The following is a 57671-nucleotide window of genomic DNA, read 5'->3' on the forward strand; positions in this document are numbered from 1 at the left end:
CGCGGCCAAACCCGCATCCCTGGCGATTCCTTCGTCGCCTTCCTCGACCTCGAAATGCGGAGCGCAAAACATGTTTATCTGATGATTGAAGGCGCGGTGGATCTGCCCGCCGAACGCTTCAGCCGGCTCCAACTCCTCCTTTCCAATACTCATCTGCACGCACGATTACCGGAGGGAGGCTTGTGCATTGTGAACCTTGCCAACCTCGTCCGCTTTACCGTCTATCCCGGGCCGGCCGAAGCGCCTATGGACGCCTGGTGCGCGCACCATAAGCAAACGCCTGACCCGGCTCTCGTTTAAATCAGTCGCCCCATGCCTCACAGACACATCGAGGCGCTCTTGAGAGGTTTGTCCACACCGAGTTCATATTATGACAACCGCCATCCAGCAAATTCCGGGGAAAATCGGCCCCGGTCCGCACTTGCTGGTTATCGTCGCGATTTGCCTGTGTCTGATCGGCTGCAAAAAGAAGGAGAATAAACCCGCCCCGCCTCCGCCCGATGTTTTGGTGGTGACTGTGCAACCAACGAACGTTCCCATCTACGCGCAATGGATAGGCGTTCTGGATGGATTGGTAAATGCACAAATCCGGGCGCAGGTAACCGGCTACATCCTCAAGCAGGACTATCTCGAAGGCTCGCAGGTAAAGAAGGGAGATTTGCTGTTTGAAATTGATCCGCGCCCGTTCCAGGCCGTTTTGAACCAGGCAGAAGCCAAGCTTGCCCAGGATCAAGCCCAATACACCCGGACCCAATTGGACGTCAAACGTTACACGCCACTCGCCAAGCAAAGCGCCATCAGCCAGCAGGAACTCGATAACGCCATTGCAGCCAACCTCGCCGCCAGGGCTCAGGTCCAGGCAGACGAAGCGGCAGTGGAAACCGCGCGCTTAAATCTTGGCTTCACGAAAATTATTTCGCCCATCGATGGCGTGGCAGGAACGGCCAGAGCTCAGATTGGCGACCTGGTCGGCCCCAACAGCAGCAATCCGCTGACGACCGTTTCCACCGTCAATCCCATGAAAGTTTACTTCAACCCCAGCGAACAGGAATACCTCGCTTACCGGCGTCGCCACGTCAACCTGGCTGAACGGCAAAGAAGCGAACAGGAACTGGCATTTGAACTCATCCTGGCCGACGGCTCAATCTATCCTGAAAAGGGAAGGTTCGGTTATGTCGACCGCGAGGTGGATATCAATACCGGTACCATCCGCATCGTTGGCCTTTTTCCCAATCCCAATTACATCCTCCGTCCCGGTCAGTTTGGGCGCGTGCGGACCCAGACCCAGATAAGAACGAATGCAATCGTAGTGCCGCAACGGGCCGTGGCCGAACTTCAAAGCATCTACCAGATCGGCATCGTCGATGACCAGAACAAGGCTCACCTGGTCGCCGTCAAAACCGGAGACCAGATCGGTTCAGATTGGATTATTGATAACGGCCTCAAACCAGGACAACGGGTCATTGTCGAAGGCGCTCAAAAAGTCCGGGATGGCCAACCGGTAAACCCAAAGCCTTTTACCCGCCCCACTCCCAGCGAGAAAAAGAATCCTGCTGAAGGCGGAAACACCAACTCACCACCAACCCAAACCAACCAACCACCATCAAGAAATCAAGAAAAGTGATGCCGCCTTCTTTCACATCATCTAGCAGAAAAAACCGCTCCATGACAGCAATCTCGCGACAACCCAAAATCGCTCCAGACATTAAAGCCGTTCGCCCCTCTCCTCGGGGAGCGGATCAAGGTGAGGGGGACAACGATACAAACCAGCCCGCCCGTCCTTCGCGTAAAGCCCCTGAGAAGCCAGACCTTTTCTGACCATGTACCGCTTCTTCATCAACCGTCCCATCGTTGCCATCGTGATCGCCATCGTGATGGTCATTGTTGGCGGCGTGTCCATGTTGCAGCTTCCGATTTCACAATTCCCCAACATCGTTCCTCCAGAAATCCGCATCCAAACCACCTACCTGGGTGCCGACGCAGAAACCTTGGAACAGTCAGTGGCCACCCCCATCGAACAGCAGATGAGCGGCGTGGATAACATGAATTACATGTATTCCATTAACGCCAACAATGGCGTGATGCGTCTCGTCGTAAACTTTGACATCAAAACAGATCCCAATATCGATCAGGTCCTGACTCAAATCCGCGAGAACCAGGCCGAATCTCAATTGCCTCTCGACGTCCGGAACTTCGGCATCAGCTTGCTGAAGTCTCCCACCACGCCCCTGATGCTGGTCAGCCTTTTTTCTCCCAACGAAACCCACGATGATATCTTTCTGGCAAACTATGCTTATATCAACATGGTGGACCAGCTCAACCGGGTTAAGGGCGTTTCAAACATTCAGGTGTTTGGTGCGGGACAGTATGCCATGCGCTTCTGGGTGAAGCCCGACCAACTCGCCAAGCTCAACATCACCATCAATGAAATCATCGTCGCGGTTAATAACCAAAACACGGTCAACCCTGCAGGCCAGATCGGCGGACCACCGACTCCGAAAGGACAGGAATTCACTTATGCAGTCAGCGCTCAGGGCCGGCTGCAAACAGAGAGGGAATTCGGCGCCATCATCCTTCGGGCCAATCCCGATGGCTCCGTGGTGCAGCTCAAGGATGTTGCCCGTATTGAATTGGGCGCCCAGGTGTACAGCCTGAAGGGCCGTCTCAACGGCAAACCAGCAGCCGTTCTGGCGATCTACCAGCTACCCGGCTCAAATGCGTTGGATGCCGCCGATGGCGTGAAGAAACTACTGGCTGAGTTGAAACAACGCTTTCCCTCCGATCTCGATTTCGTCGTCTCCCTCGATACCACCCGGGCAGTTTCTGAAGGCATGAAGGAAATCGTCAAAACCTTGTGGGAAGCTCTTCTATTGGTGGTGATTGTCGTGTTTATTTTTCTGCAAGGATGGCGGGCCACTCTCATTCCCTTGCTGGCGGTGCCCGTCTCGCTGATCGGCACTTTCATGCTTTTCCCAATCGTCGGTTTTTCCATCAATACTCTTTCGCTTTTTGGCCTCGTTCTCGCCATTGGCCTGGTGGTGGATGATGCCATCGTGGTCGTCGAGGCAGTGGAACGTCATATCGAAGAAGGACTCGACCCCAAGGCTGCGGCATTAAAAGCCATGGAGGAGGTGTCTGGTCCTGTCATTGCCATTGCCATCATCCTGGCCGCCGTATTTATTCCGACGATTTTTATCTCCGGCATTACCGGCCAGCTTTACCAGCAATTCGCCGTCACCATTGCCATCTCAGTGATTCTGTCCGCCTTTAATGCACTCACCCTCAGCCCCGCGCTCGCCGCCAAGTTGCTCCGGCCGAGAACGAAATCGCGCGGACCATTGCAACGTTTCTATGACTCGTTTAATCGTGCTTTCACCCACGCAACTCATGGTTACGTCCGCCTGAGCGGCCTCCTGATGCGCAAAGTCGCACTAAGCCTGCTGTTGCTCGCCGGGGTTACCATTCTGGCGCTTTTTCTGGGCAAGAGAATTCCCACATCCTTCCTCCCGGAAGAGGATCAGGGTTACGTCTATCTCAACGTCCAGCTTCCCCTCGCCGCTTCACTCGATCGCACGGACGAAGTTTGCAAACAGGTCGAGAATATTCTGAAGAATTCACCCGGCGTCCAATATTATACCACCGTCATGGGCTTCAGCCTCCTGAGCGGCGTGCAGAGCACTTACAACGCCTTCTTTTTCGTCACCCTCAAGCCATGGGGAGAACGCACAAAGCCTGAAGAACAATACGCGGCCATCAAAGCCCACTTGAACAAGGCCTTAAGCGCCATCCCGGCAGCAACCGCATTTGCTTTTCCGCCGCCAGCCATTCCCGGAGTGGGTTCCTCCGGCGGCTTCACATTCATTCTCGAAGATCGTTCCGGGCAGGATCTCGCTTTCCTCAATCGGAACGTGAATATCTTCATGGAAGCAGCGCGTAAACGCCCGGAGCTCGCCAGTGTGACCACCACTCACCTGCCAAATGTCCCACAAGTTTTTATGAATTTGGATCGTGACAAGGCCTTGAAGCAAGGTGTCAATTTGAGCGAGGTCTATCGAACCATGCAGGCGTTCATGGGCGGCTATTTCATCAATTACTTCAACCGCTTCGGGCGCCAATGGCAGGTCTATGTCGAAGCCGAGGATGAATACCGCGCCAAGGCTGAGAATGTCGGCTTGTTCTACGTCCGCAACAGCCAGAATCAAAGCGTTCCCCTCTCCTCACTCACCAAGGTTGAATCCCGGATTGGTCCGGAATTCATCATGCGCTACAACGCCTACCGCTCTGCCCAGATCAACGGCAACGCCGCGCCCGGCTATAGTTCCTCCCAAGCCACCAAAGCCCTGGAGGAGGTCTTCGCCCAGACAATGCCTCGCGAGATGGGCTTCGATTATCTCGGGATATCCTTTCAGGAACAAAAGGCTGCTCAAGGTGTGAAGCCGTCAGTTGTGTTCGCGCTTTCAATTGTCTTCGTGTTTCTCATCCTTGCCGCACTCTACGAAAGCTGGTCCCTGCCTTTCAGCGTGTTGCTGACGACCCCCATCGCGGTTTTCGGCGCTTTCGCAGCCCTCCTGGCCCGCCGATATGAGAACAATGTCTATGTGCAAATCGGGTTGATCATGTTGATCGGCCTCGCCGCCAAGAATGCCATCCTGATCGTGGAATTTGCCAAATCGGAATATGAAAAAGGCAGATCTATTACCGATGCCGCGCTCACCGGCGCTCGCATTCGCTTTCGTCCCATATTGATGACTTCCTTTGCCTTCGTGCTTGGATGCGTGCCTCTCTGGCTGGCGTCGGGCTCAGGAGGTGTCGCCCGCAAAACGTTGGGAACCGTGGTCATCGGAGGCATGCTCAGTGCCACCCTGTTGGGGATTTTCATCATACCAGTCTCCTTCTACGTGGTGGAAAGTCTCATGCAACGCTTCAGCAAACGTCGTGAGGGAAATCCGCCGCGCGAAGGCGGAACGCGCGAACCTGAATAACCATGAACAATCAGGCACAGAAGCCTAATGATCGCCTGGCCCCGTCGAAGACGCGGTCAGGCATTCGCGTCATCTCGTGCTTCTTGTTGGTAGGGATCCTCGCATCGACAGTGATTCTGGTTGGATGTGCAGTCGGGCCGAATTATAAACGTCCAACCGTTAATTCCCCCAACAATTTCCGCAGCGCCACTGGCCCTCCAACCACCAACTCCTTCGGCGATCTGCCATGGTGGGAGATTTTTCAGGATGATACCCTTCAAAACCTGATCAAGATAGCTCTCACGAACAACTACGACATTCGCGTGGCGGCAACCCGGGTGGAACAAGCCCGCGCCATTTATGCGGAAAACCGGGCCGCTTTCTTTCCACAACTCGGATATCAGGTTGGTGCCAGTCGAGGCAAGAATGCCCTTTTCACCACCCCTTTCTTCAATAACGGCAGAGTGACCAGCGACTACATTGGCGCTGGAAATGTTTCCTGGGAAATCGATCTCTGGGGGCGCATTCGCCGCCTCAACGAAGCAGCGCAAGCTCAATACTTCGCCAGCCAGGAAGCACGCCGCAACGTCATGATTACGCTTATTGCCGATCTCGCCCAGTCATACCTTCAATTGCTCGCTCTCGACCGGGAACTCGAAATCACCCGTCAAAACACTGCCTCTTTCAGCGACAGTTTAAAAATCTTCAATCAACGTCTTGAACAAGGGGTCGCGTCCAAACTGGAAACCTCCCGCGCCGCAGCGGCATTGGCTTCCACCGCCGCAAGCATTCCCGATCTTGAACGCCAGATTGTCATCCAGGAAAATCAAATCAGTGTCCTCCTCGGACAAAATCCCGGTCCTGTCTTCCGCAATAAAAATCTGCTTCAGCTCACTCTTCCCCCCGATGTTCCGGCAGGACTGCCTTCTTCGTTGTTGCAGCGTCGACCTGACATCCGCGAGGCCGATCAACTGTTCCGCTCTGCCAACGCGCAAATCGGTGTGGCTGTTGCTGATTTTCTTCCGGTTCTAGATCTGACCGCCTTGTTGGGCGCCGTGAGTCCTGAACTCTCCGCAATCACCTCTGGCAAATCAGGTCTTTGGAGTGTTGCGGGCAGCCTCACCGGCCCGATTTTTCAAGGTGGACGTCTGGTTGGCCAATACCACGCAGCGCAGGCAGTCCGCGAACAGGCGCGGCTGAGCTACCAACAAACAGCCTTAATCGCCTTTCAGGAGGTTTCCAATGCCCTGATCGCCCGACAAAAGTTCCAGGAGATTCGTGTTCAGCAAACTCTCTCAGTCAGTGCTTATGAAGAAGCAGTCCGAGTCTCAACTCAGCGCTACCTTGTAGGTCAGGCCAGTTACTACGAATTGCTCGAAGCCCAACAACAACTCTTTCCCGCTCAGATTTCCCTGGTTCAAACCCAGCTCAATCAGTTCCTGGCCGTGGTACAGCTCTACCGTGCACTCGGCGGCGGTTGGCAGCCTGAAGTGGAAGCCAAAAAGCCTTGATATGTATTAGCTTATTGAATAGGCTCCTCCCGCGAGCGACCATATAAGTATTTGGTAAAAAGATGTTTATGAAGCACAAAAAGCTCCCCTATTTCGGATTCTGAATAAAAGCCTACCCTCCCGGTCTAATCTGCCAACGACAGTTGAACCTGACTGCCACCATATTATGAAGCATGTAAAACTCCTGGGATTGATGGGTGTGATTGCTTTCCCGATGATCTCGGGATTCGCCCAAACTCCACCCGCACCCACTCAACCCGTTGGCGCCCCAACTCAGGCGCCGCCAAACACTCCAGTGGTTCTTTCCACAACGGCCGGTGAAGTGGTGAAACTCGTCGAAGCTGGCTCCAGCGACGATGTGGTCATAGCCTATGTCCAGAATTCGGGCTCCACTTACAATCTTTCTGCGGATGAGGTGGTGTATTTGAAAGACCTCGGTGTTTCTCCCCAGGTTGTGACGGCCATGCTGAGTCACGACACCGAACTGCGGAGTCAGAACCAGCAATACACCTATAATCAAAGACTCTATCCCGCGACTCAGGCTCCTGTTCCAATAACCCCTGCTCCCCAGCCTGCGCCACCGGTCGAACCGGCTCCTGCTCCCGCCCCCGAAGTGCAAGTGGCACCCGCTGCACCTGCGCCGGTTTACGTCAGCAATCCTCCCGCACAGGTGAATTATTTTTACAACGACCTCTCACCATACGGCAGTTGGGTGCAGGTTGATGGCTTCGGCTGGTGCTGGCAGCCGCGCACAGTAGTGACGGTCCACGGCTGGCGCCCTTACTGCGATGGCGGTCACTGGGTTAACACGGATGCCGGTTGGTACTGGCAATCGGACTACTCCTGGGGCTGGGCCACCTTCCATTACGGCCGCTGGCACTTGCATGAACGTTGCGGCTGGGTCTGGATTCCCGACACTGTGTGGGCTCCCGCCTGGGTCACGTGGCGGGCGGACGAGGGCCATTGTGGATGGGCACCGCTGCCTCCTCACGCCGACTTCGATATTAGACTCGGCTATCGCTTCAACGGTGTAAGCGTCCGGGCTGATTTCGATTTTGGCCTCCGTCTTGATCATTTTACTTTCGTTGCCGTAAATCACTTTGGAGACCGTGACCTCGGTCACTATCGGTTGCCGCCGACCGAAGTGAAAAACGTCTACAACCACACCACCATCATCAACAATTACGTGGTGGAAAATAAAACCATCGTGAATCGTGGTCTGCCAGTGGAACGCGTTTCCGCCGCGACCCACAAGGAATTCACCAAGGTGACAATTCGTGATCTCCCCGCCAACTCTGGAACGACTATCAGAAAAGAAGTAGTGGATAAAAAAGCTCCGGTCATCTATCGCCCGCAGCTGCGCCCGGAGCCGGTGGTGCATAAGGAAACCATTGTAGCTCAGAAGGTGGATGAAAGGCATCCGGTTATTCAGCACAAAGAGGTGATTGCCAATACCAAGGTCGTGCAACCGCAAGCTCCAGTGCATGTCAGTCAAAATCAAAACACTCCCGTGCGCCAGCCTCAGGTTGAGAAACCTCAGCCCGCCCCTCAAAATCAAAATCGTCCGGGCTTTGATAACCGTCCCGTGGCGACTTACAATCCGGCCGTGCCGAAAGATCAGCATTTGCCACCGCAGGCGAAGCAGCCACAGCAGCAGCAACAACAACAACACCAGCAGCAGCGTTATACTGCAAACCAGAATCCACACGTATATTCCCCCAAGAGTGCCAACCAGGCAGCAGAAATTCCTCGCTGGCAACGTCCGGACGGAAAACAGAATATGAACCAATAGCACTTAGCACTTTTTCGCGGCGACTTGATTCGCCGAAAGATTCACCGGCTTGTGATCAGTTCACAAGCCGGTTTCTTTTTTCCATCGTTTGAAGAGCCGTGACAAACAAAAAGACTCCTTTTAATCACCGGGTTGGCCGCCCTGTAAATTTGCCGTTACAAAAATTCTTCTTGGCATTTTCTCAAAACGGGATTAACAACACCACGCTCTTTGAAAACGATGAACAAATAGTTCATCTGCAATACAATCAAATGTCAGGGAACCCCGTGAGAATCGGGGACGGTTACGCCACTGTAACGGGTTACAGACTCCCACAGCCACTGGTCAACAGCCGGGAAGGCGGGAGCGAGATTCGAAACCCCAAGTCAGGATATCGGTTTGATTGTGCTCGTCGTGATTCTGCAACGCAGAATCAACTTCTCCGTCAAGAGAAGGATGAGGCCAGCCTGCCGATCTGTTTTCGTCAGGATTCGCTGAATGCCTTCATTCCCCGTTTTGCCGGAGTCTGAAGGTTTTTCTATGCCCTGAAATCTTCGGTCTCCGCACTGGTCTCTCAATCATCAACCCTCCGCACCCGTCCGCGGAAAATTGAAAGATCAGTCATGAAAAAAGTCTATTCACTGTTGCCAGCTCTGGCTGGCTTGTTTGTTCTCTCCAACGCTCAAGCTGTTTCCCTGGATGATGTCCAGTTGTGGACTGGCACCGGCACCAATCGCGCCGCGATGGTGATCAACTGGACTTCGCCTGAAGTGCACAACAACACCAGCGTGCCAAACCCCGCAGCAGAAAAATCGTTGGTTTGGGGATATCGCTGGAACGGTACCGCCACGGCCGAAAACATGTTTAATGCCATCGTCGCCGGCGATCATCGCCTGTTCGTCGCGGCAAGCGATCCCTATCCTGGATTCGGTCCCTTCATTTATGCCATTGGTTACGATCTGAACAACAATGGAGTGTTCGGCATTCGTATTGGAACCAATGTTTTTGCCGAAAACGCCTTCACCAACGGCCTGCGCGTTTTCACAACGGAAGATGCCGACAGCGCACAATCGCTCGATCCAGGCGATCTGTACTGGAGCGGACAATACGGAGCGAACTGGGAGATGTGGCAGGAACATGGCGGCACAGGCGGCTTCACCAATGCACCAGATCGCGGACCAAATCCTTACTGGACGCCGCTCGATACAACTTATTTTTCCTACGGACCTCATGGTCAATGGGATTACACCTCGGGCCTGGAACTGGTCACCTTGCACGACGGCTCGTGGGTTGGCTTTACTGTTTCGGCGGGCGGATTGAATTACTCAGACGATAGTGATCCTGGAACAATCGCCTACGATTTTCACAAACACGCTCCAGCGACTCCGGAAGCTGTTTCCATCGTCAGTTCCTACGCTGTGCAACTGGTCGCTTCACAGGGGCCATTTGGTCCATCCCCCTATGATGATCCGACTACGGTTCTTGGCGCCCCTTCAACGCGTTTTTATGAATCAGCCTCCAAACCCGCCACCAGGGTGAAATTAGTTGAAGCAGTTTACAGCACCGCGCCTGATCGAACGAACAAGTTGATCGTTACCTTGAACAACGGCAGTTCGATCATCGCCAAATTCAACCAGCCGGTTTATGACAACCCGGTTAATCCCTACGGCATCGATTTTCTAGTGTTTGGAAATGCATTTTACTCCGGTGGCGGTTTCAGCAGCGATGCAGCGAACATGAACACTTTTACGCTTGGCACCGGCGGCTTTTATGAACCTACCAAGGTTTCCGTCAGCCCTGGCTTCACCGGCAAGCCGGGGGAAGACGCAAACGATCCCGCCACATGGCCATGGTATCGGTATGACAATGGCCCTTACGGCGACTCGGATTTTCCAACGCAGGCCTATAAATGGAATCGAGCCGGCACGAACTGGACCGATGAAGTGATGGACTTTACCAAACCGGTAAACCCTGCCATGCGCGCGAGCTTCAGCGCAGGTGGCTTGACTGCCGCCGATGGAATCGATTTGTACGATGGCTCGGGCGGTGGCACCGGATTTGATCTCAAGGAATCGGGTTTTACCTCCATTCAATACATCAAAGTTGAAGGGATCAGCCCAGGCTTCAGTGCTGGCGAAATCGATGCGATTTCCATTGTGCGACCGATGACTCTCGGCGATGAACTGACCATCTCACCCGCAAATCTGACCAACAATACGGCACAACTATTCTTTCAAAAAGCCGGCAACACTGTTCAAAACTTGTTATCGGTCACTTTTACTTCCGTCAGCGACATCGCAAAAATCACCACATCGCGACTGGATAATCCCGCCGCCCTTTATCCTGTTGCCGGGAATGTGATGAATGCGATTCAACTTGTTGTATCACCTGTGCTGGGAACAACCCTTGCCAGTTATCAAGCTGACGTCGCCTTGTCAGCCGGCAATTACGTTGGCAACGGAAGTGATTTGCGCGTCTTCCAATGGAACGGCACCAATTGGACCACACAACCGTTCCTATTCAGCCCGACCAATAACGCAGTCGTCGTGCAGAGTGTCACGAACCTTTCGTCTTTTGCGGTCACTCAACTCATCCCGCCGCAATTGAGCATCCGTCCGGGCACGAATGGTTTTGTGTTCCAGTTCACTCCAATACCCAATTGTCCGCATGTTTTGGAGCGCTCGACAGACTTCATCAACTGGAATCCTGTCACCAGCTTTGTGGCGACCAACGCCCAACCGATGATGTTGGAAGACCACGCCGCCCCCGTTGACAAGGCATTCTACCGGCTGCGCTTGAATCCCTGAGTAATCCAGTTGAATTTGGTCTGCGGAATGGTCCGTTCCGTCTTGGACGAATGCAACTCATGGCCTGGATAAAGTCAATCGCTCGCACTCTCCTCCTCAAAACAGGAGGAGAGGTTGAGAGTAACATGACTGGTCTTCCAAACTACGCCGTGCCTGTGGATCGTTCAGCGCGACAGCAGGCGTTTACTTTGATCGAACTCCTCGTCGTCATTGCGATCATCGCGATCCTGGCTGCTTTGCTTCTGCCTGCCTTGAGCCGCTCCAAGGAGAAAGCCAAACGCATCCAGTGCGTGAACAACCTTCACCAGATGGGCATCGCGGCACTTGGTTACGTGGATGACAATGCCGACCGTTTCCCCATTGCTTATTACGAAGCAGAAGTGAATGGCGTGACTTGGTCCTACGCCTGGGACCTGACCACCGTTGAAGGCGATCCGAACACCGTGATTCCTGGCTTGCTCTGGCAGGGGCAAACCACCATGCAGATCCAGCAATGCCCTTCATTCACCGGCGGCGCAAATTGGCTGACCGATCCCTACACCGGCTATAATTACAACACCAGCTTCATTGGCCACGGCCAGTTCGAAAGCATCCCGGAACCCGCCAAAACTTCCGATGTGCAACACCCCGCGCGAACTGTTGTGTTCGGCGATGGACAGTATTCCGCCGGCGCAAACAAATTCATGCGGGCACCGTGGGCAAATCCCGGCGATGAATCCTTCAACGGCCGCTGGTCCGGCACACAAGGATTTCGCCATCAACAGCGCAGCAACGCCGCTTTTGTTGATGGCCATGCCGAATCGTTGCGCGATCGTTATACGGAAAACGAAAACGGCTCCAATAATGTCGCCCCAGCGACGGGATTTCTCTCGGCCGACAACTCCCTGTACGATCTTCAATAAAGAGCCCATCAACCAGCTGTAGATGAGATGAGTGAAGGACTATCAAAAGAATTTGACGCGGGACATTGTCCGTTGTGCAATCAACCAAACCATTGCCAACTCTGCACTGAACGGGCTTACAAAGGCCCCTGTTGGTGTATGAGAGTGGAAATTCCCGGCGCCCTGTTGGCGCAAGTGCCGCCGCCATTGCGGAATCGAACTTGCATTTGCCAGGCTTGTGTAACGGCCTTCCACCGACGGCACAAGACCGTTGCGCAACCGCTCTTACCCAACGATTTCTATTTCGATCCCGGAGGGCTGCTGGTTCTCACCGCCGCATACCACCTGCGCCGCGGCTTTTGCTGCGGGAGCGGTTGCCGTCATTGTCCCTATAAGGAAAACAAATCCAAGGCACCCGGAAATAACCCGCCCCTGCCATGAAATGACAGGGGCGAAAATTGCCATTTAAGCCCCTACCTGCTTCCGAATCGCATCGCAGATGGATTCTGAAAGCCGTTCCAAAGCCACCGCGTCCGGTCCCTCAATCAACAAGCGAGCCTTCGGCTCAGTTCCGGAATAGCGCAACAGCACTCGCCCACCGGAGGGTTTCACTTCAGCCTCGGCCGAGGCCACCAGTTGCAACACACCATTCATTTGCTCAAAAGGCTTCTTCTCCCGCACCTTCACGTTGGTGACCAGTTGCGGATAGCGTGTCCAGCATTTGGCAAGCTTCGAAAGCGGGCGCTCCTTGGCCTTCATGATTTGCAAAATTTGCAACGCGCAAACCAAACCATCCCCCGTGGTGCTGTGCTCACCGAAAATCATATGACCGCTTTGCTCACCGCCAAAACTATAACCATGGCGCAGCATCTCATCGATCACGTTCTTGTCGCCGACAGGTGTGCGGAGCATTTTCCCGCCTTTGGATTCAATGGCCTTGTCGAGCCCGGCATTGCTCATCACGGTACTGACGAGGGTCTTGTGCGCGAGCGAGCCCCTTTCCAACATGTCCAACCCCGCAATCGCCATGATGTCATCCCCGTCGATCAATGTCCCGGTTTCATCACACAACAAAACGCGATCGGCATCGCCATCATGCGCAATGCCCAGTTGCGCCCCATGTTCCCGGACTTTCTGACACATCTGTTCGGGATGCATTGAACCGCAATCCTTGTTGATGTTTGTGCCGTCAGGTTGATTGCCATAAACGATTACCTGCGCACCCAATTCACGCAACACGCAGGGTGTGGATTTGTAAGCTGCGCCATGGGCGCAATCCACCACAATGCGCATCCCTTCCAGCGTCATCCCCCGGGGAAATGAGGCCTTGGCATATTCAATGTAACGCCCCAGGGCATCATCGATACGAACTGCCTTGCCCACTTCACTTGCCTTGGGCCGGAGACTTTCAACATCGCCGCCAAAAACAAGTTCTTCGATCCGTGCCTCCACCCGGTCATCCAGCTTATAACCGTCCGCTCGAAAGAACTTAATCCCATTATCGTCGTAGGGATTGTGCGAAGCCGTAATGACAATGCCCGCGTCCGCACGCAAGCTGCGGGTCACATAGGCGACTCCGGGCGTCGGCAATGGGCCAATGAAAAGCACATCCACTCCCATCGAGAGTATTCCCGCCGAGATGGCATTCTCGAGCATGTAGCCCGAGAGCCGGGTATCCTTGCCAATAACAATCTTGTGTTTACCCCGGCCGCGTGATTGCGATTCGAGATTTTTAAACACGTATCCGGCAGCCCGTCCAAGTTTCAATGCCGTTTCGGCGGTAACTGGCTCCACGTTGGCTGTTCCGCGTACTCCATCAGTACCAAATATTTTCTTCGGGGCAATCATTTCGATATTCTTTCTTGCTGAATTATTTTTGGCCAGTTATTCGCTCCACACTGACATAAATCGGTTTTGTGCTCACGACCTTCAGGTCTTTGGGAACCTGCACTTGAATGTCTTTCCTAAATTCCTTTTCTTCCGCCGCTTCGCTTACATCCACCACGGCCTGTATCTGCTTGGTTTGCAGTTTCTCCAGCACATCGGCAGTGCCGCTGACTTCAACAGTGACTGTCACCGGGCTGATCCGGTATCGATTCGTATTGGCAGCCGAGGTTTGTAAAATGATCGGAATCGATGCAAAGCTTCGCGTGCTGGTCGTAATCACCGGCGATTGCCTCAGGGTCTGATCCTTCTGGAAGGCAGTTTGAATGGTAAACCACGTAAGCGCCGCCAGCAACACGGACAAAAGCTTCCACCAGAAATTATGTAAAATGTAATCGCGTGCTGCCATGCCTATTTGGAGCCGGCTTTTACTGCCGGGGCTTGCGGAATATGCCGCTCACCGATCAATTTACGAAGCCACTCAATCAAACTGCGGGATCTGCCACTCTTGACGAATACCGAAGTCAGGAATGCGCGCAGTTCTTCCTGGGTCACTCCGCGCACGAGTTGCCCCTTGTACGCATAAGAGGTGAGCCCCGTTTCCTCGGAAACCACCACCACAATGGCATCCGTTTCTTCCGTTAATCCAATCGCCGCCCGGTGACGTGTGCCAAGGGTTTTGTTCAGGTCCTGACGTTGGGTGAGTGGAAAAATGCAGGCGGCATAAGTGATGCGGTCTCCCTTGATGATCACTCCCCCATCATGAATGGCATTGTTGGGAAAGAAAATGGTTTCCAGCATTTCAGGCGTGGCCTCGCAATCGACCACAAGGCCGGATTCCACCACCTCCTGCAGTTGAATGGCTTGCTCCAGGGCAATCAGCGCTCCAATTTTTACCTCCGCCAACCGCTCCACGGTTTGAATGATGACTTCAATGTTCTCACGCTGTTCCCGTGCCGTGTAGAAGAGGCGCAGGTTTCCCAACTCTGAAAGCATGCGCCGCAACTCAGGTTGGAAGATCACCAGAATGGCGAATGCCGAGAAAGCGAAGAATTTACCCAGGAGCCAGCTAACCACCTCCAGCTTTAGGACCCAACTGACAATCGTAAAAAGAAAGAGCAGCAGAAAGCCGATGATCACGGACCACCCGCGTGATCCCTTCACGAGCATGAAGGTATAGTAGATCCCTATCGCGAGGAGCGATATCTCCAACGCGGGGCGCCAACTATTTTCCAACATGGACCAATTTAACGACATTTATAAGGTGATGGCCTCCGCCATTCTCAGTGCTTGTACCGTGGCTGCAACGTCATGCGTCCGAAACATCTGTACTCCTGCCTCAAACGCCGTCAGGGTGCAGGCGAGAGCTCCCGGCAGACGGTCTTCGGCGGCAACTCCCAGCAATTTACTTATGAAGGATTTGCGTGAGACGCCGAGCAGCAACGGTCTCTGTAGAGTTGTAAATCTCCTCAGGCTTCCGAGCAACTGCAAATTGTGTTCCAGAGTCTTTCCAAAGCCAATTCCCACATCCAAAATGATCTGTTCCGGACTGATGCCCACTGCCTGCAGGTCAACAATTTTCCCGTTGAGGAAAATCCTAACCTCTTCCACCACGTCCTGATAAGTAGGTTTAACCTGCATGGTTGCCGGGCTGCCTTGCATGTGCATGGCCACATAACCAACCCCGGTCTCAGCCACAATTCGCCACATTTCGCCATCGGTTCGGTTTGCCCCCACATCATTAATGATACTTGCACCCGCCCTCACCGCCGCCCGTGCCACACCAGGCTTAAGGGTGTCGATGGACAGAGGAATGTTGATTTGAGGCACCAAAGCCTCGATAACTGGCATAACCCGCCTCAATTCCTCCTCCTCGCTGACGGGCTCTGCTTTGGGCCGGGTCGATTCTCCTCCCACATCGATGATATCAGCCCCCTGCTCTATCAAGTCCATGGCATGTCTCACGGCCGACGCATTGTCAAAGTACTTCCCGCCATCGGAAAAGGAATCAGGCGTCACATTTACCACCCCCATCACGAGGGACGGTCGCGGAAAAACATATTTAAATTGGCCGGCTCGTAAAATCATCGTCATCGCTGAGTTGGTCTGTCGCCTGGCAGATGCACGCAGCGTGGGTGCCTATATCAATGGCACAAACGCCTGACTCCGTCGACAAAATCCAACGTCTGACTCCAATTTTACTCCGCCCGATTTCTGCTCGACTCAAATTCAATGCTCAGCCCATCCCCGCCATATGACTTCCGCTGCTGAGTTTTTTATCAACCCCAATTCGTCGCTCTCCCCAATAAACAAACCAGCAAAACTGAATTTTGCTTTACTTAGCCCGCTCGATCAGCTCGATCTCGTAGCCCTCAGGTGCATCAACGAAAGCAATGCCGCCGCCCTCCGGGCGCATATGCGGACCGTCAGAGTACTTATATCCCTTCGAGGCCAGATGCTTGCCGAACTCCTCTAGACTGTCCACCTCGAAAGCGAGATGGGTCAGATCCGGTTGCACCTCGACCGGGCCACTGCCGGGAAAATAACAAAGTTCAATCAGTTCTTCACTTTCCGGCGCTTTCATAAATGCCAGTTCCGAGCCACGCGATGACTTATGACGCCGGGTTTCTTCCAAACCGAGAATCTCGCGATAAAACTTCACGGTGCGTTCCAGGTCATTCACACGATAGCGGGTATGCAGGAGTTTCTTCGCAATAGTCATGGCCAAAGAATACCCTTCCTTTGAAAAGTGGCAATTGCATAGAGCGCGACATTTTGGAACCCGGTCGGACCGGGGTGGGTTAATAACCACTTGCCCCTTTCCTTGCTTTTCGATAGGAAAGTGGCCGTGGTACGAATTAGGAATTGGATTGCTGTTTTGTTGTTACTCGGAGTTTTTGCGCCTATTTCTTCCTACGCGCAAATTGACCCCGTCAAACGCGAGTTGGTGCAGATGGGTTATAACCAACCTTTCGAAGGTAAGCCGCCCATTTCCGGTTATGCCTTCCTCTATTATAACCAGCCTTCCTTCATGCGTACCAATCTGACCCTGCGCCTGGCCGTGGCGCCGGTTTATATGGACTCGGAATTGGGATTCAGCGGCCTGCTTTCCGAGCATACTGACCTCGGCATCGGTGTCTTCGGCGGTGGTTTTGCCAACAGCTACTCAGAAATTCGTTCGGGAAAACTTTTTGATGAGGAATCTTTTACAGGTGACGGCGGCGGGGCCGAGGCGAGCATCTATCATTTGTTCAACCCGGACCAACGCATTCCCCTCAACGCGATTATCCGGGGCGAACTCAGCTACGCCGCCTATAGACGGGACAGCGAGACAGCGCCGAACTTTGTGTTGCCCAATGATGGCCCCACCGCCATCGTCCGCACCGGTCTGCGCTGGGGAGGTCGCGAACCATTGCTGACTTCGGATGCCGCCTTGGAACTCTCAGTTTGGTATGAAGGGCAGTTCCGCCTGAATCCCGGCCCCTACGGCTTTGCCGGAGACCGGAATCTCAATCCCAGCTCGCATCTTTTTTGGGGTCGAGCTCTGTTCGCGTACACACTCCCGAAGAGCGGACAGAATATCGCCGTAGCCATTACCACTGGCGCGAGTGTTAATGCCGATCGTCTGAGCGCATTTCGCCTGGGTGGCGTCCTGCCCCTCTCTTCCGAGTTTCCACTGATCCTCCCCGGTTACTATTTCCAGGAAATCAGCGCCACGCGTTTTGCCATGTTGAACGGCAGTTATTCGTTTCCTTTGGATGAACACAAACGCTGGTCCATTACCACCGTCGGCAGTGTCGCGGGTGTGGATTATCTTAAAGGACTAAATCAGCCGAATGACTTTCTTTCGGGCGTGGGGGGAGGCATTACTTATCGCTCTTATTCCGAGGCATGGCAGGCATTCCTGGGCTATTCGTATGGCATAACCGCCATCCGCTCCGGCCATCACGGTGCCAATGCCATTGGCTTGCTCGTGCAGTTTGACCTGGAACGTCACAAGGAAAATTTTTACGACCCGGGTGACCGCACCGGCTTTTCCCGCGGCTTTGATCGCATCATGCGCAGCTTTCAGTGATCAGCGAGCCATCACCTGAAGCACCGCGATCATCGCTTCCCTGCCCGCGATCATTTTCCCAAGTCGTTCTTTTATTGAATTAATGGTGGCTGCTGGTGTCTTGAGATAATGGCATTAGCTTGCCCCATCCTGAAGATGGGTGTATGGATTTGACGGGCATTACTTATGAAAAGACTTCAATTTTTCCGGGTTGCGGCGCTGGGTTTGATTCTTGCAGGAATAATTTCCGGCTGTGGTAAGAATGAGGGAAGTTCATCTGGCACAGGAAGCACAACGCCCCAAAAGTCCGAGAGTGGTCCACTTCCCGAACCGCCGCTGGTTGCCAAATCCGAGCCGGGTGTTCCCGGAGGGCGATTGGTTATTTCCAGTTTTGGCGATCCCAAAACTTTCAATCCCATCACTGCCAACGAAACCTCCTCGACTGACATTATTAACAGGATGTTTGCCGGCTTATTAACTGTTGATGTCCCCACCCAGGAGATCCGTCCCGGCCTCGCGGATACTTGGACGGTTGAACCGGATAACAAAACTTACACATTCCATCTTCGTAAAGGCCTTCGCTGGAGCGACGGCCAGCCCCTCGATGCTGATGACGTCATATTCACATGGAATGATGTCATCTATAATACGAATATTGTTAATGTCGTGGTGGATCAGTTTCGTCTGGGCGGCAAGGATTTCGCCGTAACCAAAGTGGATGACCTAACAATCAAGGTGGTTACCCCGGATATTTACGCTCCCTTCCTGATGTTCTTCGGAGCTGTCGCCATTGTCCCGAAACACATTTTGACCAAGGATGTGGAAGCAAAAAGATTCGAATCGGCTTACGGCATTAATGCCCGGCCGAATGAGGTTGTAAGTAACGGGCCTTTTCGTTTAAGGGATTATAAACCCGGCCAATACACGCGCCTGGAACGCAATCCTCACTTCTTTGAAGTGGACAGCAAAGGTGAAAGACTGCCTTATTTTAACGAAGTGGTGTACACTGTGGTTCCAGACCAGAGCGCGATTTCACTGCGTTTTCTAAGAGGAGAAGCCGACCTCCAGGAACTGGTGCGGCCTGAGGAATACGATCGGTTCAAGGAGGAATCGGCCAAGGGACGTTTCCAACTACTGGATCTTGGGTTGGCTTCAGAACAGGATTCTCTCACTTTTAACCAGAATACAAATTCAAACCCAAAAACCGGGAAGCCCATAGTCGACCCGGTAAAATTGAAATGGTTCCGCAACACTAAATTTCGTCAGGCCATCTCCTTTGCCATTGATCGGGAAGCCATCGTAAGGTCCGCGCTGGGCGGCCACGGCGCTCCCAGATATGGCTTCACTTCACCGCAAAATAAAAAGTGGTTCAACCCGGACATCAAGACTTATCCCTATGATCCAGCCAAGGCCCGCGCACTGCTCGCCGAAATTGGCATCAAGGATCGGGGCGATGGAACGCTTGCTGATTCGGAAGGCCATCCAATCGCATTCGTTATGAACACCAATGCCGGAAATGATCGCCGTCAAAAAAGCGCTGTCATCATTCAGGAGGACTTGAAGCGCCTCGGCATCCAACTGATTTTTCAACCCCTCGAGTTTAACCTTTTGATTGATAAATTCTCGAACTCCTTTGATTACGACTGTATTCTTCTCGGCTGGGCGGGCGGCCCTCCCGATCCCGCCTATGAGATGAATGTAGTAAAATCAAGCGGCTTCAGTCACGAATGGTTCCCACGCCAAAAAACTCCCTCAACTGAATGGGAGGCTCGCATCGACTTTTTGATGGATGAACAGTTGAAGACTCTCGACCAGGCTCAGAGAAAGAAATATTTCGACGAAGTTCAGCTTATCCTTTCCGAGCAGATGCCCATGATTCCGACGGTTTCCATGCAGGCCTACTCTGCAGTCCGTTCCGACATCGGCAACGTTCGCGGAACCACCCTCGACCCAAATCGGCTGACTTGGAATCTGGAAGAACTCTTCTACAAGAAAAAGTAAGTAGACGTTCTCCTCAAACTGTTTCGCTCGTGCAAGACAGAAGCCGCGTGCTTCATCGCGGCAACTGCTCCCGCGCAAACAGAGAATTTCTTTTTACTCATGCAAAATTTCAAAGATCAACCGCCCCTTTCATCTGGGAAAGTCGAAATAACAACCTGCACATCTCCTACGCCAGCATCGCATCAATCGCTTGTCCCTTGCCATCCTTGGTCACGTAGAAAGGCCGTCCCTCGGTGACATAATTCGCATCGGCCGGAATTCCCAAAGTCTTATAAACCGTCGCCAGCACATCGATCAACGGCACCGGATTTTCCACCGCCACCATCGGATGCTCATCCGCGGTTTTGCCGTAAACAAATCCCTTCTTGAACCCTCCGCCGAAAAACATCATGGCGTTGCAACTGCTGAAATGCCCATGGAACCCATACATCTTCTCATTTTCAATGATCAACTTGTCACCTGTGTTCCGCTCCGCAAAACCATCTGGTTCCCGACCCGCCGCCGGAGCCGACGCAATTGTCCTGCCAAACTCCGTGCTGATCATCACCAACGTCCTATCGAGCAAACCTCTCTCATCCAAATCCCGAATCAACTGCGCAATCGGCCGATCAATCTGCTTCTTCATTTCCACCATTCGCTGCTGCCCGCTCTCGTGCATGTCGAAACCCTTGAACGGCCCGTATTGATATTCCACCTGGATATAACGCGCACCCGTCTCAACCAATCTCCGCGCCAGCAGCAACCCATTCGCAAACCGCTTCCCGTGATAATAACCCTTGTCCAACAAATCACTCTCACCAACCTCCGGCTCATACGCCTTCAGCACCTCAGGCTTCTCCTCCTTCTGGTAATCGAAAGCTTTCTTCACCGGCGAATCCATCATTGCCCGCGCGTCAGCCATCACCTTCATGTAATCACTGACCTTGTTCGCGTTCTGCAACTGCTTCTCTTCCAGCCCTGTGATCGCGCGCAGATATTCCTGCCGCCGATCCAGCCGGTCCATTTTCATGTTGCCCACCGCATTTAACGTGGCCAATCCCTTCGCCGGATCAGGAATCATGAACGGTGCATAATTCACTCCGTAAAATCCAGGCCCGATATACTCGCTGATGAACATCTTCTCTTCATCGCTCGTATCAATGTCGCGCCCAATGTAAATATAAGGAGGCACATTCGGATCTCTCCGCCCCAACGTCCGCGCAATCGCCGCTCCCACGCTCGGAGTCTTCACGCCCGACGGAAACAAATACCCCGTCATCGCATAGTACTGGGCCTTTAAATGCACCGCCCCAAATTTCGTATCGCTCGTCAAACTCCGCAGCACCGTCGCCTTGTTCATAACTTTCGCCATGTTCTCCAATCCCTTGCCGAGGAAAATTCCATCCGCCGAAGTCGGAATCGGCTCGCACGTCCCCAGCAACTCGCTCCCCTTCATCCCCTGACGATACGGTGTGTACTTCTTTGGATCCCAGGTGTCCGTCTGCGCAACTCCACCCGGCAACCAGATATGGATGATCGCGTCGGCTTTCGGCACCAACTTTTTAATCGCCTTCTCAGTTTCCGCGCCGTGCGCCAATCCCATCGCGCTCAATCCCGCTGCCGCCATCGCACCGGTCTGAATAAACTCGCGTCGATTGATCTTTGTTTTCATAGCTCTTCCTTATCGAATAAATTGAAACTCAGGGCTCGTAAACAATGCCCATAACACATCGCCCAACGGTTCACGGTTCGGATTCATCGCGCGTTTCACCACGCCGGCCTTGTCCCAATAAACCTTGCCTCCATCCTGATCAAAGGCCCACCCATCAACTTCCTCAGCCGGACTGATTCCCACATCCTGCGCCGGCACCTCCAGGCGCACCCACTCTCCAGCTTTTGGCAACGCCCCCATTGCATGCCGCGTCGTCGAATTCGCCGTGCCGAATGCAATCAAATCCTCTCCCCAATATGCCCGATGCTCCCAGCCACCTTGACTCCACTGCAACATGATTTCCTTGGGCGGATTCTTCGGATCAAGATACACATACGTGAACAACACATCCGTTGCCCCCACTCGCAATCCCGGATTGGCTCCGATTGCAATGTGCTGCCGTTGCTCTCCCTTGCCCCCTTGCGTGTGCGACCGCTCGCCGCTGAACACCGGCCCCTGCTCCTTGGTCACCCATTTCCAGGCATTTTTTGCTCCACCCGTTCCGTCCATCCGCGCACCTCTCGGCAACTCATCATCTATCCAGACCTGCTCGGAACTCTCCGTTTTCGCAGGCCCCACCCCAACCGCATTCGCTCCCAGCAACTTTTCCGTCACCTGCCGTTCCTTGCTGGATGCCGTCCGGTTCAGCGCCGCCCAATACAACCTGTCCACCGCCTTCGAAACCTCCTTCTCCCGCGCCGCCTCATCCAACACCGGCCCGGAATAAATCGCCTGGTAAAATTCCTCGCCATTCAGCAATTCCAACGCCTGCACCACCGCCACATCCTCCGAGCGCGACGTGCTGATTTCATTCCTCGACGCCGGCTTGGCCAACGCGCGGGTTAACGCCGTCGATGCATTGTTCAAATACAACCGCTTCTTTGGGTCCAGCTTTTGCGCCGTCGCCAGGCGAATGCTGTCGATCAATTCCTCCGCGGTCAATTTCCTCAGCGAAGGTGACCGGAAATACCGCGCCTCTGTCGGCTTGGCCACGTCAAAATGATCTTCCAACGCCGGGTCATACTTCAATTGATACGTCCGGCTCGTGAGAATCAATCGGATGGTGTGCTTCAAATCATAACCACTGCGAATGAAATCGTCCGCCAGATAATCCAACAACTCCGGATGACTCGGCGGCTGGTCCAATCGATAATCATCCGCCGGCGCGAACAATCCGATGCCGACGTAACGCTTCCACAGCCGATTCACCATCGTCCTCGCGAAACGCGGATTGGTCGGGTCCACCAGCAGTTGCGTCACACGATGCAGCCGTGGCTCATACTCCTTCGGCATCTCCTCTGGAACATCAGGCAGCTCGAATGGAAATTTGGCCGTGACAAATTGGCCGCTATGCTTTTCACAACGGATCGATTCCAGATCGTTCGTCGCAAACATCCCGCCAAACGCAAGGAATCTCGCCTGCGGCCATTCCTTGTTCAGAAAATGATTATGGCAGCTCGCACACTTCATTCCCGTCCCGAGAAACACCTGCCCCACATTTGCCGCGCTCTGAATCGTCAGCGTATGCGTCTCGTTTTGGATATAAGCCGCCACCGTCCGCTTGCCGTTCGCCTCGCTGATGAACGGCTTCTGGTATCCCGGCATGAGCGGATCGATCAACTCCGCCACCATCACATCATATGGCTTGTTCTCCACGAAGCTCTGGTAAATCCAGTTGCGATAATTCCCATGCGTGGGAATTCCTCCCTGCTTGTCCACGTTCGCGCTTCCCAGCGCATCCTCCCAAAACGGCACCCAATGCGCCGCATAATCTTCCTTGCGCGCCAGCAACTCATCCACCAGTTTCACCCGCTTGTCCTTCGACTTGTCATTCAAAAACCGTTGCGCCTCCTCCACCGTCGGAATGACTCCAATCAAATCCAGGTAAATCCGGCGCAAAAAAGTGGTATCACTGCAAACCTCCGGTGCGTTCCTGGCCTCCTTCAATCCCGCCTGCTCCCACTTTCCAACGATGAACTGGTCGATGACATTCAACGTCGGCCCGCTCGTTTTGGGCGGCACGGGCACTTTCGGCAAATACGCCGTCCTCACCGCGCGTTGGGCAATCAACCGCGCTTTATTATCATCACTGAACATCAAAACATTCAGCGCCTTCTGCATCGCCGGATCACCCACGTTCAAAGAAGCTGCCGTATTTGCCTTCTTAGAACTCGCCGCAGGCGATTTGGATGCAAGCCCCGCTTGCCCGGTATCATCCACTGCTCCCGCTGCAATCCATTCCCGAATCAAATGCAATTCATCCGCACTCAGCTTCGAATTCCCCTTCGGCATCTGCGGCTCCTTTTGACCACGCAAGTACTGCACCATCGCACTCTCATCCGGCTTCCCCGGAATGATCGCCGGATGCGCCTTCTTCCCACCCTTAATCAAGCTTGCCACGGTCGATGCATCGAATTGCCCCTTCTGCTCATCACTTGAATGACACTCCGAGCAACTCGCATCCAGGATCGGCTTGATGTCCCGCGTGTAACTCACTTTCGCTGCCTCCTTCGCATCAATCGCCCGCACCGGAATCTCCACCACCTTCGGCTTCTCCGCCCCGCGCGCCACTCCCGCCATCAATAGCATGGCCGTAGCCGCAGTCACACAGCTCAACCTGCCCAGGTTAACCTTTTCTGAAACAAACGCTTTCATGTAATTCTCGGTGAACGACTTCATATTAGACGCACAAGCACGCAACGGAATTGAATCAAATATATCGCTCCTTGACACGCATACAACCTCCGATTCATCCCTCAGGTCTAATCTGGAACTGTCCACAAACTTCGGACAAATGACCAATGTAAAAAAATTTTCACCGTTATTTGGCGTTATATGGTGTTATTTACCGTTATATGGCGTTAGACCTTTCATTCGAAAATCGAAACTCGCCATTCACAATTTCCTCGGCCTTCCGATGGCTTCTGATTGGAAGAGGTATGGGCATAAATTGAAATCCGCGCCCAACAACAGGCAACACACCACCTTCGTCCTCCATAACTCCTTTACAACATTTTTTAACGCGAGATAACCCGAGTTAGCGCGAGTTAGCCCAAGATAACACGACTTAATCCGAGTTGCTGGAGAACCCCGCGCCTTACCCGTCCCATCCATCCCGTGAGTCCCATGACTCTTCTCATCGATCCATCCTCTTTCCGTTGCATACCTGTTATATGTCTCCTGTTTCATCACCCGCCATTCTCCCTCCCGCCCGCTTCCAGGTCAAAGCCCAATCATTATCTAATTCTAATTCGGACATTTATTATCTGCAGCGGACATCCCCGCCCTTTTCCGCCGCTCCGCGCGCGCAAACGCCCTCGGCGTCTCCCGATACCGCTCCTTGAATTGCCGGCAGAAATGCGACACCTGCTTGAACCCCAGTTCAAACGCCACCTCCTTCGGATCCCCTCCACCGGCCAATCGCTCCCGCGCCGCCTTCAACCGATGCTCCCGCAGCCATGCCCTCGGTGAACAACCAAACTGCTCCTGAATCTTTCGCCCCAGATGCCGCTCGGACACCTTGCAGATCTTCGCCAATTTAGCGGATGAATATCCCGCCTTCGTCCCCAGTTCCTCCCAGGACCTCCCGTCCAGCCTGGACCACGCCCGCCCCAGTCCTTCCCCGCTCTCTCGATGCTCCATTGTGCACATGATGGCCTCCCATAGGTTTCATTTTCCAAATTATCGACCACCATTTTGCACCGGGGGTTGGACATACACAGTCCATCCCCCAAACTATCTTCCATTGATCCCCAATTACTGAAAAAAACGGCAAAAACTTTCACTCTGCGTAAACGCCCGGCGCCTCCAATCCACCCGCGCCAGAAATCAATCAATCGGTGGAATGACGCTCCGCCGGAATTCTAACCCCGTCGGTGATTCTACCAGCCCATCGAGCCCATCCGCGGACGCGGTCCCGGACTTCAAACTGTGCGCCAGCCTCGTAGGTAGGGAGAGCACTCCTGTGCGCGCCGCACTGACATTGCCAGCGATAATAATCTATCCCGCTACCTCACCCGCGTAATCGGCCCGCGATGCAGACCCATGCGCCAGCAATCAATCAATCGGTGGAATGACGCTTCGCCGGAATTCTAACACCGTAGGTGATTCTGCCCAGAGCCCATCGAGCCGATCCGCGGACGCGGCCCACGATCCAAACATCAACGCTTTCAGTATTTGGCAACACCGGTATTCAGCCTTGCGCTCCCCAAAAATCTACCAGAACATTGGACCCAATTGGAGACAGCAAGGAAATGACCGACTGGATCACAGATTATGATGATTTTTAAACACTCTTCAGGCCGTAATCTGCTTCTACAGGAATTCCATGTCCGAAACTTCATGCGCTATACTTTGGAAGGACATGCAGTCTATTTAAGCAATAAATCCTTGGTGGAGAATATCAGGCTTGATTATAAGGGTGATGACGTGGGTATCGTATTACTCAATCGACCCAGGATGGACGGCTATGTGATCCTCTGCCTGGCTGATTTGGAATGCCACGATGAAAAACCGGAAGACGCTGATTTTTATCGATTGATCGTGGGTTGGTTCGATACGACTTTTCCCAATAATGTGCATCAACAAATAGCGAGCAATGTTACCTTCGTTGATTGGGAACAGCATGCCACCCCCTCCTGCCATCCATCCTGACCATTCAATCGGATAAAAGCGATGCAAATCTGTTATTCCTTCTCTTCCCAAGGAAAATGAAAACTGAATTGCCAAAAAAATGCCCCACTCCCCATTAAATATTGCTCACCCCTTCCGCTTCCCCTCAATCAACCTCCCCGCCACAAAACTGCTCACCAACGCCAACCCCGCAGCCACCTTCATAACCCGGCGAAAGCCCGTCACGAACGATTCATCCAGCGCACGCTTGAGTGTCGCCCGCTTCTCGGGCTCGAGATCGCCCGGCACCTCTGCCCCGGCCAGCTTGACGCGCTCTTGGTCGAGGGCGCGCCGCGTTTCAGGTGCCAGCGCAAGGCTCGACAGGCGGCGATCAAGACTGCTGTTAAAAACGTGCAGCATGACCAATCCAAGCGCGGCGATGGCCAGCAACCCCGCCGTGCGCGACACGGCGTTGTTGATCCCCGACGCCACACCGGCGCGGTCTTTCCCCACCGCGTTCATCACCGTGGTCGTTAACGGCGCGACGCTCACCGCCATGCCCAGGCCGAGCACCATCACCGCCGGGAAGAAGTTCGTCCAATAACTGCCGCCAATCCCGGGCACCGTGAACAACGCGAACCCGAGCGCAGCCACCGCCGGCCCCACCACCAGCGGCAACTTGGACCCGTAACGTTTCACCAATCCGCCCGACCAGCGTGAAAGAAAAAACACGATGAGCACGAACGGCAGCATTGCGGCCCCGGCGGCCGTGGGCTTATAGCCCTGCACCTGAATCAAGTTCAGCGGCAGAAAGAAAAGCGCACCCGCCAGCGCCGTGTACAGAAACAAAGTCATCAGGTTCGCCCCGCTAAAATTCCTGGAACGAAACAGGTCAAGCGGCAACATCGCGTTACGCTTTCGTTTCTCAACGAGAATGAACACCACCGATGCGACACCGCCACCAACGAGCGCGATCAACACCATCGGGTTCCTAAATCCCAGACGCGAGGACTCGATCAACCCGTACACAATCGCGCCGAGACTTATGGTCGCAAGTGTCGCTCCCCACCAATCCAGACCGCCTTCCTCGGCCTCATCACGGCTCTCCGGCACGTAACGCAACGCCAGCGCCACCACCACGGCGGCCAGCGGGACATTGATGAAAAAGACCGCGCGCCACGAGACGTGCTCGATCAACCAACCGCCCATGACTGGCCCAATCGCGGTGGTAATCGCCGTAAAACCCGACCATATCCCGATCGCCCACCCGCGCCTCTTCTCGTCAAACGATGCACTGATGATGGCCAGGCTGCCGGGGACCAGCAACGCGCCGCCCACTCCCTGAACCGCCCGCGCCAAAGTCAGTTGTTTAACCGTCGGTGCGAGCCCGCACCAAACCGACGCCAGGGCAAAAAGCGCGACCCCAACGCAGAACACACGCCGCCGACCGAAGCGATCCCCCAGCGACCCTCCAACCAGCAGCAGCGCCGCGAGGAAAAGCGCATAAGCCTCCACCACCCACTGCACATCCACCACCGTGGCATTCAAGTTTGCTTGCAGCGCCGGCAGCGCCACGTTGACCACCGTGCCATCGATAAACGCCATGCTCGAACCAAGGATCGTCGCCGCCAACACCCATCGCTCCGAAGGCCTTGAGCAGGGTGCCGCCGCGGCCCTTGACCTGATCACCCCCTCATCACACGGCTGCCTGATAATATTCGCCATAACCTCAATCCCCTTAACCTATCATCTATCCCAGTTTTCACCTGAATGGACAGTCGGCGGCGGCCGCAACCACAATGCAAAATACTAACTGGATGACCTCGGAGAGTTAACGGCGAATGGGGGACAACAATTTAGTCCTCAGTGTAGGGCACCTTGGCATTTCTAAGAATTAAGTCTCGCCCCCACTCAGATTTTACTACCGAAGAAAAAGGTGCCACCTGAAATGGACCGCCGAGCCGACTCCTCGCCTGCGCCGATTTTTACCTCAAACTCAAACTCGATCCTCGGCACCACGAAAAACCCGCGCAGATGCAACAGATCCAAAATCTGCTTTCTCACCTTAAGCGCCTCTGATCCCAATCTCCCGGAAAACGGCATACCAGCTGGCACGGCGAGGTTCTTGTCAATAAGCCAAGGCTCATAATTCAACCAATAAGTAACGGCAACAGGCGCAATACGGCTAATCTTCATCACCAGGTGCAAATCGCGTCCTTCAGAAATTTCCTTGCTTAACGCCACATAAATCAGGCGGCAAGCGATGTTGTTCCATTCCGTATCCTCTTCCACCCTGCGCACATTCGCGATCAATCTGGCCCTGTCACAAACCGCTTCCATCCACTGTCCACGAAACAGGTCAACTGTCTTCACCACCTCCTCGTCACTCCAATCATCCATCGACGAACAGAACGACTCCGCATATTTTTTAAGAATATTCTTCATTGACCGCAAGAAGTCAGAATAGCTCAAGAAAAACGTAACTACACCTATAAAAAATAAAGGTGCATTCCATTGGAGAAAAGCGAACGATGCCCGTATCTTCCGACTAAACTTCCGCACACTAAAATGCGCTCCTCCTAAACGAAGAGACTGAATTTCATTTCGGTCGGCCAATTGCCTACCCTCTAATCCAGCCTTGCGGATAAGCCAGCATCAGATTGGTGAGATCTTTGACATGAACTGGTTTCGTAAGAAATGATTTGGCTCCCAGATGATAAGCCGTATTCACCAGATTCATTTCGTGATAACCGCTTAACACCACCACCATCATCCTTTCGATCAGTCTTGTTTCCCGGAGCCAGGTCAATAGCGAAAGCCCATCCTTGCCTATGAGTTTTAAATCGAGGAATAGAATTGAAGGGAGCGGATACCGCACGCGATTGGCATAAGGTGGTTTGCCTTCCAAATATGTCATCGCTTCCTCCGACGACTGGAGCGCGATCACGGGATTAATCAGGTGAGCTTGAATGAACGTCTGTTTTACCAGCAAAACATCATTTTCATCATCCTCGACAATCAAAATCAGGTCTGACATACGCTGATACACTTATACTTTTAACTGGCTTGCGACTTCTGAATCCTCCCCCAGTCAATTGCCTTGTTTTTTCGATCGATGCACCGGTTCACTACAATGAACGTTCTGACTAATTCACCCATCGAACATAATATACCTCTCGCAAAAACCTCCATCAGGTATAAACCGGAGCCGCTTCTGGGGAGAAAACCCTATCTGCCCCCTTATGCCTGGTTCTACTTACCTAAGTCTTTATCCGATCAGCGATTTATTGTCTTATTTCAGGACAATTCGTTCGACTTTGGAGGACATAGGAGGGCATCCAAAGGCTGTTAACGCCGTTCCAACGAAAATCACCCTCAAAAATTTGGCCATTTTCACGACAACAATAATCTAGCATTTCGAGTCCTGCATGGCACGACCACTGCTAAGGTCCTAGTTGCGGTTTGCAACAGGCAATCGTGAACAACTATAGAACTCGTAATTAACCAGCCTGTCGCTCTTGTTCACACCGCTTAGCTGAAAGAACATAAGAACTATGAAACTCAACAAGGTAACAAAAGCAGGCTTCACACTCGTCGAAATCATGATCGTGGTCGCCATCATCGGTCTCCTGGCCGCCATCGCGATTCCGAACTTCGTCCGTGCCCGTACCACTGCCCAGCAAAATGCTTGCATCAACAATCTCCGTCAGATCGATGGCGCCAAGCAGCAATGGGCCCTGGAAACCAAGGCTGCTGCCACCGCCACCCCGGTGTTGACCGACATCCAGCCTTATCTGGGTCGCGGCACCAACGGCACCCAGCCTGCCTGCCCTCTGGACTCTACTCAAACGGCAGCCGTCAGCTATAACATCAAGGACCTGCAGAACCCTCCGACTTGCCAGATGAACTCGAACCACATATTGCTGTAATCCCAGGATTAATTTAATTGCAAGGCTCGGACGGAAGTCCGAGCCTTTTTTTTGTACAATACGAAAGGCAAGACAAACGGTATTGCTTGAAACCAGTTCAAAAGCTGTGATGGAAAACGGCTTTCCATCTCCGAAAGTTCCAACCCTTCCGCTGTTTTCTACCTCGTTCCGGAATCCGACGCCCGCAAAATCTGGAAGTGTTGTCCAAACAACTCTCGATCTGCATCAGGCTTGCCACCGGTTGGTGATGCAGCCTCGGTCCCGTCAATGATCGCCTCCTGGACGAGCCTGGCCTCGATCATCTGAGCCAGCAACGTTCTGTCATTGCCAATTCCAGGCACATCTCCCAACGATGCGGTGGCGACCACCAGCACCGGAGGATATTGTAATGGCAATCCTGCGGCCGAAGCTTTATCCAGCAACGGAGCTCCTGCAAAAGAAACGACTGCCCCTGCGTCCGGAGATTTCTGAAGCGCTTCCAGGAAATCCGCGGCTTTCAATCCAACCTGTCCTGATTTCATCGGATCACCCACATTCACCGACTTGACACTGGCAATCGAAAATCCCTGCTTTGACAATGCAGCTTTAAAAGCCTTCTCCGCCAGCGATGTCGGTCCCCAACTCGCATCGGGATTAATCAGAATGATTTGCTTTTTCGCTCCCGCAGCCTTGGCAGTTTCTTCAGCCAACACCTTGCCGAGCGCCTCGCTGGGTGCCAACAACGCTTGCGTCTCCTTGGGAGTGCACCCGGCGACCATGAAGGATAAAATCGTTGCCGAAGCAAGGGCTGAAAGTGAAAAACGCATATTGAATGTGAATGGTTGCTGTTTAATCCGGCGCAAACTGATAATCATAACCTCCAGGAATATCCTTCGTGTTATAGGAAAAAGGGGCTCCCAATGCGCTGTTGTAATAAAGTCTGATGTAACTGGCATGGCCGTCAACGAAGCTGATGTTATTGACGGCATTTGTATAAGGAATGTTTGCCTTGCCGGTCAGACTCTTGTGCCACGAATAGCCCCAATGAATAGGCCATTCTCCTGCGAAGAAGGTGCGACTGGGATGTTGCACCCGCGCCAGCGTAACACCCAACAAATTGTTCATGTTACCGCCGTTATCGCAGCCGTTGAAAACGTAACTGCCATAATCGAGCGTGGGATTCATGTAATGAGGCTGCAGATAGGCAGGATTGGGTGCCCATCCCCGGTCTTTCGGACAGGCGAACAAGGTATCATTGGTGGATGAGGGCCCTTTCAGGCCCGCATACGGTTTTGCCAATTCCTTGTACCACCACCAAATGTCCTGGACCACCCCGCTCACCATGACACTATCCCGTACGGGCATTTTATCCTGGCTGTCACCAGCATATAGCACCATGCACAAGTTGATCTGCTTGAGATTGCTCAGGCACTTGGTCTGAATTGATTTGGCCTTGGCCGCTGCCAGCGCGGGAAGCAACAATCCAGCCAGGATGGCAATGATTGCAATCACTACCAGCAATTCAATCAGGGTGAATCCCCTGTTTCTCCAGCTTTTCATAAACCTGTTCCCTTCAGCTTAGACGGACATGATGAACATGGCTCGCTAATTTCGACTAAATGCATTCAGTAACAATGGGGTTCTTGAAAGAGACTGCCAACGGGCTGAAGATTTGACAAGTTTCTTTACGGAAACCGAATGCATTCGATCCAGTTCTGGCATTCTCCCCATCCTCTTCCTCGGTTGACACTGTATGAAAGTGTGCCAACGGTACTTTGAGTCGGAGCATTTTAAAAACGCCATCAACCAGGCGCTAACATTTAATCAAATTGACAAGGGAAAATTATGCCAACCACAATGACTTCCACCATGAAAGCCGTTCGTATCCATTCCTTCGGCGGACCTGACGTGCTCCGCTACGAAGATGTTTCCGTTCCGGAACCCAAAAGCAACGAACTTCTCATCCGTGTTCACGCTGCCGGTGTCAACCCGGTCGATTGGAAGATTCGCGAAGGGCATTTGGGCCAAATCCCGCTCCCATCCGTCTTGGGAAGCGACTTCGCCGGAGCCGTCGAAGCCACCGGCTCAGACGTAAAAGGTTTTCGCACTGGCGACTCCGTCTTCGGCATCGTCTCGGACGACAGCGGCGGTTACGCCGAATACGCCGTGGCTCCTGACTCTCAAGTGGCCCGCATTCCCAAGGGACTTGATTTCCTCCACGCCGCCGCCCTGCCCGTCGCCTCAATCACCCCCTGGCAGGCCCTCTTCGACATTGCCCAACTTCAAAAAGGTCAAAAAGTATTGATCCACGCAGCCGCTGGGGGCGTCGGCAGTTTCGCCGTCCAATTCGCCAAATGGAAGGGTGCGTATGTCATCGGCACCGCCTCCGCCCAAACTACGGATTACGTGAAAAGCCTCGGAGCGGACGAAGTTATCGACTATCGAAAAACCAAATTTGAAGATGTCGTCCGCGACGTTGATGTCGTCCTCGATACCCAGGGCGGCGACACTCAGGAACGCTCCTGGCGCGTCATCAAACCCGGCGGCATTTTGGTTTCCATTGTCAGTCCCCCTCCGAAGGAAAAACCCACCGCTCCCGGTGTCCGCGGCGTCTTCCTCAGCAGCAAACCGCGTGGCGATGAATTCGCTCAAATCGCCGACCTCGTCGCTCGCGGCATCGTCAAGGTGAACATCGAAACCGTCTTCCCGTTGAAAGATGCCCGCAAAGCCCAGGAACTCAGCCAATCCGGCCACGCCCACGGCAAAATCGTCCTCACCACCGAAGCTGAAAGCCATTAGCCACTGCAGTTTCTCAGTTCAAATACGGACCATCCAAAAGCCACTGCTCGGCATGGCCGCAGGACCGCCGCACTTATAACCCGCCATCCCCAGTTACCTCCCAAGCTCCGTCAGGAGCGGCACATGAACCAGGTTGGATGGATGTGCAGCGTATTCACGCTCGGAAGAATTTCTTCTGGACAGGGATTGGACACAAACTACGGTAGTATCCAAGTCGCAAATGTGAATCGCCAACAACAACTCCAAGAGCTCACGAGCCATCTTTCGCATCTGGTTGAAATTCTTCGCCTCGATCGCGCTTGCCAGTGGCGGCCAAACTTCGAGCGATGCTTGGAGCAGGCGAATTCGCTGCTTTCGTCCGGGTTCACACGAGAAGACCATGTCGACCTTGCGGTATCCATCATACACGTTTACAGCGGCGGCATGGGTAGTTTCAACGATTACGCACCATGCACGTACGATCCTGAGACTGGACGCTACACCGAAATTCCGGGTACGGCTGAATTTGGCGACTTTGCAGACAAAGTTTATAACGCAGCACTTTCATTGCGAGTTGTGGGATAAGTCGCTTAAACTCGTTCAGCTTGACGCCGAATTGTTAAAACCTTGGCTTCGATCCTCATGACTGAATCGGATTACATCAAAAAGATTAGTTATCAGTGGCCACGCATGCGCGCCAAATCCGCAGACGACCTGCTTCCGCTGGTCGAGGAGGCTATTCGTGCTTATCCAACCTCAGCAAAGCTTCACTGCATGCGCGGTGATCTGATCCAACTCTCGGATGGTCCCGGCTATGGGTTGGAGGATGCAGCGGCTTCCTACGAGCAGGCTCTCAAGGTGGATGCCAATTTTGCAGAAGCCCACGAGTCCATCGGTTATTACTGCGACGTCATCAGCCATGACCTGCAACTCGCCGAGGCAGCATTTCGCCGAGCCATCGAACTGGGAGCAGGCGTGGACAGCTATGTTGGACTGGCGCGCGTCCTTGCCGAGCTTGGACATGACACTCAGGCGATTCTTAAATTTCTCGACGGGTGTCCATTTCGCGATTCAGCCAAGATTCTTGAAATTCGCTCAGAAATTGAAAAGGAGACGTGGAAGCCAAAGGCAGGCCCAACGAAGAAATAAGTCAACATTCCGTTTTCCTAACCCTGAGCATCCTTTACAAATCCCAACTGAAGCCTATATTCCGAGCAACAAAGGTTGCCTCATGGCGGGGAAACGACTTCAAACAATAATCTGCGCGCTCTGCATCAGCGTCCTCCTGTTCGCTTCTCCTTGCAAGTCTGCCTGGTTTCTCATCACCGCCCAATCCGACGAGCAACTCCGGCTGAGCCTCTTCACCAACGGCGTCTGGCGCGCTGGCGCCGAGCCTTATCGCGTCGTTGATGGCGTTACTTACGATCTGCATCCGCTGATCAATTATCTCGGCTGGGCCGCGAGTCCTCCCGTAACGCCGCAACGCGCGCAATTCCTCGAAGCCACCATCAACGATCGTCCGCTCAGGGATTGGTGCCTGCTTTTCGGAATTGTTCAGGAAGGCTCGGGCAACGACCTCGTCATTCTGCAACGCTACGAAATGCCCGACATGCAGGGCGATTCCCAACTCGTCGCACTCAAAAACTTTCCCGGCACACGCAGCCTCTTGGCGGGAACCCACATCGCCGCCTTTGCCAGACTGGAAGGCACCATTGCTTACAGCTCTTCCCGCAGCCGCTCGGTCATGGAGGTTTACGATTTCGGCACTCCGCCCAACGATGCCGAACGCGCCCTCGCCATGCTTGAATCGAAAAATAAAATCGATGCCAGCTACCAGCAATATCATCAAGCCATCCTCCGCCAAAAAGCTGAACGGGAGAGAAAATCCGCTGCGGTAAAACAACGAGTCATCGAGTTCAAAAAGGAGGCGGCCACCAATGATTTCGTCTACGCCCAGTTCGATCTCGGTTTGCTCTACCTTAAAGGTGATGGCGTGAAGGCAGACAAGGATTTAGCCGGCTATTGGTTGAACCGAGCCGCCGCCCACGGCAACAGCGAAGCCGCGCAGGAATTGGAAAAGCACTTCTCCCCTTAGTTTTTCACTCCTTTGATTCAGGAGATTTTTCGACTAAAAAGCCAGTCCCTTGCGAGACTGGCTTGCCTGCCTTCCTGATATTTTCAATTAAGACGCTGCTGTAAAAACAAGGTTACATTGTCCCGCTCAAATCCTGCGGCAGCTTTTACCGCCAATGACCGCCCACCCAAACATAGCCACGACCGTGGTGTCCCCAGTATCCACCCACGTAAACTGCGCTTGGCCGTGGACGGATGATATAGCTTCCACCAATCCAGACATACGCTCCGCCTCGCCATGACCAATAACCCGGGGTCCAGTAATAATCGGGTCCGGGAGCCGCCGGAATGACCTCCACTTGTGCAGGCGGGGGCTCGGTTTGAACCATAACCGGCTGCTGTGGTTGGACTGGCGCTGGCTGTGCAACCTGTGGCGCCTGGTTTGCTGGTGGCGGCGCAACCGTCGTTGGCTGTGGTTGGACTGGCGGTTGATTTCCAGCAACGTAAGCCTTCTGATCGTAAGTATACTGCCCCTGCTGATTCTGTGGTGAAGCAACCGGTACCGCCTGCTTCTGCAAGGCGGTGTCATGATTCAACATCGCGGTCAGAACCGGCGAAGAAATACCACTATCCTTCAAAGCGAGCACATCCTTCGCCGAGAGGTTATAACTGGATTGTGCGTTTTTGACATAAGCCAGAACCACCTCATCGCCCACCCCCGATTGGGAGAGTTTGACCACCTCGGCCGCACTGGGCGGCAGGCTGGCTGGCGCAGCCAAAACATTAGTGGCCGGTAGGGTGACTGCCGGCGTGCTTTCCTGTGAATAGGCAGAAAATAACGGCAACGCCACTCCTGCTATCATTCCAATCCATTGAACTTTCTTATACATATTTTTTTGTTAAAGTTCTAAACCATTCGACTTCGGTTAAAACCAAATATTCAGACCCGAAACAACCATTTTGGTTACACTTTAAAAGAGCTTATCCCAGGGTCCACGCAGCGATCTCGCGAAAGAACATTATGACATGCTCACTGCCTTCGCCGCCCAAGAAAAAAGCCAGTCCCACTCAGGACTGGCCCAAACCCACGAACAAAATGAAACCCTAATAATCCGACGACTGCAAAATGAACTATATTCAATCCTGATTCGAAACCGCCTCATCGAGCAGGAAAGGTTGGTCAGAAACCAAAGTTCCCTTCGGTTCCGAACTACTATTTCCGCTCCCTTTTCCTGCCTTCAGACGGTCAGTAGTGAGGGCCATAAAAAATGTGACAATACAGGCACCAATCAAAAAACGGAATAACATCGGATGAGCACCTTCGAAGGTTCTCAACAGATTAAGCATTCCATAATTGATTTCACTGATATCCATTTTTTATTTCCTGCTTGTTTGGACGCTCGAAAAGCAAAAGTGTTCGATCTTTAGTAACATTTTTTTCGCTTTCTTTGAAAATTTTCGGGCTAACTGAATTCGTGAGCCAGAACTCCTTCCTTCCTTCCTGAACCGCCCAGGAACTCACTTTTAAAAAGCTGGAATCTTACGAATTTTTGGTGGACTATCGCGGTAACACAACGGAGAAGGAAAAGCATGTTTGGGCAGACGATTTAAAATCCTTGCGTCAAGGATTCGTCAACTGCAGGACAGCATTCTTGCTTCTCCACCCTACGGACTATGAAAAAAATTCTATTCTCAGCAATTGCCTCCCTCTGGCTGGCTGGCCTCGTCGTTTCACCAGTTTTTGCCGGCGACCTCGAAAACCTCAGCGGCAAATGGACCACCAAACGCAAAAGCGCTGAAGGTTCCCTCACACAGACGCTGGAAATCAAGAAGGACAAATTCGTCTTTAAAATCGTCGGCGCGGATGACACCAGTGTTTTATACGCTGAAGGTGATGTCAAAGCGGAGAAAAGCGGCCCCTTGCAGTACCTGGCCTTCACTCACATCAAAGGCGGTAAAAATTCCGACGACCTCCAATCTGTAGACGATGATCGTATCTGTATCTATCGGTTGGAGGACGGAAAGTTTTACGTGGGAGTTAATTTCGACAAGGAACGTGACAAAGCCCCTTACGTCGAAACCTACACCAAGGCCGAAAAATAAACTTTCAAGACGACCGCTCGCGCGCCAACTCTTCCACTAATGCTTTGGCCAGCAGTTCATACTGCGGCAATGAATTATAGAGCTGCGCCGAAATCCTGATGAGCCGTGTCGTGCGCTTTGGCCACGGCATGATCGGCACTTCAATCTGATGGTTGATGCGCAACCTGTCTTGCAGTGGAAATTCAAAAAATGGCGCTGCAGGCACCTCGCCCGGAGACGCCTCCGGCAATGTCACCGCTGCCATTGAGCCCACAAACTCCTCCGGGCATGGTTGGGAAACTCCCAGCGCCGCGCATAGGACTTTTCTCGCGGCTAGTGCCAGCTCGTGATTACGCGCCATGATTTCGGGCCAGCCTCCCTTTGCCAGAGACCCCACATACCGCAACGACTCGGGCACACTGAGCTGGGCCGAAGGGTCCCACGTACCAGTCCAGCCAAACTCAATCAAAAATCGTGACCGATCTTTCCTTGCCGAATTCGCTCCGTGACTGATTACAAGTGGCCGAATGAGATTCTGCTTATCCCCGCGCACATGCAGCAAGCCCGCACCCTTCGGCGCGCAGAGCCATTTGTGACAATTGCCCGTATAATAGGCCGCACCCAATTGCTTCAGATTCAACGGCACCATGCCGGGTGCATGTGCACCATCAACGAGTGTATCAATCCCCCGCTCTGCCAATTCCCTGACCAAACGCTCCATAGGCATTATCAAGCCCGTCTGGCTGACCACATGGTCGATCAATGCCAGCTTTGTCCTTGGAGTCACGCCTTCCAACACCGCTGCCACCACCTCATCCGCGGAGTGGACCGGAAATGGCACATTGGCCATCACCACGCGTGCCCCCGACCGCTCAGCCACAAAATCCAGTGCGTTGCGACAGGCATTGTATTCCTGGTTGGTTACCAGCAATTCATCGCCCGGGCTGAATGTCAACGAACGCAACACTGTGTTTACTCCGGTCGTGGAATTGGGCACAAAAACGAGGTCCATCGAGTCAGCACCGACAAACTGCGCCAACCCCTCTCGTGCCTGGTCCAGCAATCCTTCCAATTCACGCACCAGGAAGTGCACCGGTCGACGTTCCAGGCGCATTCGCAGCTCATTCTGAAATTCCAGCACTGCCCGTGGACAACTCCCAAATGATCCGTGATTCAAAAAAGTTATCTGCGAATCCAGTGGCCAATGCTGTAAGTCACAGGCTGGATGATGTAGAACTTCAATGTCGATTCCCATACTACACTTGGATTAAAGGAATCAACCACTCTCTCACAAGCAATTTTTCCAAAATAGGGAAATCACGAGTACAATCCTTTTTACACGCAGCGCGCAACCAGGAATTTTCCGACTGCCTTTTCCCTTGAAAGCTACTCACAGCCAGGGAATAACGAGTCCCACCAGTGTGTCCAAGCATATTTACAAAACGTCCAAGCGCAACAACCCGTTCTGAAACTTTATGCCGCACAAGTGAACCAATTATGATGCATCCTTCTTATAAACAACATCTTGTCCTGATATATATCCCGATCAGGGCTCAGGACTTACTCAGTCAACTACTATTTATGGTTAAAGCATTTAACGCATTCGGCTTGTTTCTAATGTTATTCACCTTATAGCATGACTCGACGCACCGGAAGATTTGGCTCCAGCTTAAATCTGGAAGTGAGGGCCACGCGAAAGACAGTTGGCTCCATCAATGGGGAGTAACTGGAACCTGGTCTGATCTTTGGTGCTAATCCGCGATAAAGAACAATAATTAGCATGAAATTGAACCGAACCTTGCTCATCTCGAGGAGGCCGTTGTTGGCAGCAACCCTGGCGCTACTCGCAACCTCTTCAGCTTACGCCGACTATCCTTCCACCGTCGTGAATGACGGTCCACTTGCCTATTACCGGTTAAGTGAGCTTCCACCTCAAGATGTGGCTACCAATAGTGGCAGTGGTGGAACAGCCTTGAATGGCATTCACTCCTCAGACGTGCAGCACTGGGCAACAGGCGCACTTGTGGGCAATGGAAACAAGGCGGCAGGTTATAACGGAGCATCTACAGGAACCACAGTTCCTTACTCAGCCAGCGTGAACCCGCAAGGCCCTTTCACGGTTGAGTTATGGGTCAAACCGAATAGCATACCCAACTCTGCAGGCACACCCTGTCCGATTTCTTCCGCACAGTTCAGCGGAAACCGCTCCGGCTGGCAAATTCGGGAGCGTGATACTGGGTACCAGTTCGTGCTGTATAACCATGCCGGATCAGGCACTGCGGCCAATGTTCTGGGTGGCGGCACACCTTCGACCACTTCATGGACCCACTTGGTGGGCGTGTATGACGGCACCACTGCCTATTTGTATGTCAACGGAGCTCTGGCAAGTTCATCCAGCGCCCCGGGTTTTGTCGCAAACGACAATTCTGGTGGGGCCGGACCATTGACTGTTGGGTTCCGAAGCAGCCTGGATAACGCCTTTGACGGCGCAGTGGACGAAGCGGCGGTTTATACCTCTGTCCTGTCCGCCTCTCAAATTCTGGCTCATTATCAGAATGGCACCAGTGCCTCGCCCGGTACGCCGTATAACACACTCGTGCTCACCGCCAATCCCATCGTCTATTTGCGTTTGGATGAAACGGGCCGTGATGTTGATCCGGCATACAATCGCGGAAGCCTCGGATCATTGGGTGACGGCATTCATCATGTGGGAGTGATTCACGCTGTTCCTGGAGCACTTGCAGGCAGCACCAACACCGCAGTCACCTATCAGGGAATTGATCAACAGTCGGATGATGGCGGATCGCCAACCACTGTTGATTATAATCCTGCGCTGAATCCGAGTGGTTCTTTCTCCGTGGAAGCCTGGCTCCTTCCGACCATCGAGGGTCTTGGTAATGCACAATGCCCAATGGTCAACCGGTTCATTGATGCCAATGGCAACCGATTCGGTTGGGATTTCTTTCAGCGCACCTCGGGCGAGGGTTGGAACTTCCGAATGTTCAACAATGGGACCGGCAGTTCCGGCACCAAGGCATACGATATCACTGGTGGCTCCTACACCGTGGGTGCATGGTGCCATCTGGTTGCCGTTTATAACGCTCCTGCCCATTCAGCGACGCTCTACCTCAACGGTGTACAGGTCGCTCAGCAGACCACACCTGATGGCAGTTACTTCCCCAACACGGTGTCTCCCCTCGCCATTGGTAGTTTTCCTGATATAACGAGTGGAAACGGTTATGAAAATCCTTTTATTGGTTCCATTGACGAATTCGCACTTTATAGCAGTGCGTTGACAGCAACACAGGTTTTGAACCATTACAACAACGGTCTCAATGCCTCACGCTCCACCCCTTACGAAACGCTCGTTGCTTCAGACGGTGCTGTCGAATACTTGCGGATGGATGAACCAACTCACAACCTTGCAACCAACAGTGGCACTCTGGGCACGGCAGCTGTCGGCATCTATTCGCACACCGGCGACGCTGTCGCTGGACCTCGGCCTCCGGCTTACGCTGGTTTTTCGGCCAACAACGTTGCTCGCAATTTCGATGGCATCAGCAGTTACGTTGAATTGAGCAATCCTGATGGATTGAACTTCTACGGTCAGATCACAGTGGAAGCCTGGATCCAACCTGCAGCCTCCCAAAATGGCGAAGCCTACATTATCGCCCACGGCGGCAACAACGACTTCACTGCCGAAGATGCCCTGCGCATCGAAAATGGCACCTATCAGGTTTTGTCATATGATGGCAATGGTCATGACACTGGTTTCAGTGTTCCTTCCGCTGATTTAGGCACGGCCGGTTGGGTCCATCTGGCAGGCACCTATGATGGTGGGAACTGGAATCTTTATCGCAACGGTGTTTTGGTCTCGTCGAATGCAGATTTCACGGGCCAGTTGCCAGTTGCCAACGCGAACTGGGCCATCGGTGCACGCGGCCGTTGGAAAACATTCATGGACACCCTCGACCGTCAGTTCAAGGGTGGCATAGATGAGCCAGCCATTTATAACTACGCGCTGGCCCCGGGCAACATCCAGGCTCATTATTTTATGGGAAAATACGGCACCACCAATCCTCCGCCAAACTTCCTCTCTCAACCCGTTTCGCGCACAGAATATGCCGGTGGCGCGGTCGTGTTTAATGCTGGTGCCGAGGGTGGTTCACCTTTGAGTTATCAATGGAAGAGGAACGGCGCACCGATTTCAGGCGCGACCGACTCAACCCTTGGTTTGATCAATGTCCAACCGGGCGACGCAGCGAATTACAGTGTGACCGTAAGCAATCCGGTCGGCACCACCAACAGCGCGGCCGCCACGCTCACCGTGTTGACCCCAAACGCCTATGGCGCCATCGTGATGGCAGACCAACCGGTTGCCTATTATCCGTTAAACGAAACCAGTGGTACGGTCGCTCGTGATCTGGCAGGCATTTATGACGGCACCTACCAGAGCAATCCAACTCTGGGTACACCCGGAGCCACTGCTTACACCGGCAGCTCGGTAGCCTTTGATGGGTCCAGTCAGTACGTCCTGATTGGCAATCCGGATGGATTGAACTTTACCGGCCTGATCACCATGGAAGCCTGGATCAAACCTTCGGCCAGTGACGGAAACCGGAATATTCTCGAACATGGCTACAACTTAAGTCCTTTCCAGGAAGTGGTTCTTCGCATTCAGGATGGGAATTACCAGGTCAATTCATGGGATGGCACAGACCATATCATCAATGTCCCCATGTCCGCGGGAGATTTGAACAACTGGGTCCACCTCGTTGGCACTTATGATGGTGTGAATTGGAACCTTTATCGTAACGGTGCCCTCATTGGCTCACAGGCTTATGATACAGGCGCAATCCTCGTTAATGGTGGTTGGGGAATCGGGGCAGGTACTCACGCCGGAGATCAGCGCTTCTTCCCGGGCAATATCGATGAGGTTGCTCTCTACAACCACGCGCTATCAGCAGATCGTGTTCAAACGCACTATCTGACTGGCATATACGGGCTCGCGTCCCTCACAGTCACGCGCTCGGGAAATACAACGGTTCTCAACTGGCCTGCAGGCATTCTACAACAAGCCGATTTGGTCACCGGACCTTACACTGATGTCGCAGGCGCCATCTCGCCTTATACAGCTCCGGCTGGACCAGCGAAGAAATTCTATCGCCTGCGGTTTTAAACCGTAGTTGATCGCCTCTTGTTACACGGAAGGCCGGGTTAAACCCCGGCCTTCTTTTTTCTTTCGGTCAAATTAACCAGACTCCAAAAAACGAAATCCAGTTTCCCGTTCAGGAAATTCTTTTCGACTGTCAGGCTAAAGATACTTCTGCAACAGGAGCTTCAAATCGTTTTTGGTCTTTGCAGGCCAAACCTTCTTGTCAGTCATTATCGCGTTGTGTAGCGCACTGTGACATGGCCAGTTCGCTTCGGTTGGAATGTTGGCGATCGCGTCCTTGACCACATCTTTTGCCATCGCCGCGTTTTTGGTAAGATTCTCGATTACCATCTCAACCGTTACATGCGCCTCGTCCACTTTCCAGCAATCATAATCGGTGATCATTGCCATGGTCGCATAGGCCATTTCTGCTTCACGGGCACATTTGGCTTCACCCAAATTCGTCATGCCGACCACGTCATACCCCATCTTATGATTGGTGATTGATTCGGCACGCGTGCTGAACGCCGGACCTTCCATATTCACGTACGTGCCACCGTCATGCACCCGCGCCTTTAATTTGCGCGCACTCTTCAACAAAATCCTACGCAACTCCTCCGCAATGGGATCAGCAAACGCCACATGCGCCACAATGCCTTTGCCAAAGAATGTGTGTCCCGCCGCATTCTTCGTCCGGTCTAGAAACTGATCCACGAGCACCACATCGCAAGGCTTATATTTCGCCTGCAAGGAACCCACAGCACTGACGCTGATGATCCATTGCACGCCCAGCTTTTTCATGCCGTAAATATTCGCGCGGTAATTCAATTCCCCCGGGAGGATGCGATGCCCGCGTCCGTGACGCGGCAGAAAGACCACTTCGCGTCCGTTTAATTCACCCGTAAGAAAATCATCTGACGGAGCGCCAAAGGGCGTTTTTACCTTGACCCACTTTTGATTGGTGAAGCCTTCGATGTGATAGAGGCCGCTGCCTCCGATGATGCCAATGCGATTTGCTGCCATAATTCGGGCGAATCTAACCACCACCTGAGCAGTCTAAAAAGAGAAAAATGAATTCCGTCCGGCTTTTTCGCAAGCCCTTCTCCTTGACTCAATTTCACCCACCAGATTTGATACTGCCCGATGAAGAAGCGAACACTTGTCTCAACCACCGTACTCACCTTCTGTGTCTCACTGGCTCCCAGCTTTGCTGCCGAACTCGAAAGCCCTACAACCAAACCATCCGACACGCCAGGCGGGGATGTCTCCTCCAACCTGCCCAAGCTGGAACGCATCGGCGGTCCACTCAGGTTAAATGCCTACGTGAACTCCTCCTATGTGGCCGCTGGCAACGTAAAATTTCTCGGATTTAATTTCGGTAGTTCCGATGCCGCCTCAGCCAGTTTGGTCGTCAATACCGATATTCCAATCAATGACGAATGGTTTATTCCCGCCGGACTTGTTTCGGATAATTTTTTCCTGGGAACTGACACCTTCGCTCCCGTTCCTGAACGAATCAACACTCTTCGCTTCAGCACCGGTGCTGGTTACAAGCTAAATGATCAATGGACCATCGTCGGCACTCTCAGCCCGCTGCTCTACAACCTGGAACAAATCAACAGCAATGACATCGGTCTCGCAGGCGCAGGTTACGCGACCTACAAGTTCAGCCCCGATCTGGTTTTCACCTTTGGACTCGTAATCAATCCCGATGGTGAATGGCCTGTATTCCCGATCGGCGGCCTCATCTGGAATATCAACAAGGACTTTGGTCTCGACCTTACCCTGCCCAAGCCGCGCTTCGTCTATCATGCCAATCCCAATCTGAACCTGTACGTGGGTGGAGAACTCAAAGCCACGACCTTCCGCACAACCGACCAAATTGCAAAGCAAATTGGCACCGCGGCTTTTAACAACGCTCTTGGCACCTATCGCGATTTCCATGTTGGCGTCGGCGTGGAATATAAAATCACACCGGGTGTCGGACTGTATCTCGACGGCGGCTATTCCGTTGGTCGTGAAATCAATTACACACGGATCGACGAGACGGTGAAATTTGATCCCGCCCCGTACGTACAGGGCGCGGTGCGTTGCCGGTTTTAATTAACGCACGCGCACGTTAATAATTGTGGAAAGTCCGGGACGCAACTGGTCCATCAACTCCCGGACACTTCCTTGTTCAAAGGAAATCCGAACCGGAACGCGTTGCACCACTTTCGTAAAGTTGCCCGTGGCGTTGTCCGGCGGCAACAAGGCAAATTGCGCCCCGCTCGCAGGTGCCAGGCTGTCCAGCACGCCGTGAAAAGTTTTTCCCGGCACGGCATCAATCGAAATATCAACTGATTGACCAGCATGCATTTTGGCCAGTTGTGTTTCCTTGAAGTTGGCAACAATCCAAACCTCAGGTTCCACCATCGCAAATAAAGTCTGCCCTGATTGCACGCGGTTGCCGGGCTCGACGTTCTTATTGCCGATACGACCATCAGCCGGTGCCACAATCGCTGTATAAGACAACTTGCGTTTGGCTTCGCGGACAGCGGCCTCATCAGCTGCAATCGCCGCTTTGGCTGCAACTTCCATTGCTTCAGCGGATTCGCGTTGTGCCTGCGCTGCAGTCACGCCGGCCTTAATCGCATTGAGATTCGCCGTGGCGGCATCAGCAGCGGCTTGCGCCGAATCCAAGGCACTGTGAGTCGCGTCAACATCGGATTTCGAGATGGCGCCATTGCTGGTTTGCAACTGGAGGTTGCGTTCCTGATTATGACCTGCGAGTTCGAGTTGCGCGCTGGTTTGACGCACCTGGGCCTCGGCTTGCACTGCGTGTGATTGGGCTTCCAACAGTTGTGCTCCGGCCTGACTTACCGCTGCCTTTGCCTGCAATGCCTGGGCCGAAGCCTGCGCGAGATTGGCCTCGGCTTTTTGGAGTCCGATTTCATACTCCAAGGGATCAAGTCGCACCAACACGTCACCCGCCTTGACCGTCTGGTTTTCTTTCACCAAAACCTCTTTCACGCGTCCATCAACTTCCGGGCTCACTTGATGCACATGTCCGGCGACGTAGGCATCATCGGTCTCCTCGTAGAGAAAGGCGTGATAAACAAAATTCCCGACCCACGCCAGCACCCCCAGGATCACCACGGAAAAGATCACCCACCGCACGGCTTTCCGGTTGGACCGTTGCTTGTTCGAATCCAATCCCCGGCTTTCACCGTTTGCAGCAATCGGCTTGTTGATTGCGTCCGGCTCTTTGGGAAGTTCTGTTGTGTTACTCATAAGTGCTTAAAATAATTAATGAACTGCGGCTCCGGCATCGCTTTTCGTTTTGCCACTGTTGAGCAGCAGCAATAGCGGGAGTGAAACGATGAAGGCAAGGCCAACATACATGAAAATGTCGGCGTAGGATTTCAACGCCGCCTGACCGTTGATGATGCTATCCACTGCCTGCAAAGATTGATGACGCACGAAAACCGGATCCGCGCTGTGGCGTGTGAACGCTGCACCCAGCAGATGTAACCGCGACACCGCCTGCGGGCTGAAAACATTCACCCGTTCAACGAGTACTGCGCGGTGCGTCGCTTGACGATGGGCCAGCATGGTGGTGATCAGAGCGATGCCAATGCTGCTGCCCAATTGACGGGTGAGATTGTAAAAGCCGGCTCCCGCAGCGATTTTATTTTTCGGCAGACTGCCGAGCGTTGCCAGGCTTAAAGGCAGGAAAATCATGACACTGCCAATGCTGCGCCAGATGAGTGGCCAGAAAAGACTGGAAACTCCAGTATTAGGATTGATCCCGGACAAAACAATGGCAGTTCCCACTGTGATCAATGCTCCCGTGCAGATGAGCAAACGAGCGTCGTATTTTCCGGATAGTTTCCCCATGGCAATCATTGTCACCGCTGCCGCTATTGCTCCCGGCATTTGCAGCAACCCGCTTTGCTCGGCGGTATAATGCAGGTAATCCTGCACGAAAACGGGAATCGCAAACACCACTCCATAAATTCCCATGCCAAAAATCAGCGAGTAGGTGCTGCCGGCGGCAAGTGACTTAAATCGCAGAACTCTTAAATCCACGGCCGGGTGCTCGGTGGTTAGTTCCCGCCAGATGAACAAAGACAAGCCAAGCAAGCTGCCAATCCCCATCGCCGTGATAAACCGCGAATTGAACCAATCCTCCTGTTGCCCCTCTTCCAGCATGGTTTGGAAACAGGCCAATCCCACCGCCAGCAAACCAATTCCCCACCAGTCCACGCTCGAAGACTTTCTTTCTTCGCTCCGGTCATTGGGCAGGAAAATCATCGCCATCAATACCGCGAAAATTCCGACTGGCAGATTAATGAAAAAAATCCAGCGCCAACCGAGAGTGTCCGTTAAATAGCCGCCCAACACCGGCCCCAGCGCCGGTCCGGAAATGACTCCGATTCCAAATACTCCCTGTGCCGCCCCCTGCTGTTCGCGCGGAAAGGTTTCGAACAACATCGATTGCGCTTTTGCCAACAAACCTCCTCCAGCCAAACCTTGCAGAACGCGTGCGATCACCAACATGGTGAGGTTGGTCGCCATTCCGCATAACATGGAGGCCAGGGTGAAGCCCGCCAGCGAAAATATGAAGTAGCGTTTCTTGCCAAACCGATCGCTCAACCATGCCGTCAGGGGAATGATCACCACGTTCGCGCAGGCGTAACCAGTCGAAACCCAGCCCGCTTCGGAAAGTGTCGCACCCAGGTTGCCTCGAATATCCGGCAACGCGACATTTACGATGCTGGTATCGATCACTTCGAGAATCGCACCCAGTGCCACGGTCAAGGCAATGACCCACTTGAGCATTCCTTTTCGCGCCAAACCCGCGGCAGTTGGCCCAAGCAACGTGAGATCCGAACCGTAAAGCCCTTTGGAAGCGGACGTGCTCACTGGCTGTCAACCACCCTTTCGATTCCGCGCGCCAGTATCTCAACGCAGGTAGCCTGATAATCGGCAGGAGTATATTCAGTCGGCTTGTTCGGCGTGGAACGACGCAGCACGCCGGTAAAAACCATTCCTCCCAGCAGATCCACGGTTACGGCCGGATCGACGTTTTCCCGCAACTGTCCGTTCGCAGCGGCCTCTCTCAGTCGATTTATCAATTCCGTGCGCAAGGGTCGAAAAATGCCATCGGCCACTTTTCTCTCCTGATCTCGATGACGGTGTATCTCGCCAATGAGCGTGCGGATCAACGGCAGATTTTCCGTGAGCAGCGCTTCATAAAGCCGTACATAATTCGCGAGGTCTTTCCGCAAGTTGCCGGTGGCTTGCGGCAACGAAGGTTTCGTCCCGCTCTGTTCAGCATCGAAGGTCCGCCCAACCACGGCCGCCAGCAGCTTTTCCTTGGAACCAAACAATCGGAACAGGGTTACTTCGTTCACCCCGGCTTCACGCGCAATTTCCCGGGTGGTAGCACCATCCAAACCATCACGAGCATAGACACGCGCAGCGGCTTCAAGGAGTCGCTGTTGCGTGGGAGTGCACCGGGCAATATCTGGTTTACCTGACTGCATGCAAGTGGTTACTTACATTAGGATTAAGTTATAATCAAATCAAAAATCACCGAAGATAGGTCTGAAAGCTGCATTGGAGATGGCAAAAAGGAACGAATTTGCCCTGTCTCGAGGGCGTCTAAACCATGTTGAAGGAATGGGGTAAAGTTTTGTTCAGCCGAAAGGTTTAACCTATTGATTGAATCCTACGTCTTGTTTGAGTAGGTTTTGCAGATAAAACCTACCATTTGGAAGTAATGCGCCGATACACGACCGATATGCAGTCAGATTTTTGCTCTCAAGTGAACTTGTTGTTCCAAAAATGTTTAAGGACTGGCGGACGACTTGTTTTATCGTCTGGATTGGTGTTCATCATGCTGGCATCTTTAAGCTCCCCGGCTGGCGCGGCCTCCAACAAACAGGCTAAACTGGAGTTTAATCGCGACATCCGCCCAATCCTTTCAGAGAACTGTTATCAATGTCATGGGCCGGACAAGGGCAATCGCAAAGCCAAGCTGCGGCTGGATGTGCGCGATGTTGCTCTGGAAAAGGAAGCGTTCAAGCCGGGCAAACCAGATGAGTCAGAGTTGGTTCGCCGCATTTACACCACCAACGAAGACGATCACATGCCGCCGGCTGACTCGCACAAGCATCTTGCGGATGCGCAGAAGGAGAAGCTGAAACAGTGGATCGCGGAGGGTGCCAAATACCAGGCACATTGGGCCTACATCAAACCGGAACGCCCGGCGGAACCGAAAACAAAGAGTGCCAAATGGATCAGCAATCCGATTGATTCATTCGTCCTGCATGAACTGGAAGCCAAAAAACTTTCCCCCGCGGCAGCAGCCGACAAACGCACCCTGCTCCGTCGGTTGAGCCTCGACCTCACGGGTTTACCTCCCACCGTGGCTGAGCTGGATGCCTTTATGAAGGATTCCAGTTCGAAAGCTTACGAACATCAGGTGGATCGTTTGCTCGCTTCCCCTCATTATGGTGAACGCATGGCGGTGCCGTGGCTGGATGTTGCGCGTTTCGCCGATACGGTGGGCTATCACGGTGACCAAAACGTGAACGTTTTTCCTTATCGCGATTATGTGATCAATGCCTTCAACCAAAACAAACGCTATGATCAATTTACCATTGAACAACTGGCTGGCGATTTGTTGCCGAATCCAACGACCGAACAACTGATTGCCAGCGGTTTCAACCGCCTCAACATGGTGACTCGCGAAGGCGGGGCACAACCGGGTGAATACCTCGCAAAATATGGGGCTGATCGTGTGCGCACGGTTTCGACCACGTTTCTCGGCTCGACGATGGGCTGCTGCGAATGCCACGATCATAAGTTCGATCCCTTCGCCACGAAGGATTTTTATTCCATGAAGGCATTCTTTGCTGACATCAAGCAATGGGGCGTTTACATGGACTACAGCTACACGCCCAATCCCGACCTGAAGGGTTTCAGCAACGATCATCCTTTCCCGCCCGAGATTACCGTGGACAGCCCCTACCTTCATAGGCGACTGGACGGCATTGAGCAGCGTATTACTGGTTTGGAAAAGAGTTCGATGGAGAAGCTGGACAAGGATGCGCAGCAGAAGCAAGGCTTGCAAAATTGGTGCGACTGGAGCACGGAATTTCTAAAGCAGAATCCTTCGGGTTGGATTACGCCTGTTCCTCAAGTGACTTCGGAGAAGAAGTCAGAGCAGTCCAAGGGAGCTGTAGTAGTCACGGATGACAAATCGATTCTTTTCAGCAGCAAGGCGGGTGAAGGGAGCGACCTGAAGCTGCCTCTGTCAGCAGGTTGGGTTGCGGCGCTTAAACTGGAACTGCTTCCCCGCCCTGAACATGACGGCAGTATTTTGATGGGCAAGGTCAAAAACGACAGCACGATGGTGAAGTTGTCAGCCGCTTTGAAGGCGCACGGCAGCGGTAAAGAAACTCCGATTTCCTTCTATCACGCTGAGGCGGATCGCAAGGAGGAACGTTATGCAAATGGCGCCGCAATCATCGGCGTCCAGGATGGGTGGAAAACTTCCATGGAGCATGAGAAATCACCGCAAACTGCGGTTTACCTGCTCGATAAACCGATTCAGGCAAAAGAGGGCGATGAACTTGTCATTCGGCTCGGCAAGGGGTCGGTCGGTTGCGTGCGGATCTCGGTTTCACCTTTTGCGGCTAAGAATCCTCTGAATTCAGGTGCCAGTCCCGCGCTCGCAAATGCGTTGTCAAAGGGAGCCGCGAGCCTCGATGAATTGGGCAATATCTACCTGATAAGCACGGTCCCGGAGGCCTTTCCGTTTGCTCAATACAAACAGTTATATAGTCAGGCGCTTGAATGTCGTGAAGGGAAATCGCCCACGCTCGTCACGGTTTCGGCGCCACCGATGGAAACACGGGTGCTGCCACGCGGTAATTGGCAGGCGACGGATGGCGAAGTGGTGCAGCCCGCGGTCCCTCATTTTCTGCCGCAGCCTCCGAATCCGGATGGACATCGCCTGACGCGTCTTGATTTGGCGAAATGGCTGGTTTCGCGAGACAATCCGCTTACGGCGCGCACGTTCGTCAATCGCACATGGAAACAATTTTTCGGCACCGGCATTTCAGCGGTCGTTGATGATCTCGGAGCTCAAGGTGAGTGGCCGATGCATCCGGAACTGTTGGATTGGCTGGCCGTCGAATTCATGGATAGTGGTTGGGATATGAAGCATCTGGTCAAGCTGATCGTGATGTCATCCACCTACCGCCAGTCTTCCAATCCACGCCCGGAAATTCATGAAATGGATCCGGCCAATCGACTGCTGGCCTCACAATCACCGCGCCGGCTTGAAGCTGAATTCATCCGGGACAATGCCCTGTTTATTTCCGGGCTTTTGAACGAGGACATTGGTGGTCCCAGCAGCTTCCCGTACCAACCGGCGGGCTACTACGCAAATATCCAGTTCCCAAATCGCGACTACTATCCTGACCAGGATGAGCGCCAGTATCGCCGTGGCCTGTATGCTCACTGGCAACGAACCTTTCTACAACCGATGCTGGCCAATTTCGATGCACCTTCCCGCGAAGAATGCACGGCCATTCGCAACGTTTCGAATTCTCCGCAGCAGGCATTGACGCTGCTAAATGACCCCACCTTCGTTGAGGCCGCTCGTATGCTTGCCGGGACGGTTTTGGCCAAGGCCCCTGCGAATGATGAGAAACGTTTTGAAATGATTTATCAAAAGGCGCTAACTCGTTCCATGAGACCAAAGGAGCGAACCTCCCTGCAGGCCTTCTTAAAAGAACAACGAAACTATTATGGAGCGCATGTGGAGGATGCCAAAAAGTTGATGCATGTTGGCCTCGCCGCCGAGCCGAAATCGGGTGAGGAACCTGAACTCGCCGCCTGGACCCAGGTCTGCCGCGTGGTCCTCGGCCTGCACGAAACCATTACTCGTTACTAAATTTCACTTTGCCATGAATTCGAATTTCGATTTGGACGGGTTTAAGAACAGCATCAACCGGCGCACGTTTTTGGGTCGAGCAGCTTTCGGACTGGGTGGACTGGCATTGGCGAGCCTGTTGAATCCGCGCCTGTTAAACGCGGCAGAGACAGTTGTTCCAAAAGGTCCCTGGCGAGGCATCATCAACCCGCCGCATTTCCCGGTGAAGGCGAAAAGGATCATCCATTTGTACATGGCTGGCGGACCTTCCCATCTCGAAAGTTTGGATTACAAACCGAAGCTCAAGGAACTGCACGGCCAGCCCTTCCCGGAATCCTTCACCAAGGGACAGCAATTGGCCCAACTGCAAAACACAACGCTCAAGGCGTTCGGTCCTTTTGTCGATTTCAAAAAGTGGGGACAGTCAGGCCAGGAAATCTCAACTCTCTTTCCCAATATCGCCGGGATTGCAGACGACATTTGCATCATTCGTTCCATGCACACGGAACAGATAAATCATGATCCGGCCCACGCGTTCATGAACACCGGTTCGCAGATTAAAGGCCGGCCCAGCATGGGATCATGGTTGCTGTATGGTTTGGGAGCGGAGACGGAGGATCTTCCGGGCTTCGTGGTCCTGACTTCGATGGGCAAATCCGGCGTGCAACCGGTCTCCGCCCGGCAATGGTCGAGCGGCTTCCTCCCGAGCCGTTTTGAGGGCATTCAGTTTCAATCCAAAGGAGATGCCGTGCATTATGTGGGCAATCCCGAGGGTGTTTGCCAGAGCACGCAACGGCAGGTGGTGGAGGAAATTAAACGCCTGAACGGCATGCTGGCGGAAGAGAGGATTGATCCTGAAATCCAGACGCGCATCAGCCAGTATGAAATGGCGTTTCGGATGCAGAGTTCCGTGCCGGAGCTGACTGACTTCACTCAGGAACCGCAGCATATTCTCGACACGTACGGCGTGAAACATCCGGGCGATGGCAGCTTTGCTTCGAACGTGCTGATGGCCCGGCGACTGGTGGAACGTGGCACGCGGTTTGTGCAGGTGTACCACCGCGCGTGGGATCATCATAACAACATCGAGCGCGACATGCCGGTCAGCGCGAAGGATGTGGACCAGGCTTCAGCAGCGTTGGTCAAGGATTTGAAGCAGCGTGGCATGCTGGATGACACGCTGGTCATTTGGGGCGGCGAATTCGGTCGCACACCGATGGGCCAGGGCTCCGGTCGCGATCATCACATCAATGCGTTTTCTGTCTGGCTGGCCGGTGGCGGCATCAAACCAGGTCTCACTTGGGGCAGCACGGATGAGCTGGGATACCGTTTTGTCGATGACGCTCAGAAGATGCACGTGCACGATCTGCATGCCACCATGCTCTACCTGTGTGGCATCGATCATAAACGTCTGACCTTCCGCTCGCAGGGCCGCGATTTCCGCCTCACCGACGTCGCCGGAAATATTGCAAAGGGAATTGTGGCATAGGCCTCGGCAGAATGCATCCGTCGTGGCAAAATGGAGATGAGTTCCAGATTTAATTTCTGCAACTGGGCCGCCGCCACGGTGACAGTGCCTTTTTAGCCATACTGGCTATAAAGAACATTAAATCGCCGCGTCAAACAGGCCACCAATCATTCAATAACGTCGATTTCCACGCAAAAGCGGGCGTTCAGGCGCGAAACACCCATTGGCATCCGAGGTGCTAAGTCCAAGTTGGTCGAACCTTAGGGGGATTCCACTCCGAACTTTCCTGGGGCTCAACCATTGAACCATATCCGCTTTTGTTTCCTGGATGTGGATTGAAACTGAAAACTAATTGGAACTGACTAAAATGAAAAAAATCGCATTGTCGAAATTATTCGTTGCCTTGCTCGGCATCGTGGCGCTGGGCGCCCTGGCGTTCAACATCCTGGCCTACTGCCAGGTTCGCCAGGAAATCACCACAGTTGAAAGGGACGAGCAGGTCGTAAGCAAAATGTTTGAAGTGACCAAATTGATTATACTCAAGCAGCAACTTGGCGATACCAACGCAACAAAACAATTGCTGAGTTCAAGTATCAATGCTGACTTGGCGAGACTAAAAATTCTTAGAGGAGAGGTCAGCCCCACGGTTGATGAGAGCATTAATGTGCTGCTGAAAGTGGCCAGCAAAAATCAGAACGAACAAACAGTTTATAAACTTTCCATGGCACAACCGGTTGCCCGGTAAATAATACGTCGCTTCTCTATACGAAGGCGCGTTGCCCATACTGGGCAACACCGGGCGGGATTACTATCACCAAAATAATTGCCTTATTGTGGAGCACCGAAAAATCAGAATGGATGTCGTGGGATTTCCTGTCGCTTATTCAGCTTCCCGGACAAAGAGGCGGCTGAGCACCTCCTTCCAAATAGCGTTCACGCGAATGATGGAGAGAACATGGTGCTTTTCTTGCCGCCCCATCATAAGCCGATTTGGAAACCGGCGCTCCGTCTTGCTGTCGCCTCCCTCGACCTCACATTGAAATTCATCTCCTGTGCCATTGCATAGTTGGAGCCGGATGGGATCGGTCCCACGATGTAGTCGTGCATTTCCCTTTGTCCATGCTGGTCGAAATGTGCAGCCATGAAATCTCACAGAATAGCCTAAACTGCCAAAATCGCAGGATTCCGAACAAAATATGTCATTTCAGAATGCGGACTGTTGGCATCCAAGATGCTAAACCAGATACGGTCGAACCTCAGGGGGATTCCACTCCGAAACTCTTTAAGGCTCAACCATTGAACCACAGCCACTTATAGTTTGTGGCTGTGGATTGAAACTGAATACAAATCGGAACTGAATAAAAATGAAAAATAATGTAATACTAAAGTTCGTGGTGGCTTTTTTTGGCATCGTGGCAGTCGCTGGTCTGGCGTTTAACATCCTGGCTTATTCCCAACTCAACCAAACTATCCGTACCGCCGAGAATGATGATCAGGTGGTGACCAAAATGGTAGATGTAGCCAATCTGACAAGGCTCCTGATGCAGTTCGATACTGGTAACACGAATCAGACCCGGCAGATGTTGAGCATGCATTTGAATGGCGAGCTCTCCAAAGTGCATGACTTAAAAACTAGCGCGAGCGCATCAATCGAGGAAACCTCTGTCGTGCTTGCCCGGTTGGTCACCAAGGCACAGAGGGAACATGCGGGATATGCTCTCTCCATGGTGCAACCAGCTGCCCATTGAGTCAGATTCCGGTGCCGCAATAGATAACCATGTCAGACAGGCACTTACATACGTCGTCCCGTGCATTTCAGAAGCGAGAGCCCGGGGCGACGGGCTGTAACCAAGTTTTCGGCAGAGATGAGTTTGGCCTGTGCCTTAAGACAAAGTAAAATAATGAGACAGTGTTCGATTTCCTGCCATTCCGGCAGTATTTACTGAAGATGCATAAAAGCTCTTTATCGAAACGATGGAGACTGTTTTTTGGGCTGTCTGAAAAAACAATTGCTACTCCCAAGGATGCCGCCCCCCGCTATCCGCGCCGTATTTCCTCGAGATGGGTAAGGGCTCTTTATCAGAATGGTGGCAGCGACCCTTCAATCTGGCAGAAATAACATTTACCGTTGAGACTTAGGCTTTGGGACGGAGGTTCCAGGTGAAAGCAAGGAGGATGATGGCAAGGGCGACAGAGGCGAAGACAGCGTAGAGCGCCGAGTTCCAGCCATGGTATTCCGCAAGATAGCCAATCCCCTTCCCTTGCACGACGCGACCGATATAGCCGAAGAGTCCTACAAATCCGGCAGCAGTACCGACAGCTTTTTTGGACGTCAGATCAAGGGACATTACGCCGAGCATCATGACCGGGACGTAAACGAGAAAGCCGAAGATCGTTAAAAAGCACATGTCCAACCAAAGCATGCCCTTGGGTGTGAAAATAAGGCCGGCAACAGCGGGAAGCATCGGAATCATACACAACATGCTGACGGCTCCCCGGCGGCCCTGAAACTTATCTGAAATCCACCCCATCAACAGCATGCCTCCAGCCCCGGCGAATTCAATTGCAGTAGTGCTGGCTCCGCCTTGAATCAAGGTCGCACCTCTGGCTTCCTTCAGGTAAGTTGGCCCCCAATCCACCATGCTATAACGTGCGACGTAGACGAAGAAGTTCGCAATCGCAATCAGCCAGAGATATTTATTCTTGAGGATATAGGTGACGAGCAGTTCCTTAAATGACAGTTCCTTTTCATGCACGTCCTTCTCCTCCGGGGGATACTCGTTCTTGTACTCTTCTATGGGCGGCAGACCCACCGATTGCGGAGTGTCACGCATGCGCCAGAAAAGATAAACCGCAGCGACGCAAGCAATGGTTCCTGGAACATAAAAGGCTGAGGACCATCCCCAGTGTTTGGCGCAGAAGGCCGCGAGGATGCCCACGAATCCTCCACCAATATTATGGGCTGTGTTCCAAACTCCAAATATGGTGCCACGTTCTTTGTAGGTGTACCAATGTCCCAACCCGCGAGCGCAGGGACCATACCCCATGCCTTGAATCAATCCATTCAAGGTCCAAAGAGCCAGGTGCATGCCATAGGACATGCTCGCTCCAAAAGCAAAATTGGCAATGGCGCTGAGTATCAGGCCGACGGCAATAAACTTTCTCGGATTGCTCCGATCGGAGAGATACCCCATGAGGAACTTGCCGACACCATAAGAGATGGCCGACATGGCCACGATGTTCCCCAGCATGCTCTTGTCATAATTCAGGGCCTGGCCCATCTCCTTCATCACAGGCCCGAGATTGTTGCGAACCAGGTAAAAGCTTGCGTAACCGATATAAGCGGATTCAAAAATTTGCCAGCGGAAACCAGGATAAACACGATCCACTTCGTCCTTGGGAAGACGTTGAATGTGAGGTGCAGGTTTGAACCAGCGGAATAGCTTGCTGAATCCAGAGCCAGAGTCAGCAATCACAGTCGTTTTCGGCAGGCCAGACTTGGGGTCCGAGATCAACGGTTCTTTCATGCTATGGTCGAAGACTACCGTTCCGAAAGAACGATTGAAATCATTTTAATGTTACGATCCGACCTTGGCCGCAAATTGACGAGTTCCAGGACTGCCTTCAATGCCGGTTGCCGCGTAGTAACGCTTCAATTCAGCATCACGTTCGGCTGCCGACCAGCCTAAAAATTCTGCCATCCAATCCGCGACGCGCCCGGCTTTCTCTGCTGCATCGCGGTAATAATAATGCCAACTGGTGCGGCGAATCATGACGTCATCCAAATGGACGGCCCATTCGCGGGTACAGAAGTGTTGTACGGCGCGATTGTTGAATTCAGGAGGAACGATGGCACTAATACCGCGAGTTTCACTTTCGGGCAACAGAGGTTCTTCTGCGGTGTGGGATGGTTTTATTGCCTGCCCCAGAGTATTTTTCAAAATGGCGTCAACCGTTTGCTCAGCCATGAGGCGATACGTTGTCAACTTGCCGCCAGCGACATCCCACCAACCCGGTTCGGGATTCATAATCTCGTGTGCACGGGAAATGTCCGAAGGCTTGCCATTGGGATCGGCAATTAAGGGGCGCAGTCCAGCCCAGGTGCTGATGATATCCCTTTGGACCAGTTTCACCTGGGGGAAGAATTCGGCGACAGTGCGAAGCACATAATCAATGTCGCTTTGATCCGCCCGAACATCGTCCAGGGAGCCTTTATAATCGGTATCAGTCGTTCCAATAATCAGACGTTCGCCCCACGGAATCACAAACAGAATGCGTTTGCCCTCGGTAATGACGACGGCATCAGGAACGGGCAACCGACTTCGCTCCACTACAATGTGGATGCCTTTGGCGAGACGGAGTTTTACAGAACTGTGAGGCAATCCATCAGCCCATGGACCGGTGGCATTCACCACTGCACGCGCTTGCAGATCGTAAGCGCGATTGGTGAGTTGATCCGTGACTTTGCAGGTCCAGTTTTCGTTTGCAAAGGTGGATGTTTGAAATTTGCAATAGTTGAGCAGAGTAGCTCCGCTCTTTGACGCGGAACGGAGCGTATCAAGAACGAGGCGTGCGTCATTGGTCAAGCCGTCGTAATAGCGCACAGCACCAGTGAGTCGTTCCGATTTTAATCTGGGCAGTTGCTCCAAAGTTTTGTTTTGGGAGAGGGAGCTGGATTTCCCCAGGTTTTTGCCGCTGCAAAGAAGGTCGTAAATTTTGACGCCAATACGCAATTGCCAGAGCGGCCAATCCGTTCCCTTATAGGTGGGGAAAATAAACGCCAGTGGTTCGGCTACATGCGGCGCAATTTGTTGGATGATGCGCTTTTCAACACTGGCTTCGTGAACCAGTTTCACGCGACCTTGCGCCAGATAGCGGATGCCCCCGTGCAGGAGCCGGCTTGAGCGGCTGCTGGTTCCAAAGGCGAAATCGTGCTGCTCAAACGAGGGCGACTCGCAGGCCGCGCATGGCAGCATCACGCGCGATGCCAGAGCCGACGATTCCAACGGCGATGATCAAGACGTCGAGGGGAACCTGGGAGATTCGTTCGAAGGCTTCAGTTCGCTGTTGTGAAGAAGGAGAGTTCACCTGATTGCCGTTTGAG

48 protein-coding genes and 1 riboswitch (2 of these 49 running past the window's edge) are annotated in these 57671 nt (G+C 53.1%); of the genes, 24 read left to right on the top strand and 24 right to left on the bottom strand.

Annotation, left to right across the window (positions count from 1 at the left end; translation table 11 throughout):
* The 8 genes from CFLAV_RS31745 to CFLAV_RS37540 form a co-directional block, all read left to right on the top strand.
* Window positions 1-300 carry the 3' portion of a hypothetical protein gene (locus tag CFLAV_RS31745; protein WP_007413219.1) on the top strand. The gene continues 327 nt to the left of window position 1, outside the view, so the window shows 300 of its 627 coding nt (coding positions 328-627); the start codon falls outside the window, past its left edge; its stop codon occupies window positions 298-300.
* A 70-nt stretch (window positions 301-370) separates the two neighbouring features.
* Window positions 371-1624 (top strand): efflux RND transporter periplasmic adaptor subunit, encoded by a 1254-nt coding sequence (locus CFLAV_RS03425; protein WP_007413220.1) that lies wholly within the window; start codon window positions 371-373, stop codon window positions 1622-1624.
* Window positions 1625-1820: 196 nt separating this feature from the next.
* On the top strand, window positions 1821-4982 hold the full coding sequence (locus CFLAV_RS03430) for an efflux RND transporter permease subunit (RefSeq protein ID WP_007413221.1): 3162 nt from the start codon (window positions 1821-1823) through the stop codon (window positions 4980-4982).
* Between the two features lie 2 nt (window positions 4983-4984).
* Window positions 4985-6472: an efflux transporter outer membrane subunit gene (locus CFLAV_RS03435; RefSeq protein WP_007413222.1), complete on the top strand. Its 1488-nt coding sequence runs from the start codon at window positions 4985-4987 to the stop codon at window positions 6470-6472.
* A gap of 166 nt (window positions 6473-6638) precedes the next feature.
* Window positions 6639-8264, top strand: coding sequence for a DUF6600 domain-containing protein (locus tag CFLAV_RS31750; RefSeq protein WP_007413223.1), 1626 nt, complete (start codon window positions 6639-6641; stop codon window positions 8262-8264).
* A 232-nt stretch (window positions 8265-8496) separates the two neighbouring features.
* Window positions 8497-8660, top strand: a riboswitch (cobalamin riboswitch).
* A gap of 206 nt (window positions 8661-8866) precedes the next feature.
* Window positions 8867-11050 carry a hypothetical protein gene (locus tag CFLAV_RS03450; RefSeq protein ID WP_007413225.1) on the top strand — a complete coding sequence of 728 codons (2184 nt, stop codon included), beginning with the start codon at window positions 8867-8869 and terminating at the stop codon, window positions 11048-11050.
* Window positions 11051-11109: 59 nt separating this feature from the next.
* The gene (locus CFLAV_RS35400) at window positions 11110-11952 is read left to right on the top strand and encodes a DUF1559 family PulG-like putative transporter (RefSeq protein ID WP_050785616.1); all 843 of its coding nucleotides are present in this window, start codon (window positions 11110-11112) and stop codon (window positions 11950-11952) included.
* A 27-nt stretch (window positions 11953-11979) separates the two neighbouring features.
* Window positions 11980-12372 (top strand): cysteine-rich CWC family protein, encoded by a 393-nt coding sequence (locus CFLAV_RS37540; protein ID WP_083808744.1) that lies wholly within the window; start codon window positions 11980-11982, stop codon window positions 12370-12372.
* Between the two features lie 24 nt (window positions 12373-12396).
* On the opposite strand, the gene glmM is transcribed toward CFLAV_RS37540, so the two are convergent.
* The 4 genes from glmM to folP are packed head-to-tail and all read right to left on the bottom strand — an operon-like array spanning window position 12397 to window position 15849.
* Entirely contained in the window at window positions 12397-13779 is a 1383-nt protein-coding gene (gene glmM, locus CFLAV_RS03465; RefSeq protein ID WP_007413228.1) for a phosphoglucosamine mutase, read from the bottom strand.
* Between the two features lie 22 nt (window positions 13780-13801).
* On the bottom strand, window positions 13802-14224 hold the full coding sequence (locus CFLAV_RS03470) for a CdaR family protein (RefSeq protein ID WP_007413229.1): 423 nt from the start codon (window positions 14222-14224) through the stop codon (window positions 13802-13804).
* A gap of 2 nt (window positions 14225-14226) precedes the next feature.
* The gene (gene cdaA / locus CFLAV_RS03475) at window positions 14227-15072 is read right to left on the bottom strand and encodes a diadenylate cyclase CdaA (RefSeq protein ID WP_007413230.1); all 846 of its coding nucleotides are present in this window, start codon (window positions 15070-15072) and stop codon (window positions 14227-14229) included.
* On the bottom strand, window positions 15073-15849 hold the full coding sequence (gene folP, locus CFLAV_RS03480; RefSeq protein WP_192812791.1) for a dihydropteroate synthase: 777 nt from the start codon (window positions 15847-15849) through the stop codon (window positions 15073-15075). It abuts the gene before it with no gap.
* Between folP and CFLAV_RS36365 the strand changes: the two genes are divergently transcribed.
* Window positions 15767-15979 (top strand): hypothetical protein, encoded by a 213-nt coding sequence (locus CFLAV_RS36365; protein ID WP_192812792.1) that lies wholly within the window; start codon window positions 15767-15769, stop codon window positions 15977-15979. The two genes, folP and CFLAV_RS36365, sit on opposite strands and share 83 nt — an antisense overlap.
* Before the next feature lie 171 nt (window positions 15980-16150).
* Here the strand turns inward: CFLAV_RS36365 and CFLAV_RS03485 are convergent, their stop codons facing one another.
* Complete coding sequence (locus CFLAV_RS03485; RefSeq protein ID WP_007413232.1) at window positions 16151-16537, bottom strand: VOC family protein; 387 nt, start codon at window positions 16535-16537, stop codon at window positions 16151-16153.
* 126 nt (window positions 16538-16663) lie between these two features.
* On the opposite strand from CFLAV_RS03485, the gene CFLAV_RS03490 reads away from it, so the two are divergent.
* Window positions 16664-17890, top strand: a complete 1227-nt coding sequence (locus tag CFLAV_RS03490) for a hypothetical protein (protein ID WP_007413233.1) — start codon at window positions 16664-16666, stop codon at window positions 17888-17890.
* Window positions 17891-18055: 165 nt separating this feature from the next.
* Entirely contained in the window at window positions 18056-19870 is a 1815-nt protein-coding gene (locus tag CFLAV_RS03495; RefSeq protein WP_007413234.1) for an ABC transporter substrate-binding protein, read from the top strand.
* A 166-nt stretch (window positions 19871-20036) separates the two neighbouring features.
* Here CFLAV_RS03495 and CFLAV_RS03500 read toward each other — a convergent pair whose 3' ends face one another.
* From CFLAV_RS03500 to CFLAV_RS03510, 3 genes are all read right to left on the bottom strand, one after another.
* Window positions 20037-21521: a DUF1501 domain-containing protein gene (locus CFLAV_RS03500; protein WP_007413235.1), complete on the bottom strand. Its 1485-nt coding sequence runs from the start codon at window positions 21519-21521 to the stop codon at window positions 20037-20039.
* Window positions 21522-21530: 9 nt separating this feature from the next.
* Window positions 21531-24215: a PSD1 and planctomycete cytochrome C domain-containing protein gene (locus CFLAV_RS03505; protein WP_160164474.1), complete on the bottom strand. Its 2685-nt coding sequence runs from the start codon at window positions 24213-24215 to the stop codon at window positions 21531-21533.
* Between the two features lie 591 nt (window positions 24216-24806).
* Window positions 24807-25211 (bottom strand): helix-turn-helix domain-containing protein, encoded by a 405-nt coding sequence (locus CFLAV_RS03510; RefSeq protein WP_007413238.1) that lies wholly within the window; start codon window positions 25209-25211, stop codon window positions 24807-24809.
* A 624-nt stretch (window positions 25212-25835) separates the two neighbouring features.
* On the opposite strand from CFLAV_RS03510, the gene CFLAV_RS03515 reads away from it, so the two are divergent.
* Window positions 25836-26213, top strand: coding sequence for a hypothetical protein (locus CFLAV_RS03515; protein ID WP_007413239.1), 378 nt, complete (start codon window positions 25836-25838; stop codon window positions 26211-26213).
* A 105-nt stretch (window positions 26214-26318) separates the two neighbouring features.
* On the opposite strand, the gene CFLAV_RS03520 is transcribed toward CFLAV_RS03515, so the two are convergent.
* The 3 genes from CFLAV_RS03520 to CFLAV_RS03530 form a co-directional block, all read right to left on the bottom strand.
* Window positions 26319-27896: an MFS transporter gene (locus tag CFLAV_RS03520; protein ID WP_007413240.1), complete on the bottom strand. Its 1578-nt coding sequence runs from the start codon at window positions 27894-27896 to the stop codon at window positions 26319-26321.
* Window positions 27897-28082: 186 nt separating this feature from the next.
* Window positions 28083-28616, bottom strand: a complete 534-nt coding sequence (locus CFLAV_RS03525) for a hypothetical protein (RefSeq protein ID WP_007413241.1) — start codon at window positions 28614-28616, stop codon at window positions 28083-28085.
* Between the two features lie 175 nt (window positions 28617-28791).
* A complete protein-coding gene (locus CFLAV_RS03530; RefSeq protein ID WP_007413242.1) occupies window positions 28792-29208 on the bottom strand; it encodes a response regulator in 417 nt (138 codons plus the stop codon).
* 517 nt (window positions 29209-29725) lie between these two features.
* Between CFLAV_RS03530 and CFLAV_RS31760 the strand changes: the two genes are divergently transcribed.
* Window positions 29726-30100 (top strand): type II secretion system protein, encoded by a 375-nt coding sequence (locus CFLAV_RS31760; RefSeq protein ID WP_007413244.1) that lies wholly within the window; start codon window positions 29726-29728, stop codon window positions 30098-30100.
* 158 nt (window positions 30101-30258) lie between these two features.
* Here CFLAV_RS31760 and CFLAV_RS03540 read toward each other — a convergent pair whose 3' ends face one another.
* Window positions 30259-30906, bottom strand: a complete 648-nt coding sequence (locus tag CFLAV_RS03540) for a hypothetical protein (RefSeq protein ID WP_040546703.1) — start codon at window positions 30904-30906, stop codon at window positions 30259-30261.
* Between the two features lie 22 nt (window positions 30907-30928).
* On the bottom strand, window positions 30929-31639 hold the full coding sequence (locus CFLAV_RS36820; protein ID WP_007413246.1) for a type II secretion system protein: 711 nt from the start codon (window positions 31637-31639) through the stop codon (window positions 30929-30931).
* A 285-nt stretch (window positions 31640-31924) separates the two neighbouring features.
* Between CFLAV_RS36820 and CFLAV_RS03550 the strand changes: the two genes are divergently transcribed.
* From CFLAV_RS03550 to CFLAV_RS03565, 4 genes are all read left to right on the top strand, one after another.
* On the top strand, window positions 31925-32878 hold the full coding sequence (locus tag CFLAV_RS03550) for an NADP-dependent oxidoreductase (RefSeq protein ID WP_202796831.1): 954 nt from the start codon (window positions 31925-31927) through the stop codon (window positions 32876-32878).
* A 123-nt stretch (window positions 32879-33001) separates the two neighbouring features.
* Entirely contained in the window at window positions 33002-33442 is a 441-nt protein-coding gene (locus CFLAV_RS03555) for a DUF6966 domain-containing protein (protein ID WP_007413248.1), read from the top strand.
* Window positions 33443-33499: 57 nt separating this feature from the next.
* On the top strand, window positions 33500-34006 hold the full coding sequence (locus CFLAV_RS35405; RefSeq protein ID WP_007413249.1) for a hypothetical protein: 507 nt from the start codon (window positions 33500-33502) through the stop codon (window positions 34004-34006).
* An 82-nt stretch (window positions 34007-34088) separates the two neighbouring features.
* Window positions 34089-34952 (top strand): tetratricopeptide repeat protein, encoded by an 864-nt coding sequence (locus CFLAV_RS03565; protein WP_007413250.1) that lies wholly within the window; start codon window positions 34089-34091, stop codon window positions 34950-34952.
* A 145-nt stretch (window positions 34953-35097) separates the two neighbouring features.
* On the opposite strand, the gene CFLAV_RS33890 is transcribed toward CFLAV_RS03565, so the two are convergent.
* Together CFLAV_RS33890 and CFLAV_RS03575 are read right to left on the bottom strand one after the other, a co-directional pair.
* Complete coding sequence (locus tag CFLAV_RS33890; RefSeq protein WP_007413251.1) at window positions 35098-35820, bottom strand: YXWGXW repeat-containing protein; 723 nt, start codon at window positions 35818-35820, stop codon at window positions 35098-35100.
* Between the two features lie 247 nt (window positions 35821-36067).
* Window positions 36068-36304, bottom strand: a complete 237-nt coding sequence (locus CFLAV_RS03575; protein ID WP_007413252.1) for a hypothetical protein — start codon at window positions 36302-36304, stop codon at window positions 36068-36070.
* 300 nt (window positions 36305-36604) lie between these two features.
* Here CFLAV_RS03575 and CFLAV_RS03580 point away from each other — a divergent pair, with 300 nt between their 5' ends.
* On the top strand, window positions 36605-37033 hold the full coding sequence (locus CFLAV_RS03580; protein ID WP_007413253.1) for a hypothetical protein: 429 nt from the start codon (window positions 36605-36607) through the stop codon (window positions 37031-37033).
* Window positions 37034-37037: 4 nt separating this feature from the next.
* Here the strand turns inward: CFLAV_RS03580 and CFLAV_RS03585 are convergent, their stop codons facing one another.
* Entirely contained in the window at window positions 37038-38267 is a 1230-nt protein-coding gene (locus CFLAV_RS03585) for an aminotransferase class V-fold PLP-dependent enzyme (protein WP_007413254.1), read from the bottom strand.
* Window positions 38268-38792: 525 nt separating this feature from the next.
* Here CFLAV_RS03585 and CFLAV_RS03590 point away from each other — a divergent pair.
* Entirely contained in the window at window positions 38793-42191 is a 3399-nt protein-coding gene (locus tag CFLAV_RS03590; RefSeq protein ID WP_007413255.1) for a LamG-like jellyroll fold domain-containing protein, read from the top strand.
* Between the two features lie 135 nt (window positions 42192-42326).
* Here CFLAV_RS03590 and mtnP read toward each other — a convergent pair whose 3' ends face one another.
* Window positions 42327-43190 (bottom strand): S-methyl-5'-thioadenosine phosphorylase, encoded by an 864-nt coding sequence (gene mtnP / locus CFLAV_RS03595; RefSeq protein ID WP_007413256.1) that lies wholly within the window; start codon window positions 43188-43190, stop codon window positions 42327-42329.
* A 120-nt stretch (window positions 43191-43310) separates the two neighbouring features.
* On the opposite strand from mtnP, the gene CFLAV_RS03600 reads away from it, so the two are divergent.
* The gene (locus CFLAV_RS03600) at window positions 43311-44270 is read left to right on the top strand and encodes a DUF6268 family outer membrane beta-barrel protein (RefSeq protein WP_007413257.1); all 960 of its coding nucleotides are present in this window, start codon (window positions 43311-43313) and stop codon (window positions 44268-44270) included.
* Here the strand turns inward: CFLAV_RS03600 and CFLAV_RS03605 are convergent, their stop codons facing one another.
* The 3 genes from CFLAV_RS03605 to CFLAV_RS03615 form a co-directional block, all read right to left on the bottom strand.
* Entirely contained in the window at window positions 44271-45440 is a 1170-nt protein-coding gene (locus tag CFLAV_RS03605; RefSeq protein WP_007413258.1) for an HlyD family secretion protein, read from the bottom strand.
* 15 nt (window positions 45441-45455) lie between these two features.
* A complete protein-coding gene (locus CFLAV_RS03610; RefSeq protein WP_007413259.1) occupies window positions 45456-46991 on the bottom strand; it encodes a DHA2 family efflux MFS transporter permease subunit in 1536 nt (511 codons plus the stop codon).
* An 80-nt stretch (window positions 46992-47071) separates the two neighbouring features.
* Complete coding sequence (locus tag CFLAV_RS03615) at window positions 47072-47698, bottom strand: TetR/AcrR family transcriptional regulator (RefSeq protein WP_007413260.1); 627 nt, start codon at window positions 47696-47698, stop codon at window positions 47072-47074.
* Window positions 47699-48051: 353 nt separating this feature from the next.
* Between CFLAV_RS03615 and CFLAV_RS03620 the strand changes: the two genes are divergently transcribed.
* The 4 genes from CFLAV_RS03620 (at window position 48052) to CFLAV_RS03635 (ending at window position 54315) form a co-directional block, all read left to right on the top strand.
* Window positions 48052-51120 carry a PSD1 and planctomycete cytochrome C domain-containing protein gene (locus CFLAV_RS03620; protein WP_040546843.1) on the top strand — a complete coding sequence of 1023 codons (3069 nt, stop codon included), beginning with the start codon at window positions 48052-48054 and terminating at the stop codon, window positions 51118-51120.
* Between the two features lie 13 nt (window positions 51121-51133).
* On the top strand, window positions 51134-52588 hold the full coding sequence (locus CFLAV_RS03625) for a DUF1501 domain-containing protein (RefSeq protein ID WP_007413262.1): 1455 nt from the start codon (window positions 51134-51136) through the stop codon (window positions 52586-52588).
* A gap of 346 nt (window positions 52589-52934) precedes the next feature.
* Window positions 52935-53312: a hypothetical protein gene (locus CFLAV_RS03630; protein ID WP_007413263.1), complete on the top strand. Its 378-nt coding sequence runs from the start codon at window positions 52935-52937 to the stop codon at window positions 53310-53312.
* A 619-nt stretch (window positions 53313-53931) separates the two neighbouring features.
* Window positions 53932-54315 (top strand): hypothetical protein, encoded by a 384-nt coding sequence (locus CFLAV_RS03635; RefSeq protein ID WP_007413266.1) that lies wholly within the window; start codon window positions 53932-53934, stop codon window positions 54313-54315.
* Window positions 54316-54702: 387 nt separating this feature from the next.
* Here the strand turns inward: CFLAV_RS03635 and CFLAV_RS03640 are convergent, their stop codons facing one another.
* The 4 genes in view from CFLAV_RS03640 to CFLAV_RS03650 are tightly spaced (at most 51 nt apart) and all read right to left on the bottom strand, a layout consistent with a single transcriptional unit that may run on beyond the window.
* A complete protein-coding gene (locus CFLAV_RS03640; protein WP_007413267.1) occupies window positions 54703-56094 on the bottom strand; it encodes an MFS transporter in 1392 nt (463 codons plus the stop codon).
* A 51-nt stretch (window positions 56095-56145) separates the two neighbouring features.
* Window positions 56146-57543 (bottom strand): glycerol-3-phosphate dehydrogenase/oxidase, encoded by a 1398-nt coding sequence (locus tag CFLAV_RS03645; RefSeq protein WP_007413268.1) that lies wholly within the window; start codon window positions 57541-57543, stop codon window positions 56146-56148.
* A complete protein-coding gene (locus CFLAV_RS35410; protein WP_160164476.1) occupies window positions 57506-57655 on the bottom strand; it encodes a hypothetical protein in 150 nt (49 codons plus the stop codon). The genes CFLAV_RS03645 and CFLAV_RS35410 overlap by 38 nt, the downstream gene beginning before the upstream one ends.
* Window positions 57652-57671, bottom strand: the 3' end of a protein-coding gene (locus CFLAV_RS03650; RefSeq protein ID WP_040546709.1) for an HAD-IIA family hydrolase. The gene runs 832 nt beyond the window's last position; only the last 20 of its 852 coding nucleotides appear in the window; its start codon lies off the right edge, out of view — the gene reads right to left on this strand; it ends in the stop codon at window positions 57652-57654. Before CFLAV_RS03650 ends, CFLAV_RS35410 begins: the two co-directional genes overlap by 4 nt.

This window comes from Pedosphaera parvula Ellin514 (assembly GCF_000172555.1).
Classification (GTDB): Bacteria; Verrucomicrobiota; Verrucomicrobiia; order Limisphaerales; family Pedosphaeraceae; genus Pedosphaera.

Excerpts from the sequence above, each read along its gene's own strand:
- CFLAV_RS03425 (WP_007413220.1), top strand. The coding sequence starts at position 371 with ATGACAACCGCCATCCAGCAAATTCCGGGGAAAATCGGCCCCGGTCCG.
- CFLAV_RS03430 (WP_007413221.1), top strand. The coding sequence starts at position 1,821 with ATGTACCGCTTCTTCATCAACCGTCCCATCGTTGCCATCGTGATCGCC.
- CFLAV_RS03435 (WP_007413222.1), top strand. The coding sequence starts at position 4,985 with ATGAACAATCAGGCACAGAAGCCTAATGATCGCCTGGCCCCGTCGAAG.
- CFLAV_RS31750 (WP_007413223.1), top strand. The coding sequence starts at position 6,639 with ATGAAGCATGTAAAACTCCTGGGATTGATGGGTGTGATTGCTTTCCCG.
- CFLAV_RS03450 (WP_007413225.1), top strand. The coding sequence starts at position 8,867 with ATGAAAAAAGTCTATTCACTGTTGCCAGCTCTGGCTGGCTTGTTTGTT.
- CFLAV_RS35400 (WP_050785616.1), top strand. The coding sequence starts at position 11,110 with ATGGCCTGGATAAAGTCAATCGCTCGCACTCTCCTCCTCAAAACAGGA.
- CFLAV_RS37540 (WP_083808744.1), top strand. The coding sequence starts at position 11,980 with ATGAGTGAAGGACTATCAAAAGAATTTGACGCGGGACATTGTCCGTTG.
- glmM (WP_007413228.1), bottom strand. The coding sequence starts at position 13,779 with ATGATTGCCCCGAAGAAAATATTTGGTACTGATGGAGTACGCGGAACA.
- CFLAV_RS03470 (WP_007413229.1), bottom strand. The coding sequence starts at position 14,224 with ATGGCAGCACGCGATTACATTTTACATAATTTCTGGTGGAAGCTTTTG.
- cdaA (WP_007413230.1), bottom strand. The coding sequence starts at position 15,072 with ATGTCGTTAAATTGGTCCATGTTGGAAAATAGTTGGCGCCCCGCGTTG.
- CFLAV_RS36365 (WP_192812792.1), top strand. The coding sequence starts at position 15,767 with ATGGCATGTCTCACGGCCGACGCATTGTCAAAGTACTTCCCGCCATCG.
- folP (WP_192812791.1), bottom strand. The coding sequence starts at position 15,849 with ATGGGGGTGGTAAATGTGACGCCTGATTCCTTTTCCGATGGCGGGAAG.
- CFLAV_RS03485 (WP_007413232.1), bottom strand. The coding sequence starts at position 16,537 with ATGACTATTGCGAAGAAACTCCTGCATACCCGCTATCGTGTGAATGAC.
- CFLAV_RS03495 (WP_007413234.1), top strand. The coding sequence starts at position 18,056 with ATGAAAAGACTTCAATTTTTCCGGGTTGCGGCGCTGGGTTTGATTCTT.
- CFLAV_RS03500 (WP_007413235.1), bottom strand. The coding sequence starts at position 21,521 with ATGAAAACAAAGATCAATCGACGCGAGTTTATTCAGACCGGTGCGATG.
- CFLAV_RS03505 (WP_160164474.1), bottom strand. The coding sequence starts at position 24,215 with ATGAAAGCGTTTGTTTCAGAAAAGGTTAACCTGGGCAGGTTGAGCTGT.
- CFLAV_RS03510 (WP_007413238.1), bottom strand. The coding sequence starts at position 25,211 with ATGTGCACAATGGAGCATCGAGAGAGCGGGGAAGGACTGGGGCGGGCG.
- CFLAV_RS03515 (WP_007413239.1), top strand. The coding sequence starts at position 25,836 with ATGATGATTTTTAAACACTCTTCAGGCCGTAATCTGCTTCTACAGGAA.
- CFLAV_RS03520 (WP_007413240.1), bottom strand. The coding sequence starts at position 27,896 with ATGGCGAATATTATCAGGCAGCCGTGTGATGAGGGGGTGATCAGGTCA.
- CFLAV_RS03525 (WP_007413241.1), bottom strand. The coding sequence starts at position 28,616 with ATGAAGAATATTCTTAAAAAATATGCGGAGTCGTTCTGTTCGTCGATG.
- CFLAV_RS03530 (WP_007413242.1), bottom strand. The coding sequence starts at position 29,208 with ATGTCAGACCTGATTTTGATTGTCGAGGATGATGAAAATGATGTTTTG.
- CFLAV_RS31760 (WP_007413244.1), top strand. The coding sequence starts at position 29,726 with ATGAAACTCAACAAGGTAACAAAAGCAGGCTTCACACTCGTCGAAATC.
- CFLAV_RS03540 (WP_040546703.1), bottom strand. The coding sequence starts at position 30,906 with ATGCGTTTTTCACTTTCAGCCCTTGCTTCGGCAACGATTTTATCCTTC.
- CFLAV_RS36820 (WP_007413246.1), bottom strand. The coding sequence starts at position 31,639 with ATGAAAAGCTGGAGAAACAGGGGATTCACCCTGATTGAATTGCTGGTA.
- CFLAV_RS03550 (WP_202796831.1), top strand. The coding sequence starts at position 31,925 with ATGCCAACCACAATGACTTCCACCATGAAAGCCGTTCGTATCCATTCC.
- CFLAV_RS03555 (WP_007413248.1), top strand. The coding sequence starts at position 33,002 with ATGAACCAGGTTGGATGGATGTGCAGCGTATTCACGCTCGGAAGAATT.
- CFLAV_RS35405 (WP_007413249.1), top strand. The coding sequence starts at position 33,500 with ATGACTGAATCGGATTACATCAAAAAGATTAGTTATCAGTGGCCACGC.
- CFLAV_RS03565 (WP_007413250.1), top strand. The coding sequence starts at position 34,089 with ATGGCGGGGAAACGACTTCAAACAATAATCTGCGCGCTCTGCATCAGC.
- CFLAV_RS33890 (WP_007413251.1), bottom strand. The coding sequence starts at position 35,820 with ATGTATAAGAAAGTTCAATGGATTGGAATGATAGCAGGAGTGGCGTTG.
- CFLAV_RS03575 (WP_007413252.1), bottom strand. The coding sequence starts at position 36,304 with ATGGATATCAGTGAAATCAATTATGGAATGCTTAATCTGTTGAGAACC.
- CFLAV_RS03580 (WP_007413253.1), top strand. The coding sequence starts at position 36,605 with ATGAAAAAAATTCTATTCTCAGCAATTGCCTCCCTCTGGCTGGCTGGC.
- CFLAV_RS03585 (WP_007413254.1), bottom strand. The coding sequence starts at position 38,267 with ATGGGAATCGACATTGAAGTTCTACATCATCCAGCCTGTGACTTACAG.
- CFLAV_RS03590 (WP_007413255.1), top strand. The coding sequence starts at position 38,793 with ATGAAATTGAACCGAACCTTGCTCATCTCGAGGAGGCCGTTGTTGGCA.
- mtnP (WP_007413256.1), bottom strand. The coding sequence starts at position 43,190 with ATGGCAGCAAATCGCATTGGCATCATCGGAGGCAGCGGCCTCTATCAC.
- CFLAV_RS03600 (WP_007413257.1), top strand. The coding sequence starts at position 43,311 with ATGAAGAAGCGAACACTTGTCTCAACCACCGTACTCACCTTCTGTGTC.
- CFLAV_RS03605 (WP_007413258.1), bottom strand. The coding sequence starts at position 45,440 with ATGAGTAACACAACAGAACTTCCCAAAGAGCCGGACGCAATCAACAAG.
- CFLAV_RS03610 (WP_007413259.1), bottom strand. The coding sequence starts at position 46,991 with ATGCTCAAGTGGGTCATTGCCTTGACCGTGGCACTGGGTGCGATTCTC.
- CFLAV_RS03615 (WP_007413260.1), bottom strand. The coding sequence starts at position 47,698 with ATGCAGTCAGGTAAACCAGATATTGCCCGGTGCACTCCCACGCAACAG.
- CFLAV_RS03620 (WP_040546843.1), top strand. The coding sequence starts at position 48,052 with ATGCTGGCATCTTTAAGCTCCCCGGCTGGCGCGGCCTCCAACAAACAG.
- CFLAV_RS03625 (WP_007413262.1), top strand. The coding sequence starts at position 51,134 with ATGAATTCGAATTTCGATTTGGACGGGTTTAAGAACAGCATCAACCGG.
- CFLAV_RS03630 (WP_007413263.1), top strand. The coding sequence starts at position 52,935 with ATGAAAAAAATCGCATTGTCGAAATTATTCGTTGCCTTGCTCGGCATC.
- CFLAV_RS03635 (WP_007413266.1), top strand. The coding sequence starts at position 53,932 with ATGAAAAATAATGTAATACTAAAGTTCGTGGTGGCTTTTTTTGGCATC.
- CFLAV_RS03640 (WP_007413267.1), bottom strand. The coding sequence starts at position 56,094 with ATGAAAGAACCGTTGATCTCGGACCCCAAGTCTGGCCTGCCGAAAACG.
- CFLAV_RS03645 (WP_007413268.1), bottom strand. The coding sequence starts at position 57,543 with ATGCTGCCATGCGCGGCCTGCGAGTCGCCCTCGTTTGAGCAGCACGAT.